This is a genomic window from Fodinicurvata fenggangensis DSM 21160, from assembly GCF_000686045.1.
GTDB classification, from domain to species: Bacteria; Pseudomonadota; Alphaproteobacteria; order Kiloniellales; family DSM-21159; genus Fodinicurvata; species Fodinicurvata fenggangensis.
On record NZ_JMLV01000004.1, the window covers coordinates 168,214 to 222,415 of the forward strand.

The window sequence follows — 54,202 nt, forward strand, 5'->3', positions numbered from 1 at the left end:
CGTTCACACCCTCCCACCGGAAGATGGTTCACTCTTGTCACCGAAGAGATGGCGACATATCCGATCGACGCGTTGCTGAGGCTCAGCGCAACTCCCGGAGTTTACTCATTTATTCGGATGTGAGGCAATATTCCGGCACTCTTCCTGCCGAACCTTAAGCTCGGCATCGAGCCAAGATTGATGGAAGGGGTGCATCAAGAAGATCCGGCCTTTGCAGCTTTCGCAGGAAAACTGCATTCTCATTCACACACTCTTCAGCTCCTGGGCGGACAGACGACCCCGCCCATGGCTGTCAACAAACACCTGAGCGAAAGGGGAACCATGATCGATCTCTATACCTGGACCACGCCGAATGGGCGCAAGGTGTCCATCCTTCTGGAAGAACTCGGTGTCGACTACGAGGTTCATCCGATTGACATCGGCGCGGGCGAGCAGATGGCGCCCGAATTCCTGAAGATCAGCCCGAACAACAAGATTCCCGCCATCGTGGACCGCGACAGCGGCCTGACCTTGATGGAGTCGGGCGCGATCCTGTGGCATCTCGCTGACAAGCATGGAAAATTCCTGCCCGAGACGCCCGAGGACCGGATGAAGGTCATGGAATGGCTCATGTGGCAGATGGGCGGGTTGGGCCCCATGTGCGGGCAGGCGCACCATTTCCTGCATTTCAATCCCGGAAAGTCGGCTTATGCCGAGGAGCGCTTCTCGGCCGAGGTGCATCGCCTCTATGGGGTTCTCGACCGGCAGCTCGACGGCCGGGACCATATCGTCGGCGACTATTCCATCGCTGACATGGCCTGCTGGCCCTGGGTGTCGCGCTATGAATGGCAGGGTGTCGACCTGGCGGATTATCCCAACGTGCGCGCCTGGTATCAGCGCCTGCTCGAGCGTGATGCGGTAAAGAGAGGCTATCACGTGCCGAAGGTCATGAACGAGATTCCGCCGGGCTGAACGCGTACGGCCCCGCCGGTCCTTTTCTCCACGGACGTACAGACCTGGCTCCGGCAAATAAATTGCACGAAGCTGTGTCACATCGCACCAGGCTGCCTCGTCTTTCCTTCAGATACCCTGAAACCAGACGAGGAGAACGATCTTGGAACCGCGATTGAATTACCCCGCTGCTGCCCCAGACGCCTTCAAGGCGATGCGGAAGCTGCAGGACTATGTCGCCGACTGTGGGCTGGAACACAGCCTGATCGAGCTGGTGAGGATCCGGGCCTCGCAGATCAACGGCTGCGCCTTCTGCATCCACATGCACACCCGGGACGCCCGGGCGGCCGGGGAAAGCGAGACCCGGCTCTACCTGCTGTCGGCCTGGTGGGAGTCGCCGCTCTTCACCCCGCGTGAGCGGGCGGCCCTGGCCTGGACCGAGGCCCTGACCCGCGTGGCCGAAACCCAGGCGCCGGACAGCGACTATGAGGAACTCGGCCGGCATTTCAACGAGGCGGAGCAGGTAAAGCTGAGCCTGCTGATCGGGGTCATCAACATCTGGAATCGCCTCGCCATCGGCTTTCGCAGCCTGCATCCTGTCGAGGAGACTGTGTGAGGGAAGAAGCGGAAAACGGATATGCCGGCTGACAGCCTGCAGATCTTCGAGCAACAGCGACGGCGTCTCACCGGCCTGGCCTATCGCATGCTGGGTGCGGTGAGCGACGCCGAGGACGTGGTGCAGGACGCCTGGCTGCGCTGGCAGCGCGTCGAGCCGACGGAGATTGCCAACCCGCAGGCTTGGCTCTCGACGGTGGTCACGCGGCTGTGCCTCGACCGCCTGAAGGAAGCCAGGCGCCGGCGGGAGACTTATGTCGGGGCCTGGCTGCCAGAGCCGCTGCTGGAAGATCCCGAACTTGCGATGACGCCGGAGGCGGAGGTGGGCCGGGACGTCTCCTTCGCCCTGATGCTGGCGCTCGAGCGCCTTTCTCCGTTGGAGCGGGCGGCCTTCATCCTGCATGACGTCTTCGAACTCGATTTTGCCGAAGTGGCTGCTGCGTTGGAGCGCAGCGAAGCCGCCTGTCGCCAGCTGGCCAGTCGGGCGCGGGGTCGCCTGCGCGCCGAGCGGCCGCGTTTTACGCCCAGTTCGGAGGAGAGGGCCTTCCTGGTGCAGGCCTTCCTGGAGGCCTCGCGCAGCGGGGATACGCAGCGGCTGCAGGGCCTGCTCTCGGAGGGTGCTGTGCTTCACAGCGACGGTGGCGGGCGCAAGCCGGCGGCTCTGAATCCCATCCTCGGGCGCGAGAAGATCTGCCGTTTCTTTGCCGGTCTGGATCGCAAGGGCAAGACCGGTCCGCCGCGCTGGACCCGGCGCACGACGATCAACGGTCTGCCGGGCTGCGTCTCGGTAGAGGCCGACGGAACCCTGCAGACCAGCGCCTTCGAGATCGCGAACGGGCGGATCGTCGCGATTTACACCGTGCGCAATCCCGACAAGCTGACGCATCTGTTGCCGCTGCTGGAGGCGGAGGGCCTTGGCTGAAGTTCCTCTATAAAACGAGGTCAGCCTCAGGCTAGAAGACAGGTCTGTCTGAAGGAGGCGCTTGCGGCATGGCCGCCTGGGAGGGGTTGATAAAGGAATGAAGCAAAGCTTTAATCCCGGGCGTGGATGTAGTTCACAGGCAAATGAAATGATCGATTTCCATGCACCCGCGATCTGACTGTGCAAGGGGTTTGACTAGGGTGCCAAGCAAACTGCGAAGAGGAAGCGAATGCCCGTCGAACTCCAGACGCTGCTGATCTTCGTTCCGATCGCGCTTTCGCTCAATTTCACGCCGGGCGCGGACATGCTGTTCTGCCTCGGACAGGGTGTTCGCTCGGGGCCGAGGGCCGGAGTTGCCGCCTCCCTGGGAATCGCGACGGGCTCCTTCCTTCATTCCGTCGCCGCAGGCCTGGGGCTCGCCTCTCTCATTGCCGCGCATCCATTGGCTTTCGAGGTGATCCGTTGGAGCGGTGTTGCCTATCTTCTCTGGCTGGCGATCGGGGTCCTGCGGCAGCCCATGGGAGAGCTGCAGCCTGCCGGGGTGTCGAGAGCCAGTGTCTATAACGCTTGGGCAAATGGGACCCTGGTCTGCCTGCTCAATCCCAAGGTGGCCCTGTTCATCCTGGCCCTGGTGCCCCAGTTCGTGGATCCGTCCCAGGGCTCCGTGTTTCTCCAGTTCCTGATTTTCGGGGCTATCCTCAATATCGGTGGCACGCTGGTAAACGGATTGGTGGGCGGATTCTCCGGCGGGATCGGTCGCCTGCTCGCACAGAACAGGCTTGTGGCGCGTGTACTTCAGTATGTGACCAGTTTCGTGTTCTGCATTCTTGCGGCGAAGCTGGCGTTTGACCGGTGAGCCCGCCTCCGAATTTCAAGACAGTCTTTTCAAGTTCACATGCCTCCTTCAGGTCCAGGCATGCTAGCGTCTGGTCAAGCAGCTGTTGAAGGGGGAGTGAAGTTTGAATGAACGAACAGCAGTCAAGGAAGTACGAGCGATTTCAGATGCTTCATCGGGCCAAGGGCGCCTTCGTTATGCCCAATCCCTGGGATGCGGGGACGGCCCGGATTTTGAGCACGTTGGGCTTTTCGGCGCTGGCCACCACGAGTGCGGGCTATGCCTTCTCGGTTGGGCGTCGGGATTCCCATGCAACGCTGGGGCGCACCGAGGTGCTGGAGAATGCGCGGGCCATTGTGGAGGCGACCGACCTTCCAGTGTCCGCCGACCTGGAGGACGGCTTCGGACGCCAGCCGGCGGACTGCGCCGAGACAATCCGAAAGGCAATCTCCAGTGGACTGGTCGGCGGTTCGATCGAGGATGCGACCGGGCATCCTGCCGAGCCGATCTTCGAGTTCGGAGCGTCCGTCGAAAGGATCAGGGCGGCGGTTGAGGCCGCGAAGGACCAGTCGTTCCTGCTGACGGCGCGGGCGGAGAACCACCTATGGGGACGCCAGGACCTGAGGGATACCATCAAGCGCCTGCAGGCCTATTCGGAGGCCGGAGCGGATGTTCTCTATGCGCCCGGGCTGCCGGACCTCGAAGCCATCCGTACGGTCTGCAAGGAAGTCGACAAGCCGGTCAACGTGGTGATGGGATTGCAGGGAGCGACCTATACGGTAGAGGAGCTGTCGGAAGCGGGGGTGAAGCGCATCAGCGTGGGCGGCTCGTTTGCCCGTGCGGCACTGGGGGCGATGGTGCAGGCAGCGCGTGAGGTGCTGGAGCAGGGGACCTTTACCTATTCCGAGACCGCCCTTCCGGGCCGTGCCGTGGCCCAGATGATGTCCGATCGTCCCCTGCCCACGCGTGAGTGACAGTGGACTTATCCGCCTGGATGGTCGAGCGCCGGGACGGGCTGCGGCCCAGAGCGCGTCACCTCCCGGCCGAGATAGCACTTATCCTTCCACGGCAATTGGATGCAGCGCCTCGCCCGCAGCAGTGCGCACGGCCCTGCGCAGGTCGGCCAGGGCCGTGCCAACGCTGCGGCTCTGCTGCCAGTAGAGAGGTACGTCCAGCGGCAGGTCTACGCGGAGCGGGACCAGGCGGCCGCTCTTCAGGTGCTCGGCCACCATTCGTTCCAGGTTGAGGCCCCAGCCGAGACCGGCAAGCGCGGCGTCGACGAAGGCCTGGGTGGCGGGCAACCAGTGGGTCGGTGGCGCGAGATCCCGCCCGAAAGCCTGTTCCAGCCAGAGCTGCTGCAGACGATCTTTTCGGTTGAAAGTGAGGCAGGGCGCCTGGGTGGCCGCCGTCTCTGTCACCCCGTCGGGAAACCAGCGTGCCATGAAGTCCGGACTGGCGGTGGCGATGTAGCGCAGGGCGCCCAGGGGCGTGCTGTCGCAGCCCTGGACCGCCCGGCCATAGCCGGTGACGGCCCCCAGGACCTCGCCCCGGCGGAGCCAGTCGGCGCTGTGCTCCTGATCGTCCAGGACCAGGTCGAACAGGCGATCCGGCATGGCCGCGAGCGCCGGGATGAACCAGGTGGCCAGGCTGTCCGCGTTGACGGCAAGGCGTAACGGCAACCGCGAGGCGTCCAGGCCGGCCTGTGGCAGGCCGTGGCGCAACTCGTCCTCCAGCAAGGCCACCCGCTCCACATGCTGGCAGAGATGCAGGCCGCTCTCGGTGGCCCGGCAGGGCTGGCCGCGCACCACCAGGACCGTGCCCATCCGTTCCTCCAGCAGCTTCACACGCTGCGAGACGGCCGAGGGCGTCAGGCCCAGCTGCTGCGCAGCGCGATCGAAGCCCCCGGTGCGCACGACGGCGGCCAGTGCAGAGAGAAGTGCGTAATCGAGCATGAATTAATTTCTCTTAAGTAGTCTTAGAGAAATTAATTACCCTAATTCAGCGGAGAATGCTATCCGAAGCAACCATTCCAACATCAAGAGGTGCTGCCGTGACATCCGCCTTGCTTCCGGGCTTCCTGCTGGGTTTCAGCCTGATCCTTGCCATCGGCTCGCAGAATGCCTTCGTGCTGCGCCAGGGCTTGCGCGGCGAGCACCTGCTGGCGGTCTGCCTGGTCTGTGCGTTCTCGGACGCGGTGCTTATTTCGGTCGGCGTTGCCGGGTTTGGAGAAATCACCCGGCACTTGCCCGGGCTCGAGCCACTGCTGCGCTATGCCGGGGCCGCCTTCCTGCTGGTCTATGGTGCGCGCTCTTTCCGGGCTGCCTGGCGGGGGAAGGAGGCGCTGGATCCAGCACGGTCCGCGCCGCCTGGGCTGACAGCGACGCTCGGGGTCTGCCTGGCGCTGACCTGGCTGAACCCGCATGTCTACCTGGACACCGTGGTCCTGCTGGGCTCGGTCTCGACACAGTATCCGGGTGAGCAGGGGCTGTTCGCCCTGGGGGCCATCACGGCCAGCTTCGTGTTCTTCTTCATGCTGGGCTACGGCGCGCGGCTGTTGCGCCCCCTCTTCGCCCGGCCTGCCGCCTGGCAGTGGCTGGAGGCGGTGGTGGGCGTGATCATGTGGGCCATCGCCCTGCAGCTGGTGCTCGGCTAACCGGCCGCCTCGTCGGGGCAGTCTTCGCCGGGCACGATCACCATCCAGCTGACGCCGAAGCGGTCGCTGACCATGCCGAAGCAGGGTGAGAAGAAGGTCTTGTCCAGGGGCATCTGCACCGTTCCGCCATCGGCGAGCGTGTCGAAGAGGCGCCGGGCTTCGGTCTCGTTGGCGGCATCGAGGGAGAGCGAGAAGCCGCCGAACTGGGGCGGGGTGTCGCCGCAGGGGGCATCGGAGGCCATGACCGTGGTCTCGCCGATGCGGAAGGCCGTGTGCATGACCTGGTTCTCCTTGCCTTCGGGAACCATGCCGGGCGGCAGGGGCTCTGGCGAGTCGCTGAAGCGCATAATGGCCTGCACTTCGGCGCCCAGGGTGTCGCGGTAGAAGGTCACGGCCTCCTCGCAGGTGCCGTCGAAGAAGAGATAGGTCTGTACCAGCATCAGGGTTCTCCTTTTCATTGCCGGCAAGACCTCGGCTCACGAGAGAGCGCGCAGGTCCTCCAGCAGACTGTCGAGGCCGAGCTCGTTCACGAGCTTGCGGTTTTCCTCCTGGGTGGCCCGCCACAGCGGCATGGCCTCCGCCAGGAGTTCCCGGCCCTGGTCCGTCAAAAGGAGGCGCCGGCCACGGCGGTCCTCGGGGTCCACCTTCACCTGCACCAGGCCGCGCTTTTCCAGCGGCTTGAGGTTGGCGGTCAGGGTCGTGCGGTCCATGGCGAGCAGGCTGGCGACGTCCTTCATGGCGGGGGGCTGCGGGCGATTGAGCGACATCATCAGCGAGAACTGTCCGTTGGTAATGCCCAGTGGCCGCAGGGCTTCGTCGTAGCGTCGGGCCACGGCCCGGGCGGCACGCTGGACATGCAAGCAGAGGCAGGAATCGCGAACTTCAAGCGTGGTCTCATAGGGGACGGTGTTGTTTACGGATGTCGGAGTACTGTTTGACATGATTTATATATGTTGATATCAACTTAATAGTCAAGTTCGACTTTGCCAAGGACCTGCATAACGGGTCTGCCAATCAGGAGAAAGAGTATGCTGCAGAACGCTGTCGTATCCCGGGAAGATTGGCTGGAGGCCCGGAAGGCCCTGCTGGCGCGTGAAAAGGAGCTGACACGCCAGCGCGATGCCCTGAGCGCCGCGCGCCGCGAACTGCCCTGGGTGAAGGTGGAAAAGACCTATGTCTTCGAGACACTGGAGGGTCCGAAGTCGCTCGGCGAGCTGTTCGAAGGCCGCAGCCAGATGATCGTCCATCACTTCATGTTCGGGCCGGGCTGGAAAGAGGGCTGCATCGGCTGTTCCTTTGCCGCCGATCACGCCGAGGGCGCGCTGGTTCATCTGGAAAACCATGATGTCAGCTATCTGCGGGTCTCCCGCGCGCCGCTGGCTGAACTGGAAGCCTATCGCCAGCGCATGGGCTGGTGCGCGCGCTGGGTGTCCTCCCATGACAGCGATTTCAACTACGACTTCCAGGTTTCCTTCACCCCGGAACAGCTCGCACGCGGCGAGATCGACTACAACTACGCGAAGAGCGGCATCCAGAGCGAGGACCTGGGCGGGCTCAGCGTCTTCTACCGCAATGCGGAGGGCGAGGTCTTCCATACTTATTCCGCTTTCGGTCGCGGCGACGAACTGCTGGACACCACCTACATGTTCCTGGACCTGACGCCCGAGGGACGCAACGAGACCGGTCCGCACTACAACCTGATGGATTGGGTGAAGCGTCACGACGACTACGGGACGCCGGCGGCCCGCGCCCTGGCCGGGGAATGAGCGGCCATGCTCTGCTGTGCGTTGGGAGCGGTTCTGCTATCGGCCTTGCTGACCTGGCGGAAGGGATTGGCCATGCTGTCCGCTGTGGCCGGGGGATGGCTGGCAAGCGGCGTCCTGGCGGCCAGCGCGCTGCTGCTCGTTGCAGGGGTGTTCCTGCATTTCGTTCCGCAGAGCGTGGCGGGGCCGGCGGGTGAGTCGGCACTTTGCCTGTTCGAATAAGTCTGGAGCTTCGGGAGAGAAGGAAACCCCATGGAATCTGAGAAAATCGTATCCCGCGGCGACTGGCTGGCTGCGCGCAAGGCCCACCTGGAGCGCGAGAAGGAACTGACCCGCCTGCAGGAGCAGGTGATGGCGGAACGCCGGCAACTGCCCTGGGTACGCATCGAGAAGGCGTATCGCTTCGAGAGCGCGCAGGGGCCGAAGTCCCTGGTCGATCTCTTCGATGGGCGTGAGCAGCTGATCGTCTATCACTTCATGTTTGCACCGGGCTGGCAGGAGGGCTGCGACGGCTGTTCCTTCCTGGCCGACCACTTCGACGGTCCGAACCGGCACCTGAAGCACCACGACGTCTCGCTGGTCTCGGTTTCGCGCGCGCCGCTGGCGGAGTTCCTGCCCTTCAAGCGCCGCATGGACTGGCACTTCGAGTGGGTCTCCTCGCACGGCAGCGACTTCAACTACGACTTCGGGGCCTCCTTCACGCCGGAGCAGGTGGCGCAGGGCAAGCCCCTCTACAACTTCGGCACCACGCCCTACCTGGCCGAGGACCTGCATGGGGTGAGCGTCTTCGTGCGCGAGGGTGACGCGGTTTATCACAGCTATTCGACCTACGCGCGGGGCGGCGATGTCCTGCTGGGCGCCCATCACTTCCTGGACATGACGCCCAAGGGCCGCAACGAGCAGAGCACCATGGACTGGGTGCGTCTGCATGATCGCTACGAGGAAACGCCTGAAGAGAAGGAAAAGAGCCATGACTGTTGCCACAGTTGAAAGCAGTGCCGAGCAGGAGATTCGTGATGTCCTGGACAGCTTCCTGAAGACCGTCTCGTCCAAGGACGTGGAGGCCATCATGGATTTCTATGCGTCCGAGGTGGTGGCCTTTGACGCCATCGCCGCCTTGCAGTTCAAAGGGGCAAAGGCCTATGGCGACCATTGGCGCCAGTGCCTGTCCATGTGCGATGAGCTCTCCCTGGAAGCCAGCGACATCCATATCGCCACAGCCGGGGACCTGGCGACCAGCCATTACCTGCACCGCTGCGCCGGCGTCGACGACAAGGGCGAGGAGCAGGCCTGCTGGATGCGGGCCACGGTGATCTGGCGCAGGCAGGACGGCGGCTGGAAGATCATCCATGACCACTATTCGGCTCCATTCGATCCGGAAAGCGGTCAGGCGCTGATGGGGTTGTCACCGTAAAGCGGCCACCATTTCAGCCCAGCTTGCGGTGCCTCGTCGCATTGATCCGGACGGCCTGCGGTCCCAGACTGTAAGTCATGACGGATCATGACAGAAAGCGCCCGCGCTCCCACCGCAGGGTTCTCCTTCTGACCCTGGTGCCTCTGCTGGTCATGGGCGGGCTGGTCGCCTATTCGCCCACACTCTATCAGATGTTCTGCGACCTGACCGGCTTCGGCGGCACGGTTCAGGCGGCCTCCGAGGAAGAAGGCAAAAGCCCGGGTGAAACCCAGAAGGCGAGTGCCGCAGAGGGTGGCCAGGTGGACGGAGCGGTCGAGGGTGAACGGCCGACGGTCAGGATCACCTTCGATGCCAACGTCGATTCCGCGCTACCCTGGACTTTCCGGCCCGAGCAGCGCGACGTGGAGGTGCCAGTGGGCGAGACGGCCAAGGTCTATTACTACGCCGAGAACAACACAGACGAGACGGTGGTGGCGCGCGCGACCTTCAACGTGACGCCTTACAAGGCCGCTCCCTATTTCTTCAAGATCGAGTGCTTCTGCTTTACAGAGGAGAAGCTGGGTCCGGGCGAGAGTGCGCGCATGCCGCTGCAACTCTATATCGACGAGGAAATGCTGGCCGATACGAACACGGAAATGGTGCGCGATATGACCCTGTCCTACACCTTCTATCGGCAGGAGGATCTCTCGCGCGAAGAGGCGAAAGCCGCGCGCGACCTGAAGGCCGGCTCGCAGCGCGTGGAAGATAGATTGGATCAGGCCGAAGAGGTGGAATACCGCAATGACGCACCACGACAGTAGGCGGACGTTGTCCGCCCGGAAGCGGCAGGGGGCGCTCGTGAGCCTGCTGTCCGCGATGAGCCTGGCAGGCTTGCTTGCTGGCGCGGCCCCGTCGGTGCTGGCGCACAGCTACAAGCTCGGCGAGCTCTCCATCGGGCATATCTGGGCGCCGCCGCCGGCCGAGGATGCGGAGGGCCTGCCGGTCTACGGGCCCTTCCTGAACAATGGGGAAGAGAGCATGACCCTGCAGGGCGCATCTTCACCTCTGGCCGAACGGGTCACCTTCCGCAGCGACGAGGAGGATGCAGAGGAACTGACGGGGGGACTCGAGATCGCCCCCGGCAAGCCCTATGCCATGGCCCCTTGGCGTCCGCACCTCTGGGTGGTCGGCCTCAAGGAGTCCCTGGAGGAAGGAGACTCCCTGGAGCTGACCCTGGATTTCGGCGAGGCCGGCCAGAAGACGATCGAAGTCGAGATCGAGGAAGGCGGCAGCCACTGACTGCCCTGTCCGCTCAGGCCAGGGCGGACAGCTCCTCCAGAGCCGCATCCACAGCCCTGCGCCATTGATCGGGTGTCACCTCCCGTATGCCATCCGGCGCCACGGCTGCACTCGAGATCACCACATCGGGATTGAGTCCCCGCAGCAGTTTCAGGCTGTCCACCAGGTCGGAGTGATTGCTGCCGGGAATCAGGTAGGTCTCCCACCCCCGTTCGCTGGCGAAGATGGTGTCGCCTGTGAAGAGGTAGGTCTTGCCGTGAGGAGAGGCATAGCGGAAGGAGGTGCTGCCCGGCGAGTGTCCTGGCGTCGGGATTACCTCGATGCCGTCCAGCCAGGTCTCGCGTGTCTCGAAGACGAAGTCCAGCGGGCTGACGGCCCGGACCTCCTCGGCTTCCCGGGCATGAATGCCCAGCCTGGCGCCGAAGTGTGCACGCAGGTCGGCCAATGCCGGGGTGATCTCGTCGCGGTGGCTGAGAAGCTGGCAGGCGACGCCGCCCAGGGACTCGATCTGGTCGGCATCCTCCAGAAGGTAGCTGGAGTTGTAGAGGAGAACGTTGCCCTCCGGCCGGGTGAGTAGATAGGCGTGAGTGGTGACCTGTGGCGCCTCCGCGAAGGGATGCTCCGTCAGGCTCTGCCAGAGGTCCGGGTAGATTTGCTGCATGTGAGGCTTCCTTTTCCATAGGCTTTGCATTCCAGGAAGCCATTGGTATAAAACCTCAAGTTTACTTGAGGTCAAGAGGGTTTCATGAAGACAGAATCACAATTTTGCGGACCGGCCGATCTGTCTGTGGGTCAGGTGGCCGCGCGCAGCGGTGTGGCGGTTTCGACGCTGCATTTCTATGAGACAAAGGGCCTGATCGCCAGCCGGCGCAGCCCGGGCAACCAGCGTCGCTATAGCCGCGATGTCCTGCGCCGCATCGCGATCATAAAGGTGGCGCAGCGCATCGGGATTCCGTTGAGCGAGATCCGGGCCGCCCTGGACCGGCTGCCCAACGGCTGCGTCCCCACGGCAAAGGACTGGGCAGAGCTCTCCGCGGCCTGGAAGGACGACCTGGACCGGCGGATCGAGACGCTCACCCGTCTGCGCGATCACCTGAGTGACTGTATCGGCTGTGGCTGCCTGTCCATCGATGCCTGCCGCCTGCGCAATCCGGGCGATGAGCAGGGGTCCCAGGGTCCGGGACCGCGCTTTCTGGAAGCGAACTGACTGCCCTGAGATTATCAGGACAGCCAGCGCTTCCTTCCGCCTGCGTGCTTCAGACGCGGACGATCTCGCCCTTCAGGGAATAGGCGATGGCGAGGACGTCCCGGCGGGTTTCCTCGTCCACGCCATGGGCATCCAGTGATTTCAGGATGTCGTCGAGCACGGCCATGTACTCGCTCTCGCTGATATTCATCCCGCGGTGGATCTCCAGCATGCTGCGGCCCTCGTACTTTTCCGGCCCGCCGCTGCCTTCGCCCAGGAAGTTGCGGAGGTGTTCCTTGGCTTGCGCCATGCGCTCCGGATCCTCCTTCAGTTCCTGGTATCGCGGATTGATCTCGGGATTGGCCAGATGTGCGTCGACGATTCGGTCGACCAGTGCCGATACACCGCGCTCGGATCCAAGCCGCTCGTAAAGGGTCGTGCTCATGGTTTGCCTCCTGTTGTCCTGTTTCTCCTGTGGTGCCGAAGCCTGGGCGCCCTCGCGAGCACGCCTCAAGAGGCTTCGGCGGCGGCCATCTGTCGGACGGCCTGGGAGGTCAGCGGATTGCCGCCGATGGCCCACTGGCCGCTCTTCACCTCGAGTACTCTCACCCAGGTGACGTCACGCATGGCCGGCCCTTCGACCGCAACCATGGCGTCGGTAATGCGCCTGATCATGTCCTGTTTCTGACTTTCGTCGAAAACACCCTCGATGACTTGAATATCGACCAGCGGCATTGTCCTTCTCCCTGTCTCAGACCCGATGATTCGGGACATGCAGCAGGCTATTGGACAGTCCCGCTGGCGGACATGTACACTGCCTCAGGTCGCTGGCTGGACTGTACCGGTACAGCGAACCTGCCAGTGTCGATTGATGGAACTCTCGGTCGTGGTTCAGCGAGTGTCAGGAACGAGATGGGTGCACCATGATCCCGATCCAGCTTGACCGTGAGGGACCTTCCCCCCTGACCGACCAGATCGTCGAGGCGCTTCGTGAGCGCATTGACAGGGGCGTGTTGCGGCCAGGGGCAAAGTTGCCCTCGATCCGGGCCCTTGCCGCCGATAACGATATCAGCCGCTTCACCGTGGTCGAGGCCTATGACCGGTTGGTTGCCATGGGGTACCTGCAGTCCCGGCGCGGAGCAGGCTTCTTCATCTCGAAGAACATGCCGCGTTCAGCCCCGGGACAGGGAAAACGGGAAGAGGAAGCCGACTCCCATCACAACGAGGAGGTTGTCTGGCTGATCCGCAGGTTGCTGGAGGCAGGCAAGGGCCTGACTCTCGCGGGCGGTCCCTGGCTGCCCGCCGACTGGCTGGACGAGGCGAACCTGCGGCGTGTCATGCGTGGGCTGGCCAACAACGAAGGGGACCACCTGATCGAATACGGCGAGCCGTTGGGCTATCGTCCGCTGCGCCAGCATATTGCGGAGACGCTGCTGCCGGAGATCGATATCCGGGCGGAGGAGAACCAGGTGCTGCTGACCTGCGGCGCGAGCCAGGCACTGGACCTGGTGAGCCGCTGTCTGCTGAAGCCCGGCGATAGCGTTCTGGTAGACGATCCCGGCTACTACAATCTTTTCGGAAACCTGCGCCAGCAGGGTCTCCGTCTGATCGGAGTGCCGCGCCAGGAAGACGGCCCCGATATCGAGGCCCTGGACCGCCTGGCGGCGCAATACCGGCCACGCCTCTACTTCACGCAATCGGTGCTGCAGAATCCCACCAGCACGACCTTCACGCCCGCCAAGGCCTTCCGCCTTCTGCAGCTTGCGGAGCGACATGATTTCCGCGTGGTCGAGGATGATATCTTCTCGGATCTGTATCCCGAACCCGCCCCGCGCCTGGCAGCTCTGGACCGGTTGGAGCGCGTGATCTACCTGCGCAGCTTCTCCAAGACTCTGTCCGGCAGCCTGCGTGTCGGCTTCATCGCCTGCGAGCGGGGTCTGGCGGAGCAGTTGACGGACAGCAAGATGGTTACCTGTATCACCACCTCTCTTTTCGCCGAGAAGCTGGTTTATCGCCTGCTGACCGAGGGTTATTACCGCAAGTTCCTGGCGCGTCTGCTGGATCGCCTGGCCGAAGCACGCCAGCGCGTCAGCACGACCTTCGAGCAAACCGGCATCGAGACTTACCACGGCGGCGACAGGGGGCTCTTTCTCTGGGCGCGCTTTCCCGAGGTTGCGGATTCCCTGCCGCTTGCCGAAGCCGCCCAGAAGGAGGGCCTCATGCTCGCCCCCGGTGCGGTGTTCCGCCCGAACCTGCAGGCGAGCCCCTGGATGCGCTTCAACGTTGCCGTTTGCGAAGACCCGAAGGTTCTGGAGCGACTGCAGCGGCAGAGCGCGGCGTTTCGAGACAGGAAGCTGGAGCCGGAAGCGGTACGATAGCCGAAGTCGTAGGCAGCAGCAGCGGTTGAGGAAGGGGCTGAGTGATGATTGATGTCACCGTGGTGCTGGTCAATGACGGCTATGCCTCCACCGCGATCGCTCCACTGGAGGTCTTCTCCTCGGCCGGCGTTCTGCTGAACGCCTTCGCCGGGGAAGCCCCGCAGCCGCAGTTCCAGGTGCAGGTGGCCTCGGTGGATGGACGGCCGGTGCAGAGTGCCCACCAGCTGGCGGTGTCGCCCCAGACGTCGATCGCCGAGATCGAGAAGACGGACCTCATCGTCGTCTCGGCGATCGGGCTCGATGTGGACGGCGCCATTGCCGCGCATCGCCCGCTGCTCGATTGGCTGTGCCAGTGGAACGCGCGCGGCGCCGGCGTGGCCGCCGCTTGCGCCGGTGTTTCTTTCTTGGCGGAGGCCGGCCTGCTCGACGGACGGCGGGGCACCACGCACTGGGCGCTCGCGCAGGAATTCGCGCAGCGCTATCCGAAGGTGGACTGGCGTCCGGAGGCCTTCATTACCGAGGACGAAGGCGTCTATTGCGGCGGTGGCATTTACGGCGTGATCGACCTCAGCCTCTATCTGGTGGAGAAATTCTGCGGCCATGACATCGCCCTGGATTGCGCCCGCTCAATGCTGGTGGAGATGCCCCGCGTCAACCAGGCTGGCTTTGCCGTACTGCCGCTGAGCAGCCGGCACGACGACCCGGCGATCCGCAAGGCGGAGGAATGGCTGCATACGCATTTCCGTGAGGAGGTGCGGCTGGAGGCGCTGGCAGCTCAGTTGGGCATGAGCCCGCGCAACTTCGAGCGCCGCTTCAAGGCGGCCACCGGCATGAAGGCGCGCAGTTATCTTCAGGCGCTGAGGATTGCGACGGCCCGGCGGTTGCTGGAGGAGGGCGCGCGCTCGGTGCAACAGGTCGGAAGTACGGTCGGCTACGATGATGCGACCCATTTCCGGGCGCTCTTCAAGCGGCATACCGGTTTGACGCCGGCCGCCTATCGGGCGCGCTTCGGTCGTACGGGAGAGTCCCTGCCTGCCGAGCGAGGCTGAAGCGGCCCGGCAGGCAGGACGGCGGCCTCATTCAGCTGCGGTCGGATCGAGCATTCCGCGTACCGGTGAGATGCGATCAGCCGGAACGCCGGCCTTTTCCGCATGCGCGCGGACCTGGTCCTCATTTTGTGCCCGAAAGATGCAGTAGAACTTGTCGTCGGTTACATAGCTGTGGACCCACTGTATCCCCGGTCCCACTTCGCGCAGGGCGGCGCAGGAGGCTTCTGCGCCGTCTTTCAATTTCTCCGCCGAAGCGCGGCCGATACCGGGTATATCCCTCTCGATGACGTATTCAGGCATGTAAATTCCCTCCTGTTCATGAAGTGGACAGCCCTCTGGGGACTGGTCCTCAAAGCATGTGCAGAAAGTCCATAACCTGCCAGCCGGTGCAGCGGACAGTCATGGTCGGTGAATCCGACATGGCTGCTCTATGGAAAACCGGAAACCGCCAATTCGTGGGGGGAGGGCTGCTACCGCCCCATCCCCTTCAGGCGCGCCGGTTCCACGATCTCGATCCAGTAGCCATCCGGGTCCTTGATGAAGGCGACGTTCTTCATCTTGCCGTCCTCGGGGCGCTTAACGTAGTCGACGCCGTTGCTGTCGAACCAGGAGATGGCGCGGTCCAGGTCTGGGACCGAGATGCAGATGTGGCCGAAGCCCTGGGGCTGGTCATTGCCGTTGTGGTAGGTCGCATCGGGGTCCTTCTCGGTGCCCCAATTGTGCGTCAGTTCCAGGATGCCGCGCTGTGAGAAGGTCCAGGCCGTCCGCTCGCCTGTGTCCTCCGGAGGCGCGTCCCCGTCCTGCAGGCAGGTCAGGAAGTAGAGCGAGAACTCCATCTCCGGGAAGTCCAGCCGGCGCAGCACCTTCATGCCAAGAACGCCACTGTAGAAGGCCAGCGAAATCTCGGGGTCGCGGACCCGCAGCATGGAGTGATTGAGGGTGAAGCCCTCGGTTTCCTCGGGACGTTCCTTGACGCTGCCGGGATGGGATTCGCCGCTGAAGGCCATTGTGCGATGTCTCCTGTTTTCTGTCTGGACGAAAGCCCCTGACATTGGGTTGCACCGGAGAGTTTCAACGGCAAGAATCGAATTCAACAGCCTATATGTGTTTGATGGCATGGGGCGAGAGGATGCGCGCCGAAATTAACCCGCTGTACAACTGGATGCATGCCGAGATCGGGGCCTGTCTGAAGCGCGAGGAGCAGGTGGACAAGGAGGCCTTGATCGCGCGGGCCATGACCGATGGGGTCAGTCATGCCGAAGCGGAGGATGTCTATGAGGAGGCTATGGAAGACTGGATCGAGGTCTACAGCCTGGTGGGCAGGATCAATTCCGGAGAGCTGGACGAGCCTTGAAGCGGCCGCCGGTGCTGCCTTGTCATTGCCCCTTCCGCTGGGTCGCACTACCTTGCCGGCCACGAATCCTGGCGCACAGATTTCTTGGAGCACTACGTGGCTGAGCAACATCCGCGCGCCTGGCAGCGCATGCTGTCGGGCCGCAGGCTGGACCTGCTAAATCCCTCGCCCCTGGACGTCGAGGTCGAGGACATCGCCCATGGCCTGTCCCGCGTGGCGCGCTGGAACGGCCAGACGCGCGGGGACTGGGCCTTCAGCGTGGCGCAGCACTGCTTGCTGGTGGAGGAGCTCTGCGGGGTCATGAAGCCGGACCTGCCGGCGCGCTGGCGCCTGGCTGCCCTGCTGCACGATGCCCAGGAATACGTGGTGGGCGACCTGATATCGCCCTTCAAGGCAGCGGTGGGCTGGAGCTACAAGGCCCTGGAGAAGCGCCTGTCCAGCGCGGTTTTCCTGCGCTTTGGCCTGCCAGGCGAGTTGCCGAAGACGGTGGAGGCGCAAATCAAGCGCGGCGACCAGGCCGCGGCCTATGTGGAGGCGATTCAGCTGGCCGGGTTCGAGGAAAAGGAAGCCCGGCGTCTGTTCCGGCCGCCGCGCGGCCATGACTTGTCCCCCGAACGCCTGCCGCTTGTACCCCAGGATCCCGAATCCGCAAAGTCCGCCTATCTGGAACGCTTTGCCACCCTGCAGTCGGAGATGCAGGGAAAGGGGTAAATATCTACACGCCGGCCGCTGCGTTGCGCGCCCTGCGCTCGCCACGCCGTCCGGCAGCTTTGGCCTGTCCAGCGCGGGCGGTTTCGTGCAACAGGGCCACGAGCCGTCGATTAGGGGGCAGCGGCTGGGCAGGCTGTCCTGCGGCGGCCACTTCCTGAAGTCCATGGCGCGCAATCAGGTTGCGGGCCGCCGTTGCGGGATCATCCAACCGCAGGGACCAGGACAGCAGTAGGTCCTCGGCCGGTCCGGGGAAGGTCTCACCCATTTCCAGGGCCTGGCCGATCAGGCCGCCGGGGTCGTCCGCAGAGTGGTGTGACGAGAGATACTGCACCATTGGACGCTCCCCGTTGCCTTGACGCTAGTTAACCTGCAGGAGATTGATACGCATGGGCTGTGCGAAAAGATACTTGCCGTCCTGGCTTTCGGCATAGCCCTCGAAAGCGGCCTTCAATTCCGGTTCCACCTGCTCGACCCGCTCCGCCCGCTCGGCATCGGCGGCAACGATACGGTCCCGGAAGGCCTGGAAATCGGGATAGAGGATCGGGGCTTCGTAAACGATCTCGCTCAACTCCTGGCAGTGCTTGCCGCCGGTGAAGGTGCGCAGGGCGTCATAGGCCTGAGCCCGCACCACGGTTTCGTCCTCAACGGGCAGCATGGCCTGGAAATGCGGGCCCTGGGCCAGGGGTTCGGCAACATAGATCAGGCCTTTCGGCTTGACCACGCGGGCCGCCTCTTCCAGGCCATCAGCCATCAGTTCGGCCGGAATATGATGCAGAGAGTTGAAGAAGATTGCGGCATCGAAGCTGTCGTCCTGGAAGGGCAGGGCCTCCGCGCCCGAGACCTCGTAGCCTTCGTCGGCAACCGCTGCTTCACTGCGTGCCGCGGTGACTTCACCTTCCGATGGGTCCACCCCCATGGCGGTGGCGCCGCGCTTGGCCAGGGCACGAACCATGGCGCCACTGCCACAGCCGATGTCCAGAACCTTGCGCCCCTCGAGCGGCAGGTTTTCAACAAGGACGTCAATATTCGTCCGGCGAGGAAAGATCTGTGATGTCTGTTCGGTCATAGGGCAAAGCTAAAACAAATGAGCCCGTTAGGCCAGAACCCCGCTACGCCTATTCGATCTGCGTGCTGGTCATGAGCTTTGCAAGGCGCTAGAGCTTTGCCGGGATTGTGCGAAAGCGTGCCATATGAGGAGGGCAGTGTGCCATGACGGAAACGGATCTGACGGCCTGGATCGGACGGCAGGAGAAGCGTGAGGACCGGATCGACGCCAATCGGGCCAACGGCCTCAGGGCGACGCTTGAAAGCCCGGACGCAGGCTTTCGTGAAGGTGATGCATTGCCTCCGCTCTGGCATTGGGCCTATTTCTGGGACATTGCCGGCCAATCGGAACTGGGCCCGGACGGCCATCCGGCGCGCGGCGGCTTCCTGCCGCCGGTCGACCTGCCGCGACGGATGTGGGCGGGGGGACGCCTGAAGTGGCCCGGTGACCTGGTGATCGGCGCACTGGCCCGACGCGAATCGACCATCACCTCGGTACAGGAGAAGGAGGGGCGCTCGGGGCGCCTGGTCTTCGTCACCGTGCGCCACGTGATTTCCGGGGAGGCAGGGCCGGCCATCGAGGAAGAGCATGATATCGTCTATCGCCAGGCGCCCGGACCCCAGGACACGCCGCCCAAACCGCTGGCGCCACCAGAGAGTCCCGTGCGCTGGCAGCGCCGTGTGGAAGCCGAGGCCACACGCCTGTTCCGCTATTCCGCCCTGACCTTCAACGGCCACCGCATTCACTACGATCACCCCTATGTCACCCAGGAGGAAGGCTATCCTGGGCTGGTGGTGCATGGGCCGATGATGGCGACCCTGATGGTGGAACTGCTGCGGCATTCGGCGCCGGAGCGGCGTGTTGTCAGTTTGGACTTCTGCGCGCGCAGCCCGGTCTTCGCACCCGCCAGCCTGGGGGTCTTTGCCGCCGATTCCGAGGTGGCCGATGCCACCCCGCAGCGCCTTGAGACCTGGGTGACCGGAGGCGATGGCGCGCTGGCCATGTCGGGTCTGGCCGAACTGGCCTGAATCCGGCGCTGTGGGAGTGCCGTTTGCCGTGCCGAGCGGGGCGCATGCAGGCGCCGCGCAAGAGCCCTGCGGGGATTGGGGTTGAGCCAGTCTGGTCGGGCGGTATAGCTTGGGGCATCAAACACGCGAGGATGACCTGCGAAAGCGGCATCCTCTACTCTCACGGAACAGGAGACCCGTCATGTCGACTCGACCCAATTCGCCTGCGGCGAAGGACATTGCCTATAACCTGCATCCCTACACGAACGCGCGTCGGCACGAGGAATCCGGGCCGCTGATCGTGGATCACGGGAAGGGCGTTCATGTCTATGACGACCAGGGCAAGGAGTACATCGAGGGCATGGGTGGTCTCTGGTGCGTCGCGCTGGGCTTCGGCGAGGAGCGCCTGGTGAAGGCGGCGACCGAGCAGATGCAGCGTCTGCCCTACTACCACAGCTTCGCCCAGAAATCCCACGAGCCCTCCATCGAGCTGTCCGAGCGCCTGCTGGACATGGCGCCGGGCGAGCTGGGCAAGGTCTTCTATGCCAACTCCGGCTCGGAAGCGAACGACACGGTCGTGAAGCTGGTCTGGTACTACAACAACGCCCTGGGGCGGCCGAACAAGAAGAAGATCATCTCGCGCATCAAGGGCTATCACGGCGTCACGGTGGCCTCGGCCAGCCTGACCGGCCTGCCGGCCAACCACCGGGATTTCGACCTGCCCATCGACGGCATCATGCACACGGCCTGCCCGCACCACTACCACAACGCCTTTCCGGGCGAGAGCGAGGAGGAGTTCGCCAGCCGCATGGCCGGACAGCTCGAGGAGATGATCCTGCGCGAAGGCCCGGATACCGTGGCGGCCTTCATCGGCGAGCCCGTCATGGGGGCTGGCGGCGTGATCGTGCCGCCCAAGACCTATTGGGACAAGATCCAGCGCGTCTGCCGCAAGTACGACGTCCTGGTCATCGCGGACGAGGTCATCTGCGGCTTCGGGCGGACCGGTGAAATGTTCGGCAGCGATGTCTTCGACATCAAGCCTGACCTCTTGGTGGTCTCGAAGCAGATCACCTCGGCCTACATGCCGCTGTCTGCGGTGCTGATGACAGATCAGATCTATCAGGCCGTGGCCGACAACACGGCCAAGATCAGCACCTTTGGCCACGGCTACACGGCCAGCGCGCACCCGGTGGCAACCGCAGTGGCGCTGGAGAACCTGAAGATCCTGGAAGAGCGCAAGATCGTCGATCACGTGAAGAAGGTCGCACCACGCCTGCAGGATGGCCTGCGCCGCTTTGCCGATCACCCGCTGGTGGGCGAGGTGCGTGGCATCGGCCTGATGGCGGCGGTCGAACTGGTGGCGGACAAGGAACAGCGCAGCCTGTTCGATCCCGTGGGCCGTGTCGGCTTCCACCTTTACGACGTCGCCCAGAAGAATGGCCTGATCCTGCGCAACGTCGGCGATTCCCTGGCGTTCTGCCCGCCGCTGATCATCTCGGAAGACGAGATCGACACGCTGCTGGATCGCTTCGGCCAGGCGCTCGACGAGACCTACAGCTGGAGCACCCGCACGGGTGTTGCGGCCGAATAGCAGTCCTGCGTAGACGCAGCCTTTTCTCCTCTTGGCGTGGCAGGCGCCAGGACCTAAGTTCCGGTCATGGATTACGAAGGTTTCTTTGGCCGGGAACTTGAGCGCCTGCGCGCCGAGGGACGGTATCGCGTCTTTGCCGATCTGGAGCGCCAGGCCGGGGCTTTCCCGCGGGCGTTGCGCCATGACGATGCGGCTTCGACGCGCGAGGTCACCGTGTGGTGTTCCAACGACTATCTGGGCATGGGCCAGCATCCCAAGGTGCTGGCCGCCATGCAGGAGGTTCTGACCCGCAACGGTGCCGGGGCGGGGGGAACACGCAACATCTCGGGCACCAGCCACGAGCATGTCCTGCTGGAAGCCGAACTGGCCGACCTGCACGGCAAGGAAGCGGCGCTGACGTTCACCTCAGGCTACGTGGCCAACTGGACGGCATTGGGCACCCTGGCGTCCCGGCTGCCGAACTGCGTGGTCCTCTCGGACGAGATGAATCATGCCTCGATGATCGAGGGCATCCGGCACAGCCGTGCTGACAAGCGTATCTTCTCTCATAACGATCCGGAGGACCTGGAGCGCAAGCTGCGGGAACTGCCACAGGACTGCGCCAGGATCGTCGCCTTCGAATCGGTCTATTCCATGGACGGTGATATTTCGCCCATTGCGGATATCCTGGAGGTTGCAGAGCGATATAGTGCCTTCACCTATCTGGACGAGGTGCATGCCGTGGGCATGTACGGGCCCCGTGGCGGCGGTGTGGCCGAGCGCGAAGGACTGATGGCGCGCATCGATCTGATCCAGGGAACCCTGGGCAAGGCCTTCGGCCTGATGGGCGGCTATATTGCCGGTTCGGCACAGATGGTGGACTTCGTGCGCTCCCATGGCAGTGGGTTCATCTTCACCACGGCCATGCCCCCCTCCATGGCAGCCGGAGCACGGGCCAGTGTGCGACACCTGAAGGAAAGCGATGCCGAACGTGCCGGCCAGCGTGCGGCGGTGGTGCGTGTCAGCGAACGCCTCAAGGCGGCTGGCCTGCCGGTCATGCCCAGCGACAGCCATATCGTGCCGCTGATGGTCGGCGATGCGGTGCTCTGCAAGGCGGCCAGCGACGCCCTGCTGCAGGATCACGGCATCTATGTGCAGCCCATCAACTATCCTACGGTGCCGCAGGGGACGGAACGCCTGCGCCTGACACCCACACCGCTGCACAGTACGGACGATATCGAGCAACTGGTGGAGGCGTTGAGCGATGTCTGGGCGCGATTGGAGATCCGTTAGGCGGCGTGAAGAGGCCGGCCGCCGGTGATTTATGGTTTGTGGACGAGCGAGGCTCTGGATAGGTTTCTTCTCGCCTGCCGTGTGACCAAAGCGTCCCCCTGCAATTCATGTAGTCCATAGGTGTTGTGAGATGGTGCAGACAGAAACCGCCAGCGCTCCCTCGAAAGAAAGCACGAGCCCGGAGGTGCGGGTTGCGATCGCCAGTCTGGGCGCAATCGGCCTGAAGCTTGCACAGGAACTGGATGCGGGGATTCCTGGATACCGCCTTGTGGCCGTGTCCGCGCGCACACCTGACGCAGCGGCCGAGCGCATGAACAGCTTCAAGACCAGCGTGCCCGTCCTTCCAATCGAGGAACTGGAGCCACATGCAGACCTGGTCATCGAATGTGCGCCCTCCGCCCTTTTCCCGGAGATTGCCACCCCATTCCTGAAAGCAGGCAAGAGTGTCATCGCGCTGTCGGCCGGCGCACTTCTTGACAATGAGCAGCTGCGAGATATCGCGGCCGCGCACGGGGGCAGAATCATCGTCCCTTCGGGTGCGCTGCTGGGACTGGATGCGGTCGCGGCTGCGGCAGAAGGCAACATCGAGTCCGTGCGGATGATTACCCGCAAGCCGGTTCGCGGCTTGCTGGGTGCGCCATATCTTAAGAGGAACGGCATAGACCTGACCGGCATCACCGAACCCATGAAGGTCTTCGAGGGCAGCGCACGTGAGGCTGCCGCAGGCTTTCCTGCCAACCTGAATGTCGCGGTTGCCTTGTCGCTGGCTGGCGTCGGTCCTGACAGAACGACGCTCGAGATCTGGGCGGATCCTGATCTCACCCGCAACACTCACAGCATTCAGGTGATATCGGACAGCGCAAATCTGGAGATGAAGATCGAGAACATCCCGTCCGAGAATCCGAAGACAGGCCGCATCACGGCGCAATCGGTGCTGGCGGTCCTGCGGAAGATGAACGCCAGTTTGAGTGTCGGCACCTGATCCGATGACACACGAGCTTATGGATAACTACAAGGCCTACGCATCGCTTACGGACAATCGGGACTCGGAAAGTTTGGGTAACCTTAACGGCACGAACTAATGCAAGTATATTAAGAACGATTATCATTATCATTCAGCTGGACAAGACGACATAGCTGATCTATATTCTGTTTCCCATCGTGTCTTCACTGTGAAGGTCAGACCATGTATCGCGACAACAGCTTGATGCCCAATGAAGCGATCCGCCTGCTGGCGCTGGGTTTGCTGGCCGAGCGGCCCCGCCATTACGCCGACTTGGCGGGCGAGGTGCGGCACTTCACCGAGCGCATGGTCGGGCCGTCCCTGGACCTCTTGGCGCAGCCGCTCGAATTGCTGAAGCTGGAAGGTCTGGCTGAATCGGTCGAGGGTGAGGGCATGAACGACAATGCCCTGCTGCAGCTCACGGACAGTGGCCACGAGGAGATGCGCAAGCTGTTGAGCGCCAACATGCGCGCCCAGGTGAATGACCTGAACAAACTCATCGTGGCCATCAAGGTGCGCTTCCTGCACCTCTTGCCTCTTGAGGAACAGAAGAGTCAATTGGACCTGCTGATCGAGATCTTCGACCGCGAAAGCGTTCGACTGAACGACCTGCGCAGCTATCAAGATGCCGAGGCCTCGGCCCTGTCCGATTGGCTGGACCTGGAAATCGCGCAATCACGCAGCCGGCTCACCTGGTTTGAGGACATGCGTGAACGGCTGGAGAGCCGCAGCGAAAGCTGAGGATGCTCTCTCTCGAAAGAGCCTTCGACTTTCCGGCCCGACAGGACGATGATCGAGGTATGGTGTTTCCTTTGGAGTGAAGGGTCATGTCCCTTGAACGTATGGTGTTGCTGATTGTCGGCCTTGTTATCGTGATCAGCGTTCTTCTGGCGGTTTACGTAAACCTCAACTGGCTCTGGCTGACAGGCTTGATGGGGGCCCATTTGATCCAGGCCTCCTTTACCGGTCTCTGTCCCGTGGTGGCCCTGTTGAAGCGCATGAAGCTTCCGCAGCGACCGGGCTTCGGCTGAACCGCTAAGGCTATGCCCATCGGGGACGAATGGGTTGTGAGCGACAGGGGCGGCGGTCTATAAGCAGACCCGACCCATTCCCTGCCTGCCCTGCCGGAGCTCTCCTTGCTGTTTCTTCGCGACCCATTCCTGGCGCTGATGACAGGCGTCCTGGTTCTGGCCAGCGTGCTGCCGGCCGAGGGACGAGTGGCCGAACTCTTCACGCTGCTGAGTTCCCTGGCGGTGGCCCTGCTGTTCTTCCTGCATGGCGCCGTGCTGTCGCGCGCCGCCCTGCTGGACGGGCTGACGCAATGGCGCCTGCATCTCTTCATCCTGGCGACGACCTTCCTGGTCTTCCCGCTGCTGGTCCTGCCGCTCAGCCTCTTGCCAAGTGCCCTTCTGCCCCGGGACCTTCTGACGGGGTTTCTCTATATGGGCGCCCTACCGTCGGCGATTTCCTCCTCGATCGCCTTGACCGCGGTTGCACGGGGAAACGTTCCGGCCGCGATCTGCAGCACGGCCGGCTCGAACGTCTTCGGCCTGATGCTGACCCCTTTCCTGGCGGCGCTGCTGCTCAGCACCACGGCCGTGGGCGGCATCGACCTTGTGGACTCCCTGAAGGATATCTTCATCGGCCTCTTGCTGCCCTTCCTGATCGGTCAGTTGCTTCATCCCTGGATCGGAGGCGCGCTGAACAGGCGGAAAGCGCTGTTGAGCCGCTATGACAAGCTGGTGATCCTGATCATCATCTACACAGCTTTCTCGCAATCGGTGACCCAGGGTCTCTGGAGCAAGCTGCCTCTGCACAGTCTCGGCCTGGCGCTGCTGCTCTGCCTGCTGTTGCTGGCCGTGGCTATTGCCTTCACGCTTTACGGATCCCGCTTGCTGGGGCTGGAACGGGCCGAGGAGGTGACGGCCGTTTTCTGCGGGTCAAAGAAAAGCCTGGCCACGGGCCTGCCGCTGGCACAGGTGATGTTTGCCGGTTCGCCTGCTTTGGGCATGATCGTCCTGCCAGTGATGATCTACAACCAGTTGCAGATCATGCTGGGCGCCGTCCTGGCGCAACGCTATGCCGCCCAAAGCGAAACGGAGTCTCTCCCGGCCGAAGGCGTGGGAGAAAGTCAGTAAAGATGCTGGCCGCCGGTGACGAAGATCTCGCTGCCGGTGACATAGCCGAAATCGCTGCTACAGAGCTGGAAAACCGCGCCGGCGACTTCCTCGGGCGTGCCCATGCGCTGCATGGGAATGCGTGGAATCAGCGCCTCGTACTCCGGACCGACCATGGAGGTTTCGATTTCGCCCGGCGCCACGGCATTCACCCGCACGCCCAGTTCCGCAAACTCAACCGCCATCTCGCGTGTGAGCGCCGACAGGGCTGCCTTCGACGTGGAATAGGCCGAACCGGCAAAGGGGTGGATGGCATGCCCGGCGATGGAGGTGATGTTGACGATCGCGCCCTGTCCCTTGCGCAGGGGAACGGCGAAGCCACGTGCCAGGGCCAGGGGCGCGAAGAAGTTCAGTTCGAAGACCTCGCGCCAGCCGGCAATGTCGCCGTTGAGGCAGCCCAAGCGTTCCTTGAAGGGCGTCTTGGGTGAGATGGCGGCGTTGTTGACCATGGCATTGAGGGGGCTGTCGCCCAGGATCTCGTTGCCTTGCGCGATGAACTCCTGGACGCCTTCGGGATCACTGATGTCTGCCGTAACGTGGTGGGTCCAGTTGGGATCATAGCGGCATTCCGGCGGAATGCCTTCCCGCGAACAGGTGATGACCCGCCAGCCTTCCTTCGAGAAACGCTGGACGGTGGCGTGACCGATCCCGCGGCTGGCGCCAGTCAGCAGAATGGTCTTGCGCTGTCCTGCCTCCTGGCTGTCCGTGTCCGAGTCCGTATCGGGGGCTTCTCCCGTCTCGGGCGGGGTTTGCGATGACATGGGCGGTTTGTCCTTCTTGTCTTCCAACACGGGCTTGTCTTCCAACCGGGGCCTGTCCTTCCAGCCCGGACAGGCCTTCAGGCTGCTGTTCCGCCGGCGGGCTCAGTGCGCCATGAAGACAGGAAGCGCTGCGCTGTTCAAGACCGTTTGCGTGGCACCGCCCAGCAGGAATTCGCGCAGGCGGCTGTGACTGTAGGCGCCCATGACCAGCATGTCGCCCTGGGCCTCGCTGGTCTCGGCCAGCAGGCTCTCTCCGGCCGAGGACAGGATCTCGGTGCGTCGGGCTTCGGCGGTGATGCCGTGGCGCTGTAGATAGAAGACCAGGTCCTGGGGATCGGTCTTGTCGTCATCCTTGCGTGCCAGGCTGACCACCGTGACCTTTTCGGCCCGCTTCAGGAAAGCCAGTGCATTGCGCGCGGCCTTGGCGGATTGGCCGCCTCCGTCCCAGGCCACCACAATGTTGTGTCCGAAGGACTCTCCGGTTCCTGGGGGGACAAGCAGGATCGGCCTCCCCGCATTGAAGAGCACCGCTTCCAGGGCAGGGGTGTAGGCAGATTCCCGATCTTCCGGCGGACGGCCCATCAGGACCATGTCGAACAGTAGTGACCGTTGCGCCAGGACGTCGTCCTCGCTGCCTTCCAGATTGCGCCAACCTACATTGAAGCCGCGTGCGCCAGCCAGTTCATCGGCTGATTTCGCTTCTACGCCGACAGCCTTGCACTGGGCCTCGAAGTAGCCACGTGCGGCCTCACGGTATTCGCTGTTCCGGGCGCGGATGTCGTTCATCATCTGATCGACCATGGCGCCTGACATGCCTTCGCCGAGCAAGGGGATGCTGGAATAGGGATCGGCCTCGATATGAAGGACCTCGACGTAGGCATCGTGCTGTTTTCCCAGCCGAAGAGCGGCTTTCAGCACATCGGTGGTGTTCTCGCTGCCGTCGGCGACGGCCAGTATGGCTGCTATGGACATGGTCTCCCTCCCCCTATCGGTTTCCATTCTTCCAGCATAACATATAGAACGCAGGCTGCCGCCCGCGAAAGGAATTCCACAGTCCTGCTGCGTTACTTGGGCGCAGTCCTGCCATCTTCATCCCCATAGACTTGCGTCTCCTCGGACAGGATGTGCGGGTCCTGGTGAATAATCACTTCCGCGCCGGGATAAAGTGTCTGCAATTCGGCTTCAATCGTATCTGCGATGGCATGGGCACGATAGAGCGACATGGAGCCGTCGATCTCCAGGTGCAGCTGGATGAAATCCTGTTGCCCCGAGCTGCGCGTCTTCAGGTCGTGGACACCCAGGACATTGCTGTGAGCCCTTACAGTGTCGAGGATACGCTGGCGATCGACATCGGGCAGTTCATGGTCCATCAGGATGTCCAGGGACTGGCGCGCAATTTTCCAGGCACTGCGCAACAGGATGGCGGCAATCCCCAGGGCGATGATGGGGTCCGCCAGGGTCCAGCCCAGGTAGATGGAAAGCACCAGGGCCAGGATGACGGCGGCATTCATCAACAGGTCGCTGAGATAGTGCAGGGCGTCCGCCCCGATGGCGATGGATTTCGTGTGATGCACCACATATCGCTGGAAGCTGGTCAGGCCCAGGGTTGCGACAATCGAGACCAGCATCACCCCGATACCCCAGGTGCCATGTTCGGGCTGTTGCGGTGTGATCAGGCGGCTGATGGATTCCGCGATGAGAAACAAGCCCGATCCAGCCACCAGGCCCGCCTGAGCCAGGGCCGAAAGGGATTCGATCTTGCCGTGGCCAAAACGATGGTTGCTGTCCGCCGGGGTGAGAGAGTGCCGTACTGCGAACAGCGTCATGATCGAGGCTGCCGCATCCAGCAGGGAATCGATCAGGCTGGACAGGAGGGCGACAGAATCCGTGATCTGCCAGGCCACGACTTTCAGGAGGATCAGCCCGCTGGCCGTCGCGACGGAGGCATAGGTGGCGCCCCGCATCAGGGAAGCTTTGCGTTGCTGGGCTGACATGTTCCGTGGTCTTTCGTAATTCGGTTCGTCGCTCAGGGATAGAGGCGTTCGCCGGTCCAGCCGTCGCCGCTGCGATGACAGGCGATACGGTTGTGCAGGCGGAATGCGCCTTCCTCCCAGAACTCGATCCGTTCGGGAATGACCCGGAAGCCGGACCAATGAGGGGGACGGGGAACCTTGCCCACGGCATACTTTGCCGCCAGGGCTGCGACCCGCTTTTCCAAGGCATAGCGGCTTTCCAGCGGACGCGACTGCTCCGAGGCCCAGGCGCCGATCTGGCTCTGGCGCGGGCGGCTGGCGAAATAGGCATCGGCTTCTTGGCTGGAGACTTGCTCGACATTGCCTTCGATGCGGACCTGTCGGCGCAGGGATTTCCAGTGAAACAGCAGGGCGGCCTTGGGGTTCTGCAGAAGTTGCTCGCCCTTGCGGCTTTCATAGTTGGTGTAGAAGACGAAGCCCTTGCTGTCGAAGTCCTTGAGCAGGACCATGCGTGCCGAAGGCATCCCATTCGCATCGACGCTTGAGACGCTCATGGCGTTGGGGTCGTTGGGTTCCTGCGCGCGGGCTTCCTCGAGCCACTGGCCGAAGAAGGCGAAGGGGTTTTGATCGGCCTGGTCCAGCGATAGCACCGTCATTTCTTTCCATTTCGCGTTTGTGTAGGCCCTCTGTTCAAGGCCGCCTGGTCATCCTGGTGCCTGAAAAGGCTCACAGGACGCCACAGGATGGAAGAATTACAGTACCGGAAAGATAGAACAAGGCCATCTTCATGCCCTAATCATGCAACAAGGTGGCGCGAGTTCAGTCAGGTAGACCACCTGGAACAGAGGGAATAGAGATGTACAAGAAACTTTTATGCGCATTCGCGATGACCGCTGCCCTGGTGGTGGCCGGTTGCCAGCAAGGCGAGGGACCGGGAACCAAGCAGACGGTTGGTGGCCTGGGCGGCGCGGCGCTGGGCGGCTTGGCCGGTTCACAGATTGCCAAGGGCAGTTCGTCGAGCACACGCGCCTTCGCGACCGGCCTGGGCGCCGTTGTCGGCCTGATTGCCGGCAGTGAGATCGGCAAGTCCCTGGACGAGGCCGATCGTCGACGCGCTGCCGAAGCCCAGCAGAGGGCGGCAACGGGACCGATGGGCGAGCAGATCACCTGGAACAATCCCAACAGCGGCAATTATGGCAGCTACACGCCCGTTCGTGACGGGCGCACGGATGATGGCCGCTATTGTCGGGAATTCCGCGAAACCGTGACAGTTGATGGCCAGACCGAGACGGCCACGGGCATTGCCTGTCGTCAATCGGACGGTACCTGGCGTATCCAGCAGTAGCAAAACGCGACGACGCTGCCTATATCCTGATAGGAAACCGTCACATGGTCCCCGGGGTGAAACGCCCCAGGGCTCATGTGTGCGGTTTGGGGGTAGTCATATCAGACAGACAGTCAGCGGTAGTCCATGAAAGATTTGTATAGCGTTCTGGGGCTCAAGCGCGGCGCCAGCAGCGATGAAATAAAAAGCGCCTACAGGAAGCTGGCCAAGAAGCTGCATCCCGACCTGAACCCTGGCGACAGCAAGGTCGAACAGCAGTTCAAGGAAGTCAGCCAAGCCTATGCCATCCTATCGGATCCCGAGAAGCGCAAGCGCTATGACGCCGGCGAGATCGATGCCAGCGGGAACGAGACCGCGCGCGGTGGCTTCTATCGGAGTTCCTCCAGCGAGGGCGGGGGCAAGTATAGCCATTTCGACTTCGGGGACGAGGCCGACCTGGGCGACATTTTCTCGGATCTTTTCGGGCGCGGCTTCTCGCGCAAGGACAAGCGCTCGACCTTCCGGCAACGTGGTACCGACATCTCCTATCGCCTGCAGGTCGGGTTTCTGGAAGCGGCCAATGGCGCACGCAAGCGCGTACAGCTGGGCGAAGGACGTACACTTGATGTGAACATCCCGCCCGGAACCGAAGATGGCCAGACCCTGCGCCTGAAGGGCCAGGGGCTCGGCGGTATGGGAGGCGCGCCGGCCGGCGATGCCTATATCGAGATCCAGGTGCAGCCGCACCCCCATTTCGAGCGCAAGGGCAATGACGTTTACCTGGAGTTGCCTGTGAGCCTGTCCGAGGCGGTGCTGGGCGCCAGCATTCAAGTGCCCACCGTGGAGGGCAAGGTGACCATGAAGATTCCACCGGGTTCCAACAGTGGGTCAACCCTGCGCCTGAAGGGCAAGGGCATCCTTGCCCGTCGTGGCGGGCAACGTGGCGACCAGTATGTGAAGTTGAAGGTCATGCTGCCCGAAAAACCGGATTCCGAACTGAAGGAGTTCATATCCAAGTGGGCGAAGAAACATGCCTATGACCCGCGGGCAAAGGCGGGAATGGTATAGCCGGGCCAATGCGCAAGGAGGTGTGAAATGCCTGTGACCTTGCAGGAAATCGTCGAGCAGACTCGTGCCGCCGGCCTGGAGGCCAGTGAGAGCGAAGTGCGCAGCTATGTGGCGGAAAGCTGGGTGCTGGCCGAAGTCCGGGAGGACACCTATTACTTCGATGAAGCCGATGCCGCGCGCGTCAAGCTGATCCTGGAACTGAAACGGGACATGGCCGTCAATGATGAGGCCGTGCCCGTCATCCTGAACCTTCTGGACCAGCTCTATGGCATGCGCGAGGTCCTGGAAGACATTGCCCTGGCCGTGGATCGCCTGCCGCCTTCGCTGCGACGCGAATTGGAGGATTGCCTGGCCCGCGTGCCCGGAAAGTCCTGAAGCGCTGCCCGCTCACGGCGTTTCGCGGGATTTCTGCTGACGCCCAACAGCCGTGCTGGATTGGCACAGGATGGAGACCGTCCGGCTGGTCGTCTTTTGTCGCACTCACTCCAGCACGACCTGCACGCTGGCGCTGCGGCCGGCCGCGTCGATCACCGTGAGCGTGGAGGAGCCGCGCCCGTCCGGGGTCCAGGAGGCCACGCGGCGGCGATAGCTCTTGGGCAGCGGTTTGCCATTGGCCAACCATCGGAAGGGGGCCCGGCCGCCGTTGATCTTGAGCGCTAGCGGTGTAGTGGCCATTCCTTGCGCAAGGCCGAGATCGATATGTGTGCCTTCCGGCGGAAAAACGATTTCCGGTGCCGGTTCCGTCGGAGCTCCGGTGGCCGCCGGGCCTTCGGAGGAGCCGAAACGGCGTTGCGAGAACGGCAACTCGGAAGCGGCAAGGCGCACAGCGCCTGCCGGAGCGCGCGGAAGTGGCGTCAAGCCGATACCGGCACGGGAGAAGGCCTTGAACAGGATGGGAGCGGCGGCGCGGTAACCCGTCAGGCCCGGCACGGATCCACCATCGGGTCGGCCTATCCACACGCCGAGCACATGGCGGCCATCATAGCCGACGGCCCAAGCGTCTCGGTATCCGTAGGAGGTGCCGGTCTTGTAGGCAATGCCGAGATGCGGCGCCCCCTCGGGCGGGATGACGCCCGACAGCATGTCGGCAATCTGCCAGGTGGCCTGGGGGGTGAGTACAGCTGCCGGATGCGAGGCGGCCTCGGACTCCTTGAGATAGCGCAGCGGCTCGACCTTGCCGCGGTTGGCGAGGCCGGCATAGAGCTGCACCAGTCCTTCCAACGTCAGCCCCGCTCCGCCGAGGCCTATGGCCAGCCCCGGCGCCTCCCCCGGCGGCAAGGTCGGACGAACGCCGGCACGCTTCATCCGTGCCACGAGCCGCGCCGGTCCGACAGCGTCGAGCAGACGGATCGCCGGTACGTTGAGAGACATCTGCAGCGCTTCGCGCACCGTCACGTCACCTTGATAGTCCATGTCGAAATTCTTCGGCCGGTAGCCGGCGAAATTTCCGGGACGATCCTCGATCATCGTCTCCTGCATCACCAGCCCCTCCTCGAAGGCGAGGCCATAGATGAAGGGCTTCAGCGTGGAGCCGGGCGAGCGGTCCGCGAGACTCATGTCGATCCAGCCGGCGCGGGCGCTATTGAAATAATCGGCCGACCCGACCCGTGCCAGCACCGCACCGCTGCGTGCGTCGGCCAGGAGCATGGCGACGGAGACGCGGGGCCCCCGGCGGCGCGCCGCTTCGCGCGCCACCCGCTCCAGGCCGGCCTGGACGCCGCGATCGATCAGCAGGCTGTGGCGGCGCCTTTCGGGTGCGGCCTGTCGTACCGAATCGGCCAGATGGGCGGCGTAGGCCGGCATCTGCCGGCGCCTGCTTTGGACCGCGATGCGCGCGGCGCGGGCCACTTCACTTCTGGCGATCACGCCGGTCCCGGCCATGCGGGCGAGCACCCGGTCACGGGCCGCCCTTGCCGTTTCCGGATGCCTGTCGGGCCGTCGCGCCTCCGGCGATTGCGGCAGGGCGACGAGCAGCGCGGCTTCGGCAAGGCTCAGCCTTCGGGGCTCCTTGCCGAACCATGCGAGACTTGCCGCGCGCACGCCTTCCAGATTGCCGCCATAGGGCGCCAGCGTTAGATAGCGATTCAGGATCTCGCGCTTGGAAAGCCGCCGCTCGATCTGCAAGGCGCGGGCGATCTGACGGAACTTGGCAGCGAAGCTGCGCTGCTCCCGCGGCTCGATCAACCGGGCAAGCTGCATGGTCAAGGTCGAGCCGCCCGAAACGATACGGCCGTTTGTGGCAAGCTGCCAGGCGGCGCGCAGGAGGGCCAGAGGATCGACCCCTGCATGCGACCAGAAACGCCGGTCCTCATAGGCGATCAGCATCTCGAGGAACTGGGGGTCGAGCGTGTCGATGTCGGCCTTGAGCCGCCAGCGTCCGTCGGGTGCAGCAAAGGCGCGCAAGAGCGCACCTTGGCGATCCACCACCTCCGGCGAAAGCGCGATGGGATCACCGAGCGGTGGCGGGTAGGCCTTGTCGAGCCGGTCGAGCGCGACCATGCCGATGACGGCGAGCCCCAAGACTGCAGTGAAGCCGATGACAGCCCATCGCGCCCACCGGGAAAGCCATGCACGCCGCCCGGTCATGGTCAGTTGCTCGATATCTCTATCGCGCCGGTTGCCGTGCGCGCGGAAAGCTGCGGCCGGTACATGTCCTCCACGCTCGCCGCAGGATGCGTGTAAACACCCGGTGTAACGGCACGCACTACGTAGGCAAGCCTGTAGCTGCGGTCGTCGCCGCTGCGCTCGAACGCGGCGATGAAGCGGTCGTCGCGGAACTCTGTGTGCACGGCGTCGGTTTCGTCCAGCCATGGGAAATTGTCGAGCGCGGCACTGTCGACGAGGCGCGGATTGTCGATCTCGAAGCCGGCCGGCAGCAGGTCGGAGACGAGCACGCGCGAGGGCCAGGAATTGGCCTCGGTGATCTCCAGCACCACCACATAGCGCTCGTTCTGAAGCGCTTCCGAGACATTCGCTTGCGTGCCATCGAGGCGATAGTAGGTGCGCTCGATGGTGAACCCCTCACCGCCGGCCGGCAAAGGCTGACGGGGTGCGGCCACGGTGGTCAGTTCCACATCCTGTGGCTCCGTGCCGTCATTGGTGATGGCGAAGGGATCTGCGGCGATCTCCGCACCGGAAAGGCGCCGTGCGAATGCGCCTTCATGGGCAGCGCCATCCACCGTTAGCGCGATGTCGCCGCTCGCTTCGCTCAAGGCCCGGGAGGCCAGGAGCATCCAGGCCTCGTCCTGCGTGCTCATCTGCTGGATGCCGCTGCTCAGATCGGAGACGAAGGTCACCATCTCTGGCACCATCTGCGGCTTTGGCCGGCTTTCGGCCGCGAGCGCCAGCAATGCCGCAGCATCACGCAAGCGCGAGCCGTAGTCGGAACGCGCCATATCGTTGTTTGCAGATTGCACCTGGCGGAAGGCGGAGCGGAACGTCGCCTCGGCGCGCGATGGATCGCCGTAGAGCGCCAGCGCTGCGGCGAGCTGGGCACGCGCGAGCGGACTTGCGAAGGCGTCGAGACGTGCGTCGGCGTAGTAGCGCAGGTCGCCGACCGAGGCCTTGCCGTTGCGCGCCAGTACATAGAGCGCATAGGCGATCTTGTCGCCGTTGGACTCGACGTCCGTGTCGTAGGCGAGCTCGTTCGTGAGGTTCTGCAGCGCCTGCGTCATGGCGCGTTCGGGCACGGCAAAGCCCTGTTCGCGGGCCCGCGTCAGGAACTCGGTGACGTAGGAATCGAGCCAGAGATCGCCCCTGCCCGGTCCCCACAGGCCGAAGCCGCCTGACGAAGACTGGTAGGACAGCACCTGCGCGATGGCCTTTTCAATGCGCTCCCTAGCGTTCGGGGCTTCCTCGAGGCCGGTTGTCTTCGACAGCTCGTTCACATAGAGAAGCGGCAGGGCGCGGCTGGTGATCTGTTCGGTGCAGCCATAGGGATAGCGATCGAGCGACATGAGCAGCGCTGGTATGTCGAAAGCTTCGTCCGGCGAGACATTGACCGTGACGGAGGCGTCCTCGGTGTAGCTATCGGCAAGCAGGCCGCCGTCGATCCTGAGGCGGCCGCCATCGGCGGGGAGCGTGACCGTCCGTCGCTTGGTTACCGGCATGACGCCGGGACGGACCGGCAGGTTGACCGATTTCTCCACCGACTGTCCCGACTCGTGGACGAGCGAAACGGTGAGCTGGGCCGTGCCTGCTTCCTGCGCGACAAGCGGCAGGGTAAGGCTTGTCTTGCCGCCGGCCGCGAGGTCGAGGCTTGCCGGTGCGGCGCTTGCGTCGACCGTGGCCGCGCCCTCGGCGGAGACCGTGAGCGCGTAGTCGCCGGCAGGCCCGTCGGTATTGGCGATCTCAATCAGCATCTGCGACTCGTCGCCGGGGGCCAGGAAACCGGGCTGACTCGTCGTCACCACCACGGGATCGCGGACGATCACGTCCTTCGAGGCTGCTCCCACGGCGTCCTTCGACCAGGCGACGGCCATGACGCGCACGGTCCCGTTGAACTGCGGCATGTCGAAGCCGATCTCGGCCTTGCCCTCCTCGTCGAGGCGGACAATGCCGGAGAAGAAGGACACCAGCTTCTCGTTCGGTGGACTGCCGCGCGCGGTCATGCCACCGGCATCGCCGCCGGTGCGCAGCCGGCCGGTCGCCCCCAGGGAGCCGTCGATCAGCCGGCCGAAGATGTCGCGGATCTCGAGGCCCATCATGCGCTGGCCGAAATACCAGTTGGTCGGGTCAGGGGGCTCGTAGCGGGTCAGATTGAGAATACCGACGTCGACCGCAGCGAGGGTGACATAGGCTTCCTCGCCGGCGGCGCGCTCGCCGAGGGAAACGGGAACCGTCAATCGTTCGTTCGGCCGCATTTTCTCCGGAGTGTCGAGATCGACGTCAAGGGTCCGCTCACCCGCATCCACCTCCAGCCACTGCACGCCAATGGCACGCATGGGCAATCGGTTCTCCGTTGTTTCCCCCGGCCGGAAGAGCGTCGCCGTCACATAGGTTCCGGTGCCCAGGTTCTCGGTTACCGGAATATCGACCGTGGTGCCCTCCACCGGGACGCTGACCCTCATGCTGTGCTGCAGGCTTTCGGTGCCGAGCGTGATCAGGGCCTCGCCGGCAAAGCGCGGGGAAATCTTCAGCTGCGCCGTGTCGCCGGGTTCGTAGTTTTCGCGGTCGAGCGCGATCTCCATGCCGTCCGGAGTCTCGGTCGAGCTTGCCTCGACATACCAGCCGGCCTCGAATTCCACGCTGGAAATGGGGCCGCCGGGCTCGGGGTCCTGCACCTCCAGACGGTAGCGGCCCCAATCGACCGGAACACTGATCTGCGGCTCGGAGTCAGCTGCGGCGCTGACCGTGCCTTCGCGCACCAGACGGGTGGTGGTGATCGGCTCGTAGTTCCATGAACTGCCGTTTCGGTACCACTGGTAATGCCGTTCAACCTTGAAGAGCGACCATTCCAGACCCGGCATGCCGATACGCTCACCGGATGGATCGGCGGCGATGACGCGGAAATTCGCCGTGCCGCCTTCTTCCACCTGTCCGCCGGAGAACTCGGGCCTCACGCCGATAACAGGGGTTTCTGGCTCAACGCCGATGTCGAGCGAACGCTCGACGGCGCGGCCGCCGGCTTCGCGCATCTGCAGATGCAGCTCGGCCGTCAGAAGGCGGGTGGTGGAGGGCACGCTGTCGATGGAAACGTCGAAGACGGCCTTGCCCTCCGCGTCGGTCTCGGGCAGGCCGGCGAGAGGCGCACGCAGGGCCTCCACACCCTCTTCGTCCGCAAGACCGAAAACATAGCCGGGGAAGCGCATCCACTCCCGCGTCGGCTTGACCGTCATTTCGCCTTCGAGGGAGAGGCCGGCCGCCGGCGCGCCGTAGAGATAACGGCCTTCCAGGGCGATCTCTGTCGAGCTGCCGACGGCAAGGGTATCGTCGGCGCTCGTCAGGTCGAACTCCGTGCGGTCCGGCACGAAGTCCTCCACCAGAAACATCTTTTCGGCGATCGGGGACTGCCCGGGATCGGTATGCACGCGCAGGTTCCAGGTGCCGCGCATGGCGTTGTCCGGCAGTGCCAGATCGACGGTGTGGCCGCCGAGGGCGGTCCCCTGAGAGACAATGCGGCGGTCTTCCACCCCGTCCGGGCGCTCGAAGATGAAGGTGAGCGGCAGATCGTCGGCGGCTTCGACCGCGCCGTCGCGAGCCAGTGCTGCCGCATGCACGATCTCGCCGGCACGGTAGATGCCGCGTTCGGTCCAGGCATAGACGTCGAGCGGGCCGGGCGCCGGACGGCCGGTCACGCCCCGGTCCGACAGGTCGAAGCCGGCGCGCGTCATGTCGAGAAATACGAAATCCTCTTCACCTTCGGCCAGCAGCACGGCAGGTGCAAGACCGGCATCGCCGCGCGTAAGCCCCGGCGCGAAGCGGGCGTGGCCGTCAGCGTCCGTCGTCGCTTCCCCCAGCACCTCGTTGTTGCGGGCAAGCAGCGTGAGCTTGAGTCCCTCCGTCGGCTTGGCCGTGGCGAGAGAACGGGCGAAAACCGAAAGCCCGTCCGCGCCGGCAAAAGTCGACAGCCCGATGTCGGAGATCAAAAACCACTGGGTGGCCCTGTCTTCCCAAACCTTGCTGGTGGCGCCTTCGGGAAGGGCAGTCAGCATGTAGACGCCGGGCTCTCGCTCCGGCAGGGCTTCATCGATGGGAATGCTGGTGGTGACGTTTTCATTCAGTTCGGACTCGATGTCGACAGCGCCCTGCCAAACCGGCTCGCCCATGTCGCGGGCGACATCCTCGATCTCGTAGCTGTTGAGCTGCTGCAGGAACTTTGACTCGGAAAGCAGCCGCGCCAGGGCGCGGTCGCCCACGCGATAGAGGGAAAGCTCTGCGCTGTCGGCATTGACCGAGACGAGAGGGATGCCCCGCCGGGCAGCCGACGGCAGCACGAAATTGTCGCCGGTAAAGCGCAGCGCCGGGGCGCGGTCGCGAATATAGATCTCGAGGGGCACGGGCTCGGCAAGCACCTCGCCGATTGCCGAGGGCAGGCCCTGGCGGATGGTGATGCGGTACTGCTCGCCATGCTCCAGCCCGCTCACGCAAAGCTGCTTGTCGTCCTGGTCGATGGCCGGTGCGCGGGCCCGGTCAACCGTCACGTATTGCGCGTAGTCGACGTCGCTTCTCACCAGGGTCTCGGAGAACTGCACGCACACGCGTGGCGTGGCGCTGTCGGACTCCACGGAATGGTCAACGACGCGGAAGCCCTTGCGGCGCTTGAGACTGGCGTAGAGCGCCTGCACCTGGGGCGAGGACTGCAGGGCAAGGCTGGCCTCGTAGGCGCTGAGGGCGGGACGGAAGAGGCTGCGCTTTTCCAGTGCGGCGGCCAGGGCGGCGAGCGCATCGGCCCGGTCGCTGGCACTGCGCGACAGGCGATAGGCGGTCACGGCCGCACCGGTGGCGGCGCGCTGCAGGGTGTTGGCTCTTTCGTTGTCCGTGGACTCGAGCGCCATGGCCGCGCGGGCCAGGCCGCTCCAGACTGTCGCATTCTCCGGCTCGACCGCTATCGCGGCGGTGTAGTCGCGCATGGCGCCTTGCGGATCGCCCCGGTCGAGCGCCCGGGCAGCGGCGCTGGTGAGCGCCACGAAGCCGTCCTTGCCCGCACTGGCCTTGCGCAGCAAGCTGTCGCGGTACTGCTCGGCTTCACGCAGCACGTGAGCGGGCACGAAACGCAGTGCGGGCGGGGCCCCGATGTCCGGTTCGGCGCCGGCCGTCACCACCTTGCCGGCAACCGCGCCCTCGAAGGGTTTCAAGCTGCCGAAATCAGATTTCAGGAAGCACCAGCGGGGGCCTGTGTTGTAGGTGAAGGCTTGGCACTGCGGGTCGTTGAGACAGACTTGCTTGCATTCATCCAGCGAGACGTCCTGCTCCGTCCGCAGGTCGAAGCCGAAATAGTCGCTGTTCTCTGTCGTGACGATGCGGCTGGTGTCCTGCGCCGACGCAGTGGCGGCCAGGGCAACAAGTGCAATAAGGATAAAGGAAACCCTGCCCAACGTGCCCATCGCATTCCTCCCAGCGCCACTGGCGTCCCTGCCTGTGGCATTCACCCAATTTCATGAAGCCCTGTCAACTGTACCCTCGCTGCGATGCCTGACAGTAATAGGCAGTGTATCCGCCGTGGGCGGTACGGAGTCTGTCCGGTTTTGGTCGATGGCCTGCAGCGGAATGGGGATGGCTTTGACTCGGACGGAGGCGCCGTCTCTCCGAAAGGTGCGTCCAAGGTCTTCCTGCAAGCCGATCTGTACCAGCGCGCAGGACTTCCGAAGATCTAATATTCTGTCTTGTCGTCGCGACTCCCCGGCTGAAGCCCCTCGGGCAGGTTATAGTGCCCTTCGATAAAGGAGAGATCGAGAAAGCTCGAGGGATCAGTGTCGGGGTCCAGCAATCCGGCTGAACGGTACCATTCCACCTGCTGGTAGATGGAGCCTACGTCCAGGCGTCCTTCCGGGTCGACGTAACTGGCACCGGCGCGCAGGGCCTGGGGGGAAGCGTCGATGTAATGCTGGAGCAACTCTGCCAACCTTTCCGAGTTTTCACTGGCGGGCCTATCCTGCCCCCTGCGGTGATGAAAGGCTTCGGCGTAATCCCTGGCCGCCCGAAGGTAGGCTTTCAGGAAGCGGCGCACGGTTTCGGGCTCTTCCTCTGCCAGGTGACGTGATGTGAAAATGCCCCCAAGTTGATAGGGTGTCTCTTCGCTGACCCAACCGATGATACGGCCCGCTTCCTCAGCCTCGAGACGCCTGGCATGCGGCGCCGGCAGGATGGTCGCATCGGCGTCATTGCTGCGAATGGCCTCGATCATCTGGGTGACCCGTTCGCGGGGGATCAGCTCGATCTCAGAAATATCGAAGCCCTTTTCCTGGGCCAGGAGGCCAGCCATCAGATGAAAGCTGGAGCCGATCTGTGTAATGGCCAGACTATGCCCGGGCAGGTCTTCGGGGTGGCGCAGGCCCTTCTTCCAGGCGCTCTTGGACGCGACATAGGCAAGGAACCTGTAACCGGGCTCCTCCCGGCTCTGGGCCGCAATTACCCGCAGGGTATCCTTGGCCGCCAGGTTATAGAAACCGGCGGTGAAGGCGGTCGCGCCGACATCGGCCTGCCGATTGGCCACGGAGATGGCAATGGGCTGGGCGGCATCGAAGAACTGGAAGGTGACCTCCAGGTTCTCGTCCGCGTAATAGCCGAGTTCCTTGGCGAGGAAGAGCGGGGCGCTGGAGGGAAATGCGATGGCCGCGATGCTCAGTTCGTCGGTCTGGGCCTGAGGTTGCAGGGGGACAAGACACAGACAGAGCCACAGCATCAGGGCGCAGGGCCATTTCATTCGGAGGAACTCCCGATATCTTCAGTTCGCTTGCCGGATCCCGGGTTGGGTGGCGTTGCGGACCGTTTTTCCTGTAAGCCGGATTCTTCTTTCTTTTCAGGATCATGCCCGCTCGATAGAAGGCTGTCCAGAGTTTGCGACAAGGGGCCGGCAAGTTCTGTCTGCAGCCCGGCAAGTGCATCCTGTACCAGGGCCGGCCAGTCCTCACGATTGCGCGGGGTCAGGTCCAGGTGATCGGCCAGCTCGCCCAGCGTCACGGTTGAAAGGTCGCGCCCCAGGGCCTGGGTCCCGTCCGAGGTGGCCACCACCAGGCCGGCGTCGCGCAGGCGTTCGACAACCTCTCCAGCTTCCGTCGGTGTGGCCGGCAAGCCGGCCGCCAGCATCCTCTGTTTCAGTGGTCGGCCACGTCGATGGGCGTTGCGCAGGCGCTCCAGCAGGGCCAGGGCAAGCACCACGCGATTGATGGGGGCTTCCTCGAGATGCCCGTGCCGGATAACCGCGCGCCACTCCGGAAGGGCGGCGGCCAATTGGGCTCCCAGCAGGATGACCACCCAGGCCAGGAACATCCAGATGAGAAAAATGGGCAATACCGAGAGTGCACCATAGACGGCCTGGTAGGAGGGCACCTGGCCCACATAGAGGCCAAGACCGTATTTCAGGATCTCCAGCAGTATGGCCGCCAGCAGTCCGCCGGCAAAGCCCGCCGTCGGGCTGACCGGCCGGTTCGGTACCAGGATGTAGAAACTGGCGCAGCCAAGCATGGCCAGCAGGATGGCGAAAACGCGCGAAAGCACCATCGAGGTCGCTTCCAGCGCACCGGAGCTGTGTACCGTGGCAAAGGCATAGCTGGTGATCGACAGCGAGGCGCCCAGCAGGATGGGCCCCAGCGTCAAGAGCGCCCAATAAACGAGAAAGCGAAGAACCAGGGGACGTTCCTGACGGACCCGCCAGATGGTGTTGATCGCACTGTTGATGTTGGAGAGCAGCAGCAGGGCCGTAACCCCCAAACCGATGACCCCGGGGGCTGTCAACTTTGACGCATTCCTGAGAAAGGAATCGAGATGCTCGTTGGCGCGTGCGGCCTGGTCCGGGGGAATGGCCTGGAACAGCATTTCGCGCAGGCTGTCACGGGCTTCGTCAAAGGCCGGGAAGGCTGCCAGCAACCCCAGGGCTATCGCCAGCAGCGGAACAAGCGCCAGCAGGGAAGAGTAGCTGAGACCGGCGGCCATCTGCAGGCAGCGATCCTGCCCGAAGCGGAGAAAGAGATAGCGGACGAAGAAATAGATCTGGCGCAAGGAGATCAGCCTGATCCGCGTCCAGAGGTGCATCAGGCGCGAGGGCCGATGCGGCCTGTCCGTCACGCTGTCCTGTGGGCTTTTGCGCGTGGTTTCCAAATCGTCGTTTCCCGTCATGGATCAAGAGACTAGCACGAATATCTCATGCGACCATCCGGCATGGCGTGCGCAATGGTAAAGGCCGTGTGCAAACTGCGTCTCGCGACTGTGGACGCCTTTGACGTGCCGGACCATTGGTGTAGGATGCGCGCTAGAATCCCGAGATTACAGTCGCGGCCGCCAATCACGCCGGGGTCGTCGACGGCAGAGCGAGATCAAGCATGAACAACACGACGACGCTGATGTCCGGCAAACGCGGCCTGATCATGGGTGTGGCCAATGATCGCTCGATTGCCTGGGGGATTGCCCAGGCACTGGCGGCCCAGGGTGCGGAACTGGCCTTCACCTATCAGGGAGACGCGCTGGAGAAGCGCGTGCGCCCCCTGGCCGAATCCCTGGGCAGTTCGCTGGTGATGTCCTGTGATGTCAGCGACGATGCTTCCATCGACGCCACCTTCGAGGAGCTGGGCGAGAGCTGGGACAGCCTGGACTTTGTCGTCCATGCCATCGCCTGGGCCAATCGCGACGAGTTGAAGGGGCTGTATCTCAACACCACGCGTGACAACTTTGTGCGCTGCATGGATATCTCCTGCTATTCCTTCACGGCCGTGGCGCAGCGGGCCGTGCCCATGATGCGCGAGGGCGGCAGCCTTCTGACCCTCAGCTACTATGGCGCCGAGCGTGTCATGCCGCACTACAACGTCATGGGTGTCGCCAAGGCGGGACTGGAAGCCTCGGTGCGCTACATGTCCGCGGACCTGGGTGGGGACAACATTCGCGTGAATGCGATCTCGGCCGGTCCGATCCGCACGCTGGCCGCCTCGGGGATCGGGGATTTCCGCTATATCCTGAAGTGGAACGAGTACAACTCGCCCCTGCGTCGGAACGTGACCCTGGACCAGGTCGGCAGTTCCGCACTCTACCTGCTTTCCGACCTGGCCTCGGGTGTGACCGGGGAGGTGCATCACGTGGATTCCGGCTATCATACCGTCGGCATGATGGCCGTCGATGCGGCACCGCAGCTGCGTGAGCTGCTTGAAGGCTTCAAGAACGAGCCATGATGACTCCGCGCCGCGCGCCGGGAAGGTAGATGCCATGCCAGGGAACAGCTTTGGCCAAGCCTTTCGTTTCACGACCTGGGGGGAAAGCCACGGACCGGCCATCGGCTGCGTGATCGATGGCGTGCCGCCGCGCATCCCTCTTTCGGAAGCGGATATACAGCCATTCCTGGACCGGCGCCGTCCCGGACAGTCCCGCTACACCACCCAGCGCCAGGAGAGTGACGAAGTCCGGATCGTCTCCGGTGTCTTCGAGGGCGAGACCACGGGCACGCCGCTTGCGCTGGTGATCGAGAACCAGGACCAGCGTTCCAAGGACTACGGCGATATCAAGGACAAGTTCCGTCCGGGGCATGCCGACTATACCTATTGGCAGAAGTACGGCATTCGCGACTACCGCGGCGGCGGACGCTCCAGCGCGCGCGAGACGGCCATGCGGGTGGCCGCCGGTGCCGTGGCCAGGCGCGTCCTGGCCCATCTTCTGGGCGAGGAGCAAGTCGCCATTCGCGGCGCCCTGGTGCAGATGGGCGCGGACAGCGTCGACCGCCTGCGCTGGGACTGGGCCGAGGTGGATCGCAATGCCTTCTTCGGACCCGACGCTGCCATGGCCGAGATCTGGGCGGCGCGCCTGGACGAAGCGCGCAAGAACGGATCGTCCCTGGGGGCTGTGGTCGAGGTGGTGGCCCAGGGCCTGCCGGCCGGCCTGGGCGAGCCGGTCTATGACAAGCTGGATGCCGACCTGGCCAAGGCCATGATGTCGATCAACGCCGTCAAGGGCGTGGAGATCGGCGAAGGCTTCGCGGCCGCGGCCCTGAACGGCGAAGAGAATGCCGACGAACTGCGCATGGAGGATGACGAGGTCGCCTTCCTCTCCAACAAGGCGGGCGGTGTCCTGGGAGGACTTTCCACCGGCCAGGACCTGGTCGTGCGCTTTGCCGTGAAACCCACCTCCTCGATCCTTTCGCCACGGCGCACCGTGGATCGCTTCGGGCAGGAAACCGAGATCGTTACAAAGGGCCGGCACGATCCCTGTGTGGGCATCCGGGCCGTGCCGGTGGGCGAGGCCATGATGGCGCTGGTCCTGGCCGATCACCTTCTGCGCCATCGAGGCCAGATTGGCTGATCACGTCATCCGGGCGGCCGAGGCCGAGGATGCCGGACGCCTGGCGCGTCTGCTCCAGGAAACCTATGCTTTCTATGGAGAGAAACCGCCGGTTCCCGAGGATATCCTGATCCAGCGACTGCAGCGCTACCTGGGGGCCAATCCCGGTTTCGAGGCGCTGCTTGCCGAGCAGGATGGACGGGAGCTGGGATACGCCATCTATGCACCGGTCTTCTGGACCAGCGATTGCCAGCTTTCACTGTTCCTGAAGGAACTCTATCTGATCGAGGACGCGCGTCGTCGCGGCGTCGGGCGCGACCTGATGGTGGAACTGGCCTCCATCGCGCTGGAGCGCGGCTGGACTCGCATGATCTGGACCGTCGACCGGCACAACCACAAGGCCCGGCGCTTCTATGACTCCCTGCAGGGAACCCAGGCGATCGACAAGGTGGTCTATCTTCAGAGCGAGAGCGTGATGAGGCGCCTGGCCACCTCCGGCGGCTCGCGATTCTCCTACAGTTTCCGGATCTGAAGCCTGGCTGTCATTCCGACAGCATCGCCTGGACCTTCTCCAGAAAGGCCGAGGGCCGGAAGGGCTTTTCCAGGATATCATCGGCGCCCATCGCCTGGGCTGCGGGCAGGAAGTTCTGGCTGATCGCCCGGCCGCCGCCCGAAATGGCGAGAATCTTAAGGCTCGGGTTTGCGGCACGTACGTTGCGGACAACCTCGATCCCGTCGGCGTTGGGCATCATGAGATCCGTTACGACCAGGTCGAGATTTTGCAGGAGCTCGGTATCTTCGCTGCGGCGTCCGTCTGCGGAGGTGGTTACGCTGTGCCCATCCTTTTCCAGTACCTCGGCCATCAGGCGCAGGAGCGCTTCCTCGTCATCCAGAAGCAGAATACGTGCCATGAAGTTGCGTCTTCCTCTTTTTTGATCCGGCGCAGAGCTACAGCCCGCCACAAGGACAAAACAAGGGTAAAGGAAAGGTTAAGGCGCCAGTTTCCGAAGACTGTGTCCTGTCAGCCACTACAATCCACGTGCTGTGCGTGCCGTGCCAAACCATATCTCGATTTGCGGGAACCGGGGCCCTGAATCTAGAGTCCGTAGCGGGCCCAGAGCGCGCGTGTCTCGGCGGCGTCCAGCAGGCCATGGGCGAGATCGGCCGTACCCGGAAGGCCACCGGCCTGTGCCTTGAGGCGGCGGCGCAGCCAGGAGTCCTGCTGCTGGAAGCCGCGCAGGCGCACCTTGTCCCCGAAGCGCTTGCGCAGTTCGCTGCGTGCTTCGGCGATGCCGTCCACCAGGCCCAGTTCCACGGCACGGCGCCCGGTCCAGAAGGCGCCGGTGAAGAGCTCGTCCTCGGATGCCTTGAGACGGCCGACGCGCTGGCGGCGGACCTCGCTCTTGAAGCTTTCATGCAGCTCGTTGAGGATGCCCTTCAGGTGCTCCATGTCCTCGCTTTTCCGGGGCTCGAAGGGGTCCAGCATGTTCTTGTTGCTGCCGGCCGTCTGGACGCGCCGCTCCACACCGATCTTCTGGATCAGCTCCGTAAAGCCGAAGCCCTGGGAGGCCACGCCGATGGAGCCGACGATGGAACTTTCGTTGACATAGATCTGATCGGCCGCACAGGCCAGCCAGTATCCACCCGAGGCGGCTGCGTCCTCCACGAAGGCCAGGACGGGCACCTTCTTTTCCTGCGACAGGTCGCGGATGCGCTGGGCGATCAGGGCCGACTGAACGGGTGAGCCGCCGGGGGAGTTGATGATCAGCGCCACGGCCTGGAGCCTCTTGAGAGAAAAGGTCTTCTCCAGTGTCGGAGCCAGGCTTTCCAGGGTCATGCCGCTGCGCATGGGGCCCACGGCGCCGATCACGCCGCGCAGGCGTATCACCCCGACCAGCGGCGGGGGATTCTGTACAGCCTTGATGGGGATGTACTTGCGCAGGTCTTTCGGCAGGAAGTTCATTCAGGCGGCCTCCTCGAAGCCGGTCAGCAGATTCACGGTGTTGATGCCGATTTCCTCGACGGCATAGCCCCCTTCCATGATGAAGAGGGTTGGGCGGTTCAGGCCAGCCAGGGCACGGCCGATCTTGAAGTAGTCATCGCTTTCAAGCTTGAAGCCGGATATGGGGTCGTCCTTGAAAGTGTCCACCCCCAGCGAGATGACCAGGACGTCGGGCGCATAGTCCCGCAACCGGCCCAGAGCCTGGTTGAAGGCCTCCTGCCAGACCTCGAAACCGCTGCCCCAGGGCAGGGGCCAGTTGGCATTGAAGCCTTCGCCAGCGCCGCTGCCGGTCTCGTCGGCATGTCCCAGGAAGAAGGGGAAGTTCTCGTGCGGATCCCCATGGACCGAGGCGAAGAAGACGTCGTTGCGATCATAGAAGATCGACTGCGTCCCGTTGCCATGATGGTAATCCACGTCGAAGACGGCCACCCGCTCGGCCCCGCCGTCGCGCAGTGCCTGGGCCGCGATGGCGGCGTTGTTGAGGAAGCAGTAGCCGCCATAGTAGTTGGCCGCCGCATGGTGACCCGGCGGCCGGCAGAGCGAGAAGACGGCCCGGTGGCCTTCGCGAACCAGCCGTTCCTGGCCACTGAGCGCGACATCGGCCGAGCCTTTCACGGCCTGCCAGGTGCCGGCCGTGATCGGGGTGCCGGCGTCGAAGGAGTAGTAGCTGAGACGTCCCATGATGGACTGCGGCACCAGATCGCGCAGGCCTCGCACCGACCAGGCTAGCGGCAGGGCATCGTGCGTGCGCCCGTCGGCCGACCATTCGGCCCAGGCGCCCTGCAGGAAGTCCACATAGTCGCGATCATGGACACGGGTCAGCGCCTCCAGCGGCCAGTCCTCCGGCGCTTCCACGGGGCCAAGGGCGCGCTGTTTCACCTGATCCAGGACCAAATCGGCACGCTTCGGCATCTCGTAACAGGGCTTCAACTGCCCGTCGACCAGCTCGGACTGTCCGTGCTGAAGGCGGTGGGTGTCGCTGTAGATCGTCAGGATGGCTCTGTCTCCTCGGATAGCTCGATGTGACGGGCCGACCAGGGGCCGGGCCAGACCTCAGCGCCCTTCCGGCGCAACGCGCGCAGGCGTTCTATCGGAATATCGACGCTCAGAACAGGGCCTTCATCGTCGCAACTGTCCAGGCCCGGCAGGGACCCGCCGTCGCCATCGTCGCCCAGCTCCGGCTCGCAGGGCAGGAAGAGCGCCGCACCTGCATGATAGCCATCGCGTGGCCGGCCGGTCGCTGCGGCCCCGATCACGCCCACGGCGGCCACGGCCGTCATGGATTCAATGGCCCGGGCCCGGGCGCAGTGGAAGACGCGGTGATAGCCGGAGGGACGGCTGGTCTGCGAGGGCACCAGGATCAGGTCGGGCTGCAGGGCCGAGACCTGGCCGGCCAGGTCGGGCAGTTCGCAATCCAGGCAGATCAGGATGACGATACGCAAGCCGCGCCAGTGAATGAGCTTCAGTTGCCGGCCGGGGGAGAGCAACCAGTCGTCGGGGTCCTGCTCCGCCGGTGTCAGGCAGAGCTTGTCCTGGCCGATCCGGCGCCCGTCGGGCAGGCAGAGCCAGGCACGATTGACGAAGGGAACCGTCCCGTGAGCGGCCTGTTGATCCTTTACGGGCATGCTGCCGGCCAGCAGCGCGATGTCATGCTCCTGCGCCAGTGCGCCGGCCATCTCTACGGCGGTTTCGGCCTGTTCCGCCATCCAGGGGATCTCGCCGGTGGCCGGCAGGTCGGCGGGGGCAAAGGACAGCCATTGCTCGCAGGCATACTCGGGCAGGACCAGCAAAGCGCTCCCTTCCGCCTTGGCTTGCCTGATCTTATTTGTGAGTTGCACCTGCCAAGCGTCCAGAGAGGCAAGCGGTTGCGCCAGGTTCACGACCCAGAGGGCCGTGCGCAGGCTGTCAGGGCTGTTGGACATGCAGGTTCCCTTCATTCGTTTGCCCGGTGTTTTCCGGATAGGCCGTTCAGTCCAGGGAAAGCGGCCGGGCCTGGCGCAGGATAGCTTCGGCTTCAGGCGTGAAGTGCTGTCCCGCGCCATGGAGATTGAGGCCGGGCAACAGCCGTGTGGGCGCGCGGCTGCCCTTGCGCGCGCGCAGAAGGACGCGTCGTGCGGCCTGGTCCCGGCGCGGCCAGAGCGGGAAGACGACGATGTCCCCGGCCCTGTGCTGCAGGGCTGCCAGCAGTTCGTGCAGCCGGTCGGCGCGATGGATCATGCTGAGATACCCGCCGGGACGCAGGCAGTGAAGGGCGGCCGTGATCCAGTCCTGGAGGTCGCCTTCACTTTCCTGGTTGGCCCGGCGCTTGCCGGAGTCCGGTGAGGGCGTTGCCTGGCCATTGGCCAGGTAGGGCGGATTGGTCATCACCAGGTCGAAGCCGTCATGGTCGCCCGCTTCCCGTGTCAGTCCGTTCCGCCAGGCAATCGTGAAACGGTCCTGGGTGTCGTTCAGGGCTGCGTTTTCCCTGGCCAGTGCGGCCAGTTCGGGCTGAAACTCCCAGCCGGTCACATGACAGTCGGGGACACGGGCCAGCAGGCAGAGGGCTGCTGCCCCGGCCCCGCAGCCCAGGTCCAGGATCGATTGCTTTTCCTGTGCCGGCGTGGCTGCGGCCAGGAAGACGGGGTCGATGGCCACGCGATAACTGGCCACGGGCTGGCGCAGGCATATCCGTCCGTCCAGCAGGCGGTTTTCCGTCGTCTCGCCGGCCTGTGATTGCGTGCTGTCGGATGGAATGGACTGGATGAGTGTCATGGCGCTCGTTCCGAACGGTTCACTCCCGGGAGGAGTTGTCTTCCTGTCCGGCGGGGTCTTCATAATTTGGAGCCGCGTCCGCCTCCGCCAGAAGCGTGCAGGCCTGCTCGTAGTCCTCGTCTATGACCATCAGGCGCCGGGTGATGGCCACGACCGAACCTTCCAGAACCGAGGCATGGTTGTCGAAGGTGACCGCCTCGATGCCGGCATCGGCAAGGTAGGCCTGGACCCAGGACAGGCGGACCAGGTCGTTGGTACGTAACAGTTCGCGCACAGATCACCTCTCAAATTCGGCCACGCCCGGCGTGTGGCTTTGTATCAACCTTCGGCCTTCGGTTCCGCTTGACCGAGACTCGTCACGGCCTATTGTGCGGGGCCGAGAGCCCCGTGGTCCGGACCAAAGATACACTGCGCGATCCTGCGGGCCAGCGCAACCACGGGCCAGCGCAAGCATGGGAGATGGCGAATGGCCGGCAGGGCCGATCCGAATCAGATCCAACAGGACAAGAAGCAGGCAGGACTGGACTCCCTGCTGGACCTGGTGGGCGACGACATGACGCGCGTCAACGAGATCATCCTGGAGAACATGCAGTCCCCGGTCAGCCTGATCCCGCAGTTGGCCGGACACATCATCGCCGCCGGCGGCAAGCGTCTGCGCCCCTTGCTGGTGCTGGCTTCGGCCAGGCTCTGCGGCGCCGAGGGCGAGCGCCAGATGGCCCTGGCGGCCTGTGTCGAGTTCATTCACACCGCCACCCTGCTGCATGACGACGTGGTGGACGAAAGCGACCTGCGCCGAGGCCAGGCTTCCGCCAAGGCGGTCTGGGGCAACCAGGCCTCGGTCCTTGTGGGCGACTTCCTCTTCAGCCGCTCCTTCCAGCTGATGGTGGCGGACGGTTCGCTGAAGGTCCTCAAGCTGCTGTCGGACACGGCGGCCACGCTGGCCGAGGGCGAGGTGCACCAGTTGATGACGGCCAACGACACCGAGACGAACGAAGACGCCTATCTCGACGTGGTGCGCGCCAAGACGGCCTCGCTCTTCGCGGCCTCCTGCCAGGTGGGCGCCCAGGTGGCCGAGCGGCCCGAGGGGGAAGAAGACGCGCTGCGCCGTTTCGGTGGCGCACTGGGCATGGCCTTCCAGTTGGTGGACGATATCCTGGACTATACGGCCGAGGTGGACCCCAAGCTGGGCAAGGCCGTGGGCGACGATTTCCGAGAGGGCAAGATCACACTGCCCGTCATCCTGGCCTTCCAGCGCGGCGACGAGAGCGAACGCACCTTCTGGCGCCGTTGCCTGGAGGAGCAGGACCTGCGTGAGGGCGACCTGGAGGAGGCGCTCGAGCTTCTGGTGCGCCACAACGCCCTGGAGGACGCCAAGACGCGGGCCTTTGCCTATGCCGAGGAGGCGCGTGCCGCAATGGAGATCTTCCCAGAAAGCGAGATCAGGAGCGCGCTTCTGGAAAGCGTCGATTTCTGCGTGGAACGGCTGTACTGAGCCAGGAGACCTGAGCACAAAAAAGCCTGTCTGGAATGACAGGCTTTTCGTCCTGGATTTTCTGGTCGGGGAGAGAGGATTTGAACCTCCGGCCCCCACGTCCCGAACGTGGTGCTCTACCAGGCTGAGCTACTCCCCGGATGCGGGCGGGTTATAGCCCTTCGCCGCGCGCGATGCAATGGACAACCTGCAGAGTTTATCGAGTCTTCTTGGGGCAGTCGGGGCCGGACCCGCACCGGTGAAACGGTGCGGGTCCGACAGCTGGGAAGTGGCCTGGGTCTATGTGTCAGGCCTCTGCCGTGACCACCGGGACTTCGACCCGGGTCAGGATCATGACTGTTGCCAGAAGCAGGACAGCTCCGCTTGCGAGGAAAACGTTGACCACGCCACTGCTGTCGACGATCAGTCCACCGGCGGCCGCGCCAGTGGCGATGGCGAAGTTTATGGCGGCCACGAAGAGACCTGTTCCGCTTTCGGTCTCATCAGGGATGGCCCGCGTTATCCATGTCGACCAGGCGACGGGGACGGTTCCGAAGGCCAGGCCCCAGAGAGCGACCATGCCGGTATCCGCAACAAGGTTGCCACCGAACAGCGAAAGCGCGAATCCCAGAGTCCCCATGACCAGCGGCATCAGGGTGAGCGTCAGCCGCATGGAGCGTTCCAGCAGGAAGGCCCCCAGGTAGTTGCCGATAAAGGTGGCGATCCCGAAGGCCAACAGGATGCCCGATATCGCGGTTGGTCCAACCAGGGTGACCGTTTCCAGGAAAGGCCGTATGTAGGTGAAGAAGGCGAAATGGCCGGTAAAGACCAGGAGGATGGCGATCATCGCCAGGCCGACGGTGCGCCGGGCCAGGACCTCGAACATCGTGGACAACCGAGACTGTCCTCGGGGCGGCAAGGCAGGCAGGGTTGCGAACTGTACGAGGAAAACCAGAAACGCCAGGCCGGCCGCCGTCAGGAAAACGTTTCGCCAGCCCACGAGATCGCCGAGATAACTGCCCATCGGGGCGGCAAAGATGGTGGCCGCCGAAACGCCGGACATCATGATGGACAAGGCCTTTGGCACGTGCCGGTCCGGGACCAGTCTCATGATCGTGGCTGCAGACATGGTCCAGAAGCCACCTAGCGCCATACCCAGCAGGATCCGTCCTGTGAGCAGCAGTGGCAGGTTGGGTGCCGCGGCCACCAGCAGGTTTGACAGGATGAGAAGCACCGTGAAACCGAGAAGGACAAGACGCCGGTCGATGCGCCGCGTCACGCTGCTCACGAACAGACTGGTGACGAGTGCGATCGCGGCCGTGGCCGTGACCGCCTGTCCCGCCATCCCCTCCGTTACGCCGAGCTCCATTGCCATGGGTGTCAGCAAGCTGGCGGGCAGGAACTCCGCTCCGACCAGGCCGAACACGCCAAGGCCCATGGACACCACGGCGCCCCAGGCCGGCCTTGCCTGGCTTACGCTCCTTGATTCTACACTCAATTCATCGTCCATTTGAAGAAATCCCCTCATTGGTGAGTTGATTTCCTCAAATGGGTGGCGAGCTCGGACGATCCATGTCACATTGTCTGGAATGTTTGACCGAAACTCCGAAAATCGTGGACGCGTTGCCGAACATGATCCTGTCAGCGAACTTCTGATGGGGATGCGTCTGCGTGGCGCGAGTTATGGAAAATTGTGTTTCGATCCACCTTTCGGTATCCGGTTTCCCGCCTCTGCCGAAGCGCGCTTCCACTTTATCGCGGCGGGCACTGTCCATCTGCAGATCCGCGAGGGGAAAACGCATACCCTGGCTTGCGGCGACGCGGTCCTGTTGCCCCGTGGCGAGGCTCATTCGCTTGTTTCGGAGCCGGGAGTTCCGGCTTTGCCCGTGGACAGCTTCGAGACGACGCCGCTTTGCGGTGACGTTTGTGCGCTTGGAAAGTCCTCCGAGGAGACATGTCTCAGTAAACAGGTCCTGATCTTTACAGGACGCATGGAGTTCGATCTCGATACCCTTCATCCCCTCATCGGTCTGATGCCGCTGGTCATGTCGGTGAGCGAATTGCTGGACCGGCAGCCGGAAATCCTTCCTCTCTTGGAAGCGATGGAACGCGAGATGACGGCGGAGCGTGCGGGCTATGCCGGCATCCTGGCGCGGCTTGCCGATGTGGTTGCGGCGAGTATCGTGCGCGGCTGGGTGGAATGCGGGTGTGGTGATGCGACGGGCTGGATCGAGGCGTTGCGCAATCCGCGACTGGGCCGCGTGATCGCCGCTCTTCATCGTGATCCTGGTCGAAACTGGACCGTAGGGGAACTGGCTTCGGAGATGGGGAGTTCCCGCTCCGTCTTCGCCGAACGCTTCACGGCCGCCACGGGAACCACGCCGCTGCGGTACCTGGCGGCCTTGCGCATGCGTTTGGCGGCCCAATGGATCAGGCGAGATGATATGGCGATTGACGCGGTTGCGAAACGCCTTGGTTACGGTTCCCAGGCTGCATTCGCCCGTGCCTTCAAGCGGATCATGGGATATCCGCCAGGCAAGATTCGGCAGAAGATGCTGCGGGAAAAACTGGCTGCTCCTCCCTCCACTGCAGATATGGCACTGCATGAGAGCGCTGCGGATCGGGGATAGAGGCTGCCCGCCTTTACACTCTATTGAAGCGAAGCTCTCGGATGCAGGATTGAGCGGGCTCGAACCGAGGGCTGTGCCAATCCCAAGCGGCTTCGAGTCAATTCTGTGGGCGTAATCTCAGGATGAAAGAGATTTCTCGTCCTGGAACAGGTCGATGGCCGCCATCTGCTGCTCGACATCGATATCAAGCCAGGAGGTGATTTCCAGGCGGCGGTCTTCCAGGACGTTCTCCGAGGGGTGGCTGCTTTGCCAGCGTGCGAGCTGGCGGTCGCGTTCGCGGACCAACGCGCAGATCTGCGGGCGGAAAAAGCGCAGCATGGCCGTGATCCAGCGGTTGGTGGGCCAGGACGGCTGGGCATGGCCTATGGCAAAACGGTCCAGCATGCGGTTCACCTCGTGGGCGCGATAGAGGGTTTCCCCGGTCACCCAGCGGTTCACGGTAAAGAGTGCCCGCGCGCGGCCGTGCCCATCCATCGAGACTGCGATCAGGTGACAGGGGCCGTCCTGGCCCGCCTCCAAGAGGTGTCCGGGTGCCGCCGGAGCTGGCCGGATGCCGCGCGGCATGCCCTGTGGGCCCAGAAAGGTGTGGAAATGCCCATGCTCTGTGGCCGGCCGGCGATCCGGCGCATGGGCATGATAGTAGTACTGGGCATGGGTTTCCCTGTCCTCGACACCGCCGGCAGGGTAGGTTTCCCATTCATAGAAGGGCCCCTGGTTGCGCAGGATCTCTGAGACCACATTGTCGCCAGTGCGTTCGAGCACCGCCTCCACCGTCCGGATTTCCTCGCCAGCTTCGGCCAGGTCGGAAAGCTCCTGGAGCGACAGGGCGTGGAGCTCTGTATCCTTCGTAACTGGTGCGTTCTCCTGGGGGCGTGTCGGCTTCATATGTGAAGAAATAACGTGCTCAAGGGCCCATGGCGAGGACCTAATGCACAGGCAACTGCTCCCCTTGATGCATCGAGACACAATACGCTCTCATCGATGCTCTCTGGCGTTCGGTTCGGCAGAGCGTGGCCGGGACTGTACGGCGAGACAGGAAACAAACATTGCTCCAAGGGCCAGTCCGCTTGCTGCAAGGGATATCCCGGAAAAGCCATAGACAGCGTACAGATGGCCCATGAACAGAGGCCCTGCAAAAACGGCTGTATAAGTAACGGCACTGTGTAAGCCCAGGATTGTTCCCCGCGCGTCGGGATGTCGCTCAGAAAGGAGCAGTACTAGGATGTTGAGACCGTAGTGGTTGACTATTCCCCAAACGAGGGCAGCGCAAAGGGCACCCGCATAGGATTGAGAAGCTGGTATCAGGAGCAGATAGATCATGGCGATTGCAGCAAGCGAGAAGGGGAACAACCGGGCCGGCCCGATCCGATCGAGAAGAAAAGTACCAAGGCTTGCGAAGCCGAAGCCTGCTCCATAAGCCAACACGACGGTTCCGGCCAGTGCCGCGTCCAGTCCCAGAACGAGACGCAGGTGATCTCCAAGGAAGGCATAGACACCATAGAATGCTGACATGTAGCCGAAGCAGATGAGCAGCAGGGCCGGAATACCCGGCGTCCTGAGCGCCGCCAGAGGCGAGATCTGCTGGGCGTTCGAGGAATTGGCCGGCAGGCGGCATCCGAGAAAGCCGAGTAAAGCCGTGAAGGCGACGACCGCCAGAGTAACGTAGGCCCAACGCCATCCGCCGTATTCGGTGATGAATGCAGAGACGGGAACGCCAGCTACCAGCGAAATGGCCCAGCCGTTCAATACCCGTCCCAGTGCACGGGCTCCCTGCCGCCCGGAGGCCGAACTTGTGGCAGTGGCATAGATTGCAGGCAGCATAATGCCCGCTGAAACGCCTGCGAAGGCCTGTGCCGTTGCCAGGACCTGCCAACTCTGACTGGCGGCACTGACGAGCAGTGCAGTGGTCAAGACGGTTGCTGTCATGCAAAGCATCCGACGTGCGCCATAGCGGTCGATCGCCCCGGCGAGGAAAAGAGCAGAAATTGCGGTAGAGATACCATAGGCAGAGATGACGCGTGCGACGACGACGGCTGTGGTGCCGAAATCCTGTGCAACATCGGTCAGGATCGGACTGAGCACGAAAGAATTGGAGCCTACCACAACTATTCCAAGAATAAG

Annotated in this window: 59 protein-coding genes and 1 tRNA gene (1 of these 60 cut by a window edge); 32 read left to right on the top strand and 28 right to left on the bottom strand. The window is 63.6% G+C overall.

Annotated features, from left to right (window positions below):
* Positions 1-285: 285 nt before the first annotated feature.
* From BP38_RS0108335 to BP38_RS0108355, 5 genes are all read left to right on the top strand, one after another.
* On the top strand, positions 286-951 hold the full coding sequence (locus tag BP38_RS0108335) for a glutathione S-transferase family protein (protein WP_322098947.1): 666 nt from the start codon (positions 286-288) through the stop codon (positions 949-951).
* A 142-nt stretch (positions 952-1,093) separates the two neighbouring features.
* Positions 1,094-1,546: a carboxymuconolactone decarboxylase family protein gene (locus tag BP38_RS0108340; RefSeq protein WP_026987356.1), complete on the top strand. Its 453-nt coding sequence runs from the start codon at positions 1,094-1,096 to the stop codon at positions 1,544-1,546.
* A 21-nt stretch (positions 1,547-1,567) separates the two neighbouring features.
* A complete protein-coding gene (locus BP38_RS0108345; protein ID WP_026987357.1) occupies positions 1,568-2,467 on the top strand; it encodes a sigma-70 family RNA polymerase sigma factor in 900 nt (299 codons plus the stop codon).
* Between the two features lie 229 nt (positions 2,468-2,696).
* A complete protein-coding gene (locus tag BP38_RS0108350) occupies positions 2,697-3,323 on the top strand; it encodes a LysE family translocator (protein ID WP_026987358.1) in 627 nt (208 codons plus the stop codon).
* A gap of 107 nt (positions 3,324-3,430) precedes the next feature.
* On the top strand, positions 3,431-4,276 hold the full coding sequence (locus BP38_RS0108355) for an isocitrate lyase/PEP mutase family protein (protein WP_026987359.1): 846 nt from the start codon (positions 3,431-3,433) through the stop codon (positions 4,274-4,276).
* An 81-nt stretch (positions 4,277-4,357) separates the two neighbouring features.
* Here BP38_RS0108355 and BP38_RS0108360 read toward each other — a convergent pair whose 3' ends face one another.
* On the bottom strand, positions 4,358-5,254 hold the full coding sequence (locus BP38_RS0108360) for a LysR family transcriptional regulator ArgP (RefSeq protein WP_026987360.1): 897 nt from the start codon (positions 5,252-5,254) through the stop codon (positions 4,358-4,360).
* 98 nt (positions 5,255-5,352) lie between these two features.
* Here BP38_RS0108360 and BP38_RS0108365 point away from each other — a divergent pair, with 98 nt between their 5' ends.
* Positions 5,353-5,955, top strand: coding sequence for a LysE/ArgO family amino acid transporter (locus tag BP38_RS0108365; protein WP_026987361.1), 603 nt, complete (start codon positions 5,353-5,355; stop codon positions 5,953-5,955).
* Here the strand turns inward: BP38_RS0108365 and BP38_RS0108370 are convergent.
* Both BP38_RS0108370 and BP38_RS0108375 read right to left on the bottom strand, forming a co-directional pair.
* Positions 5,952-6,395 carry a VOC family protein gene (locus tag BP38_RS0108370; RefSeq protein ID WP_026987362.1) on the bottom strand — a complete coding sequence of 148 codons (444 nt, stop codon included), beginning with the start codon at positions 6,393-6,395 and terminating at the stop codon, positions 5,952-5,954. The two genes, BP38_RS0108365 and BP38_RS0108370, sit on opposite strands and share 4 nt — an antisense overlap.
* Before the next feature lie 36 nt (positions 6,396-6,431).
* On the bottom strand, positions 6,432-6,896 hold the full coding sequence (locus tag BP38_RS0108375) for a MarR family winged helix-turn-helix transcriptional regulator (protein ID WP_211250269.1): 465 nt from the start codon (positions 6,894-6,896) through the stop codon (positions 6,432-6,434).
* An 87-nt stretch (positions 6,897-6,983) separates the two neighbouring features.
* Between BP38_RS0108375 and BP38_RS19730 the strand changes: the two genes are divergently transcribed.
* From BP38_RS19730 to BP38_RS0108405, 6 genes are all read left to right on the top strand, one after another.
* A complete protein-coding gene (locus BP38_RS19730; RefSeq protein WP_035724275.1) occupies positions 6,984-7,721 on the top strand; it encodes a DUF899 domain-containing protein in 738 nt (245 codons plus the stop codon).
* A gap of 6 nt (positions 7,722-7,727) precedes the next feature.
* On the top strand, positions 7,728-7,940 hold the full coding sequence (locus BP38_RS0108385; RefSeq protein ID WP_026987364.1) for a hypothetical protein: 213 nt from the start codon (positions 7,728-7,730) through the stop codon (positions 7,938-7,940).
* A gap of 30 nt (positions 7,941-7,970) precedes the next feature.
* Positions 7,971-8,708, top strand: coding sequence for a DUF899 domain-containing protein (locus BP38_RS0108390; protein ID WP_026987365.1), 738 nt, complete (start codon positions 7,971-7,973; stop codon positions 8,706-8,708).
* Positions 8,689-9,132 carry a YybH family protein gene (locus BP38_RS0108395; protein WP_026987366.1) on the top strand — a complete coding sequence of 148 codons (444 nt, stop codon included), beginning with the start codon at positions 8,689-8,691 and terminating at the stop codon, positions 9,130-9,132. The genes BP38_RS0108390 and BP38_RS0108395 overlap by 20 nt, the downstream gene beginning before the upstream one ends.
* A 77-nt stretch (positions 9,133-9,209) precedes the next feature.
* Complete coding sequence (locus BP38_RS19735) at positions 9,210-9,932, top strand: cytochrome c oxidase assembly protein (RefSeq protein ID WP_035724277.1); 723 nt, start codon at positions 9,210-9,212, stop codon at positions 9,930-9,932.
* A gap of 37 nt (positions 9,933-9,969) precedes the next feature.
* Entirely contained in the window at positions 9,970-10,410 is a 441-nt protein-coding gene (locus BP38_RS0108405) for a copper chaperone PCu(A)C (protein WP_162175139.1), read from the top strand.
* 13 nt (positions 10,411-10,423) lie between these two features.
* Here BP38_RS0108405 and BP38_RS0108410 read toward each other — a convergent pair whose 3' ends face one another.
* Positions 10,424-11,071 carry an MBL fold metallo-hydrolase gene (locus tag BP38_RS0108410; RefSeq protein ID WP_026987368.1) on the bottom strand — a complete coding sequence of 216 codons (648 nt, stop codon included), beginning with the start codon at positions 11,069-11,071 and terminating at the stop codon, positions 10,424-10,426.
* Between the two features lie 84 nt (positions 11,072-11,155).
* On the opposite strand from BP38_RS0108410, the gene soxR reads away from it, so the two are divergent.
* Positions 11,156-11,617, top strand: a complete 462-nt coding sequence (soxR, locus tag BP38_RS0108415) for a redox-sensitive transcriptional activator SoxR (protein ID WP_026987369.1) — start codon at positions 11,156-11,158, stop codon at positions 11,615-11,617.
* 49 nt (positions 11,618-11,666) lie between these two features.
* Here the strand turns inward: soxR and BP38_RS0108420 are convergent, their stop codons facing one another.
* Both BP38_RS0108420 and BP38_RS0108425 read right to left on the bottom strand, forming a co-directional pair.
* Positions 11,667-12,041 (bottom strand): group I truncated hemoglobin, encoded by a 375-nt coding sequence (locus BP38_RS0108420; protein WP_026987370.1) that lies wholly within the window; start codon positions 12,039-12,041, stop codon positions 11,667-11,669.
* 65 nt (positions 12,042-12,106) lie between these two features.
* Positions 12,107-12,331: a tautomerase family protein gene (locus BP38_RS0108425; protein ID WP_026987371.1), complete on the bottom strand. Its 225-nt coding sequence runs from the start codon at positions 12,329-12,331 to the stop codon at positions 12,107-12,109.
* Positions 12,332-12,519: 188 nt separating this feature from the next.
* On the opposite strand from BP38_RS0108425, the gene BP38_RS0108430 reads away from it, so the two are divergent.
* Together BP38_RS0108430 and BP38_RS0108435 are read left to right on the top strand one after the other, a co-directional pair.
* Positions 12,520-13,974, top strand: coding sequence for an aminotransferase-like domain-containing protein (locus tag BP38_RS0108430; RefSeq protein WP_051609127.1), 1,455 nt, complete (start codon positions 12,520-12,522; stop codon positions 13,972-13,974).
* Positions 13,975-14,018: 44 nt separating this feature from the next.
* Positions 14,019-15,023, top strand: coding sequence for a GlxA family transcriptional regulator (locus BP38_RS0108435; RefSeq protein WP_026987373.1), 1,005 nt, complete (start codon positions 14,019-14,021; stop codon positions 15,021-15,023).
* 27 nt (positions 15,024-15,050) lie between these two features.
* On the opposite strand, the gene BP38_RS0108440 is transcribed toward BP38_RS0108435, so the two are convergent.
* A complete protein-coding gene (locus BP38_RS0108440) occupies positions 15,051-15,323 on the bottom strand; it encodes a DUF4242 domain-containing protein (protein ID WP_026987374.1) in 273 nt (90 codons plus the stop codon).
* A 170-nt stretch (positions 15,324-15,493) separates the two neighbouring features.
* The gene (gene gloA, locus BP38_RS0108445; RefSeq protein WP_026987375.1) at positions 15,494-16,030 is read right to left on the bottom strand and encodes a lactoylglutathione lyase; all 537 of its coding nucleotides are present in this window, start codon (positions 16,028-16,030) and stop codon (positions 15,494-15,496) included.
* 122 nt (positions 16,031-16,152) lie between these two features.
* Here gloA and BP38_RS0108450 point away from each other — a divergent pair, with 122 nt between their 5' ends.
* Both BP38_RS0108450 and BP38_RS0108455 read left to right on the top strand, forming a co-directional pair.
* Positions 16,153-16,377 (top strand): hypothetical protein, encoded by a 225-nt coding sequence (locus tag BP38_RS0108450; RefSeq protein ID WP_035724280.1) that lies wholly within the window; start codon positions 16,153-16,155, stop codon positions 16,375-16,377.
* 96 nt (positions 16,378-16,473) lie between these two features.
* Positions 16,474-17,088 carry an HD domain-containing protein gene (locus BP38_RS0108455; RefSeq protein ID WP_322098948.1) on the top strand — a complete coding sequence of 205 codons (615 nt, stop codon included), beginning with the start codon at positions 16,474-16,476 and terminating at the stop codon, positions 17,086-17,088.
* 4 nt (positions 17,089-17,092) lie between these two features.
* Here the strand turns inward: BP38_RS0108455 and BP38_RS0108460 are convergent, their stop codons facing one another.
* A complete protein-coding gene (locus tag BP38_RS0108460) occupies positions 17,093-17,422 on the bottom strand; it encodes a hypothetical protein (protein WP_026987378.1) in 330 nt (109 codons plus the stop codon).
* A 24-nt stretch (positions 17,423-17,446) separates the two neighbouring features.
* A complete protein-coding gene (locus BP38_RS19740; RefSeq protein WP_035724282.1) occupies positions 17,447-18,154 on the bottom strand; it encodes a class I SAM-dependent methyltransferase in 708 nt (235 codons plus the stop codon).
* A 143-nt stretch (positions 18,155-18,297) separates the two neighbouring features.
* On the opposite strand from BP38_RS19740, the gene BP38_RS19745 reads away from it, so the two are divergent.
* The 7 genes from BP38_RS19745 to BP38_RS0108500 all read left to right on the top strand — a co-directional run bounded on the left by BP38_RS19745 (position 18,298) and on the right by BP38_RS0108500 (position 25,144).
* Positions 18,298-19,161, top strand: coding sequence for an HTD2 family dehydratase (locus BP38_RS19745; RefSeq protein ID WP_051609128.1), 864 nt, complete (start codon positions 18,298-18,300; stop codon positions 19,159-19,161).
* Between the two features lie 181 nt (positions 19,162-19,342).
* Complete coding sequence (locus tag BP38_RS0108475) at positions 19,343-20,731, top strand: aspartate aminotransferase family protein (RefSeq protein ID WP_026987379.1); 1,389 nt, start codon at positions 19,343-19,345, stop codon at positions 20,729-20,731.
* A gap of 66 nt (positions 20,732-20,797) precedes the next feature.
* Positions 20,798-22,003: a 5-aminolevulinate synthase gene (gene hemA, locus BP38_RS0108480; RefSeq protein WP_026987380.1), complete on the top strand. Its 1,206-nt coding sequence runs from the start codon at positions 20,798-20,800 to the stop codon at positions 22,001-22,003.
* A gap of 130 nt (positions 22,004-22,133) precedes the next feature.
* Positions 22,134-22,985: an aspartate dehydrogenase gene (locus BP38_RS0108485; protein WP_051609129.1), complete on the top strand. Its 852-nt coding sequence runs from the start codon at positions 22,134-22,136 to the stop codon at positions 22,983-22,985.
* Positions 22,986-23,189: 204 nt separating this feature from the next.
* On the top strand, positions 23,190-23,747 hold the full coding sequence (locus BP38_RS0108490; protein WP_026987382.1) for a transcriptional regulator: 558 nt from the start codon (positions 23,190-23,192) through the stop codon (positions 23,745-23,747).
* 86 nt (positions 23,748-23,833) lie between these two features.
* Positions 23,834-24,037, top strand: a complete 204-nt coding sequence (locus BP38_RS0108495; protein ID WP_022729951.1) for a YgaP family membrane protein — start codon at positions 23,834-23,836, stop codon at positions 24,035-24,037.
* Positions 24,038-24,142: 105 nt separating this feature from the next.
* Positions 24,143-25,144, top strand: a complete 1,002-nt coding sequence (locus BP38_RS0108500) for a bile acid:sodium symporter family protein (RefSeq protein ID WP_026987383.1) — start codon at positions 24,143-24,145, stop codon at positions 25,142-25,144.
* Here BP38_RS0108500 and BP38_RS0108505 read toward each other — a convergent pair.
* The 4 genes from BP38_RS0108505 to pdxH all read right to left on the bottom strand — a co-directional run bounded on the left by BP38_RS0108505 (position 25,138) and on the right by pdxH (position 28,573).
* Entirely contained in the window at positions 25,138-25,944 is an 807-nt protein-coding gene (locus tag BP38_RS0108505) for an SDR family NAD(P)-dependent oxidoreductase (protein ID WP_081816561.1), read from the bottom strand. The genes BP38_RS0108500 and BP38_RS0108505 overlap by 7 nt on opposite strands.
* Positions 25,945-26,046: 102 nt before the next feature.
* Positions 26,047-26,916, bottom strand: coding sequence for a universal stress protein (locus BP38_RS0108510; protein WP_026987385.1), 870 nt, complete (start codon positions 26,914-26,916; stop codon positions 26,047-26,049).
* Between the two features lie 92 nt (positions 26,917-27,008).
* A complete protein-coding gene (locus BP38_RS19750) occupies positions 27,009-27,938 on the bottom strand; it encodes a cation diffusion facilitator family transporter (RefSeq protein ID WP_035724284.1) in 930 nt (309 codons plus the stop codon).
* 32 nt (positions 27,939-27,970) lie between these two features.
* Entirely contained in the window at positions 27,971-28,573 is a 603-nt protein-coding gene (gene pdxH, locus BP38_RS0108520; protein WP_026987386.1) for a pyridoxamine 5'-phosphate oxidase, read from the bottom strand.
* Positions 28,574-28,773: 200 nt separating this feature from the next.
* On the opposite strand from pdxH, the gene BP38_RS0108525 reads away from it, so the two are divergent.
* From BP38_RS0108525 to BP38_RS0108535, 3 genes are all read left to right on the top strand, one after another.
* On the top strand, positions 28,774-29,262 hold the full coding sequence (locus BP38_RS0108525; protein WP_026987387.1) for an RT0821/Lpp0805 family surface protein: 489 nt from the start codon (positions 28,774-28,776) through the stop codon (positions 29,260-29,262).
* A 126-nt stretch (positions 29,263-29,388) separates the two neighbouring features.
* The gene (locus tag BP38_RS0108530) at positions 29,389-30,309 is read left to right on the top strand and encodes a DnaJ C-terminal domain-containing protein (RefSeq protein ID WP_026987388.1); all 921 of its coding nucleotides are present in this window, start codon (positions 29,389-29,391) and stop codon (positions 30,307-30,309) included.
* 27 nt (positions 30,310-30,336) lie between these two features.
* The gene (locus BP38_RS0108535; RefSeq protein ID WP_026987389.1) at positions 30,337-30,684 is read left to right on the top strand and encodes a chaperone modulator CbpM; all 348 of its coding nucleotides are present in this window, start codon (positions 30,337-30,339) and stop codon (positions 30,682-30,684) included.
* A gap of 105 nt (positions 30,685-30,789) precedes the next feature.
* On the opposite strand, the gene pbpC is transcribed toward BP38_RS0108535, so the two are convergent.
* The 4 genes from pbpC to BP38_RS21700 all read right to left on the bottom strand — a co-directional run bounded on the left by pbpC (position 30,790) and on the right by BP38_RS21700 (position 41,067).
* Entirely contained in the window at positions 30,790-32,895 is a 2,106-nt protein-coding gene (gene pbpC, locus BP38_RS0108540; protein ID WP_081816547.1) for a penicillin-binding protein 1C, read from the bottom strand.
* 2 nt (positions 32,896-32,897) lie between these two features.
* Positions 32,898-38,354 carry an alpha-2-macroglobulin family protein gene (locus BP38_RS0108545; protein ID WP_035724286.1) on the bottom strand — a complete coding sequence of 1,819 codons (5,457 nt, stop codon included), beginning with the start codon at positions 38,352-38,354 and terminating at the stop codon, positions 32,898-32,900.
* A gap of 266 nt (positions 38,355-38,620) precedes the next feature.
* Positions 38,621-39,673 (bottom strand): ABC transporter substrate-binding protein, encoded by a 1,053-nt coding sequence (locus BP38_RS19755; protein ID WP_051609130.1) that lies wholly within the window; start codon positions 39,671-39,673, stop codon positions 38,621-38,623.
* The gene (locus BP38_RS21700) at positions 39,670-41,067 is read right to left on the bottom strand and encodes a YihY family inner membrane protein (RefSeq protein WP_162175140.1); all 1,398 of its coding nucleotides are present in this window, start codon (positions 41,065-41,067) and stop codon (positions 39,670-39,672) included. The genes BP38_RS19755 and BP38_RS21700 overlap by 4 nt, the downstream gene beginning before the upstream one ends.
* 221 nt (positions 41,068-41,288) lie before the next feature.
* On the opposite strand from BP38_RS21700, the gene fabI reads away from it, so the two are divergent.
* Genes fabI through BP38_RS21705 form a run of 3 tightly spaced genes read left to right on the top strand, consistent with a single transcriptional unit; the run spans position 41,289 to position 43,759 of the window.
* Positions 41,289-42,128 (top strand): enoyl-ACP reductase FabI, encoded by an 840-nt coding sequence (gene fabI, locus BP38_RS0108565; RefSeq protein ID WP_026987392.1) that lies wholly within the window; start codon positions 41,289-41,291, stop codon positions 42,126-42,128.
* Positions 42,129-42,162: 34 nt separating this feature from the next.
* The gene (gene aroC / locus BP38_RS0108570; RefSeq protein ID WP_026987393.1) at positions 42,163-43,248 is read left to right on the top strand and encodes a chorismate synthase; all 1,086 of its coding nucleotides are present in this window, start codon (positions 42,163-42,165) and stop codon (positions 43,246-43,248) included.
* On the top strand, positions 43,241-43,759 hold the full coding sequence (locus tag BP38_RS21705) for a GNAT family N-acetyltransferase (RefSeq protein ID WP_051609132.1): 519 nt from the start codon (positions 43,241-43,243) through the stop codon (positions 43,757-43,759). The genes aroC and BP38_RS21705 overlap by 8 nt, the downstream gene beginning before the upstream one ends.
* 10 nt (positions 43,760-43,769) lie before the next feature.
* Here the strand turns inward: BP38_RS21705 and BP38_RS0108580 are convergent, their stop codons facing one another.
* The 6 genes from BP38_RS0108580 to BP38_RS19770 form a co-directional block, all read right to left on the bottom strand.
* Positions 43,770-44,138 (bottom strand): response regulator, encoded by a 369-nt coding sequence (locus BP38_RS0108580; RefSeq protein WP_026987394.1) that lies wholly within the window; start codon positions 44,136-44,138, stop codon positions 43,770-43,772.
* A gap of 185 nt (positions 44,139-44,323) precedes the next feature.
* Entirely contained in the window at positions 44,324-45,190 is an 867-nt protein-coding gene (locus BP38_RS0108585; RefSeq protein WP_026987395.1) for a S49 family peptidase, read from the bottom strand.
* On the bottom strand, positions 45,191-46,141 hold the full coding sequence (locus BP38_RS0108590) for a histone deacetylase family protein (protein ID WP_281174415.1): 951 nt from the start codon (positions 46,139-46,141) through the stop codon (positions 45,191-45,193). It lies immediately after the preceding gene.
* Between the two features lie 77 nt (positions 46,142-46,218).
* A complete protein-coding gene (locus BP38_RS0108595) occupies positions 46,219-47,151 on the bottom strand; it encodes a nitrilase-related carbon-nitrogen hydrolase (protein ID WP_026987397.1) in 933 nt (310 codons plus the stop codon).
* A 46-nt stretch (positions 47,152-47,197) separates the two neighbouring features.
* Complete coding sequence (locus BP38_RS0108600) at positions 47,198-47,980, bottom strand: tRNA1(Val) (adenine(37)-N6)-methyltransferase (RefSeq protein ID WP_051609134.1); 783 nt, start codon at positions 47,978-47,980, stop codon at positions 47,198-47,200.
* 19 nt (positions 47,981-47,999) lie between these two features.
* The gene (locus tag BP38_RS19770) at positions 48,000-48,254 is read right to left on the bottom strand and encodes a putative signal transducing protein (protein ID WP_051609135.1); all 255 of its coding nucleotides are present in this window, start codon (positions 48,252-48,254) and stop codon (positions 48,000-48,002) included.
* 192 nt (positions 48,255-48,446) lie between these two features.
* Between BP38_RS19770 and BP38_RS0108610 the strand changes: the two genes are divergently transcribed.
* Positions 48,447-49,472 carry a polyprenyl synthetase family protein gene (locus tag BP38_RS0108610; protein ID WP_026987399.1) on the top strand — a complete coding sequence of 342 codons (1,026 nt, stop codon included), beginning with the start codon at positions 48,447-48,449 and terminating at the stop codon, positions 49,470-49,472.
* A gap of 62 nt (positions 49,473-49,534) precedes the next feature.
* Here the strand turns inward: BP38_RS0108610 and BP38_RS0108615 are convergent.
* Positions 49,535-49,611: transfer RNA gene (locus BP38_RS0108615), tRNA-Pro, on the bottom strand.
* A gap of 147 nt (positions 49,612-49,758) precedes the next feature.
* Positions 49,759-50,961 carry an MFS transporter gene (locus tag BP38_RS0108620; protein WP_026987400.1) on the bottom strand — a complete coding sequence of 401 codons (1,203 nt, stop codon included), beginning with the start codon at positions 50,959-50,961 and terminating at the stop codon, positions 49,759-49,761.
* A gap of 79 nt (positions 50,962-51,040) precedes the next feature.
* Between BP38_RS0108620 and BP38_RS19775 the strand changes: the two genes are divergently transcribed.
* Entirely contained in the window at positions 51,041-52,081 is a 1,041-nt protein-coding gene (locus BP38_RS19775) for an AraC family transcriptional regulator (RefSeq protein WP_051609136.1), read from the top strand.
* A 117-nt stretch (positions 52,082-52,198) separates the two neighbouring features.
* Here the strand turns inward: BP38_RS19775 and BP38_RS19780 are convergent, their stop codons facing one another.
* Together BP38_RS19780 and BP38_RS19785 are read right to left on the bottom strand one after the other, a co-directional pair.
* The gene (locus BP38_RS19780; protein WP_051609137.1) at positions 52,199-52,966 is read right to left on the bottom strand and encodes a DUF6969 family protein; all 768 of its coding nucleotides are present in this window, start codon (positions 52,964-52,966) and stop codon (positions 52,199-52,201) included.
* A gap of 90 nt (positions 52,967-53,056) precedes the next feature.
* Positions 53,057-54,202, bottom strand: partial view of an MFS transporter gene (locus BP38_RS19785; RefSeq protein WP_081816550.1) — the 3' portion only. It continues 45 nt past the right edge of the window; the window shows 1,146 of its 1,191 coding nt (coding positions 46-1,191); its start codon lies off the right edge, out of view; it ends in the stop codon at positions 53,057-53,059.

Bases quoted from the DNA above. Each gene is read 5' to 3' on its own strand.
- BP38_RS0108410 (WP_026987368.1), bottom strand. From the start codon at position 11,071: ATGCAGCAAATCTACCCGGACCTCTGGCAGAGCCTGACGGAGCATCCC.
- BP38_RS0108580 (WP_026987394.1), bottom strand. From the start codon at position 44,138: ATGGCACGTATTCTGCTTCTGGATGACGAGGAAGCGCTCCTGCGCCTG.
- BP38_RS0108335 (WP_322098947.1), top strand. From the start codon at position 286: ATGGCTGTCAACAAACACCTGAGCGAAAGGGGAACCATGATCGATCTC.
- BP38_RS0108450 (WP_035724280.1), top strand. From the start codon at position 16,153: ATGCGCGCCGAAATTAACCCGCTGTACAACTGGATGCATGCCGAGATC.
- gloA (WP_026987375.1), bottom strand. From the start codon at position 16,030: ATGGCCTTCAGCGGCGAATCCCATCCCGGCAGCGTCAAGGAACGTCCC.
- BP38_RS0108375 (WP_211250269.1), bottom strand. From the start codon at position 6,896: ATGTCAAACAGTACTCCGACATCCGTAAACAACACCGTCCCCTATGAG.
- BP38_RS19730 (WP_035724275.1), top strand. From the start codon at position 6,984: ATGCTGCAGAACGCTGTCGTATCCCGGGAAGATTGGCTGGAGGCCCGG.
- BP38_RS0108435 (WP_026987373.1), top strand. From the start codon at position 14,019: ATGATTGATGTCACCGTGGTGCTGGTCAATGACGGCTATGCCTCCACC.
- pdxH (WP_026987386.1), bottom strand. From the start codon at position 28,573: ATGACGGTGCTATCGCTGGACCAGGCCGATCAAAACCCCTTCGCCTTC.
- BP38_RS19750 (WP_035724284.1), bottom strand. From the start codon at position 27,938: ATGTCAGCCCAGCAACGCAAAGCTTCCCTGATGCGGGGCGCCACCTAT.
- BP38_RS19755 (WP_051609130.1), bottom strand. From the start codon at position 39,673: ATGAAATGGCCCTGCGCCCTGATGCTGTGGCTCTGTCTGTGTCTTGTC.
- BP38_RS0108390 (WP_026987365.1), top strand. From the start codon at position 7,971: ATGGAATCTGAGAAAATCGTATCCCGCGGCGACTGGCTGGCTGCGCGC.
- BP38_RS0108385 (WP_026987364.1), top strand. From the start codon at position 7,728: ATGCTCTGCTGTGCGTTGGGAGCGGTTCTGCTATCGGCCTTGCTGACC.
- BP38_RS19775 (WP_051609136.1), top strand. From the start codon at position 51,041: ATGTTTGACCGAAACTCCGAAAATCGTGGACGCGTTGCCGAACATGAT.
- BP38_RS0108355 (WP_026987359.1), top strand. From the start codon at position 3,431: ATGAACGAACAGCAGTCAAGGAAGTACGAGCGATTTCAGATGCTTCAT.
- BP38_RS0108440 (WP_026987374.1), bottom strand. From the start codon at position 15,323: ATGCCTGAATACGTCATCGAGAGGGATATACCCGGTATCGGCCGCGCT.
- BP38_RS19780 (WP_051609137.1), bottom strand. From the start codon at position 52,966: ATGAAGCCGACACGCCCCCAGGAGAACGCACCAGTTACGAAGGATACA.
- BP38_RS0108595 (WP_026987397.1), bottom strand. From the start codon at position 47,151: ATGTCCAACAGCCCTGACAGCCTGCGCACGGCCCTCTGGGTCGTGAAC.
- BP38_RS0108360 (WP_026987360.1), bottom strand. From the start codon at position 5,254: ATGCTCGATTACGCACTTCTCTCTGCACTGGCCGCCGTCGTGCGCACC.
- BP38_RS0108545 (WP_035724286.1), bottom strand. From the start codon at position 38,354: ATGGGCACGTTGGGCAGGGTTTCCTTTATCCTTATTGCACTTGTTGCC.
- BP38_RS0108345 (WP_026987357.1), top strand. From the start codon at position 1,568: ATGCCGGCTGACAGCCTGCAGATCTTCGAGCAACAGCGACGGCGTCTC.
- BP38_RS0108585 (WP_026987395.1), bottom strand. From the start codon at position 45,190: ATGAACTTCCTGCCGAAAGACCTGCGCAAGTACATCCCCATCAAGGCT.
- BP38_RS0108495 (WP_022729951.1), top strand. From the start codon at position 23,834: ATGTCCCTTGAACGTATGGTGTTGCTGATTGTCGGCCTTGTTATCGTG.
- BP38_RS19735 (WP_035724277.1), top strand. From the start codon at position 9,210: ATGACGGATCATGACAGAAAGCGCCCGCGCTCCCACCGCAGGGTTCTC.
- BP38_RS0108430 (WP_051609127.1), top strand. From the start codon at position 12,520: ATGATCCCGATCCAGCTTGACCGTGAGGGACCTTCCCCCCTGACCGAC.
- BP38_RS0108425 (WP_026987371.1), bottom strand. From the start codon at position 12,331: ATGCCGCTGGTCGATATTCAAGTCATCGAGGGTGTTTTCGACGAAAGT.
- BP38_RS0108490 (WP_026987382.1), top strand. From the start codon at position 23,190: ATGTATCGCGACAACAGCTTGATGCCCAATGAAGCGATCCGCCTGCTG.
- BP38_RS0108460 (WP_026987378.1), bottom strand. From the start codon at position 17,422: ATGGTGCAGTATCTCTCGTCACACCACTCTGCGGACGACCCCGGCGGC.
- soxR (WP_026987369.1), top strand. From the start codon at position 11,156: ATGAAGACAGAATCACAATTTTGCGGACCGGCCGATCTGTCTGTGGGT.
- aroC (WP_026987393.1), top strand. From the start codon at position 42,163: ATGCCAGGGAACAGCTTTGGCCAAGCCTTTCGTTTCACGACCTGGGGG.
- BP38_RS0108505 (WP_081816561.1), bottom strand. From the start codon at position 25,944: ATGTCATCGCAAACCCCGCCCGAGACGGGAGAAGCCCCCGATACGGAC.
- hemA (WP_026987380.1), top strand. From the start codon at position 20,798: ATGGATTACGAAGGTTTCTTTGGCCGGGAACTTGAGCGCCTGCGCGCC.
- BP38_RS0108525 (WP_026987387.1), top strand. From the start codon at position 28,774: ATGTACAAGAAACTTTTATGCGCATTCGCGATGACCGCTGCCCTGGTG.
- BP38_RS0108535 (WP_026987389.1), top strand. From the start codon at position 30,337: ATGCCTGTGACCTTGCAGGAAATCGTCGAGCAGACTCGTGCCGCCGGC.
- pbpC (WP_081816547.1), bottom strand. From the start codon at position 32,895: ATGACCGGGCGGCGTGCATGGCTTTCCCGGTGGGCGCGATGGGCTGTC.
- BP38_RS0108350 (WP_026987358.1), top strand. From the start codon at position 2,697: ATGCCCGTCGAACTCCAGACGCTGCTGATCTTCGTTCCGATCGCGCTT.
- BP38_RS0108620 (WP_026987400.1), bottom strand. From the start codon at position 50,961: ATGGACGATGAATTGAGTGTAGAATCAAGGAGCGTAAGCCAGGCAAGG.
- BP38_RS0108395 (WP_026987366.1), top strand. From the start codon at position 8,689: ATGACTGTTGCCACAGTTGAAAGCAGTGCCGAGCAGGAGATTCGTGAT.
- BP38_RS0108530 (WP_026987388.1), top strand. From the start codon at position 29,389: ATGAAAGATTTGTATAGCGTTCTGGGGCTCAAGCGCGGCGCCAGCAGC.
- fabI (WP_026987392.1), top strand. From the start codon at position 41,289: ATGAACAACACGACGACGCTGATGTCCGGCAAACGCGGCCTGATCATG.
- BP38_RS0108420 (WP_026987370.1), bottom strand. From the start codon at position 12,041: ATGAGCACGACCCTTTACGAGCGGCTTGGATCCGAGCGCGGTGTATCG.
- BP38_RS0108600 (WP_051609134.1), bottom strand. From the start codon at position 47,980: ATGACACTCATCCAGTCCATTCCATCCGACAGCACGCAATCACAGGCC.
- BP38_RS0108610 (WP_026987399.1), top strand. From the start codon at position 48,447: ATGGCCGGCAGGGCCGATCCGAATCAGATCCAACAGGACAAGAAGCAG.
- BP38_RS0108485 (WP_051609129.1), top strand. From the start codon at position 22,134: ATGGTGCAGACAGAAACCGCCAGCGCTCCCTCGAAAGAAAGCACGAGC.
- BP38_RS0108370 (WP_026987362.1), bottom strand. From the start codon at position 6,395: ATGCTGGTACAGACCTATCTCTTCTTCGACGGCACCTGCGAGGAGGCC.
- BP38_RS19740 (WP_035724282.1), bottom strand. From the start codon at position 18,154: ATGACCGAACAGACATCACAGATCTTTCCTCGCCGGACGAATATTGAC.
- BP38_RS0108475 (WP_026987379.1), top strand. From the start codon at position 19,343: ATGTCGACTCGACCCAATTCGCCTGCGGCGAAGGACATTGCCTATAAC.
- BP38_RS0108510 (WP_026987385.1), bottom strand. From the start codon at position 26,916: ATGTCCATAGCAGCCATACTGGCCGTCGCCGACGGCAGCGAGAACACC.
- BP38_RS0108590 (WP_281174415.1), bottom strand. From the start codon at position 46,141: ATGCCGAAGCGTGCCGATTTGGTCCTGGATCAGGTGAAACAGCGCGCC.
- BP38_RS19745 (WP_051609128.1), top strand. From the start codon at position 18,298: ATGACGGAAACGGATCTGACGGCCTGGATCGGACGGCAGGAGAAGCGT.